The sequence below is a fragment of the Actinoplanes octamycinicus genome, from assembly GCF_014205225.1.
In the GTDB taxonomy this organism is placed as follows: domain Bacteria; phylum Actinomycetota; class Actinomycetes; order Mycobacteriales; family Micromonosporaceae; genus Actinoplanes; species Actinoplanes octamycinicus.
Genome location: NZ_JACHNB010000001.1, coordinates 1,422,396 through 1,480,066 on the forward strand (window position 1 = coordinate 1,422,396; position 57,671 = coordinate 1,480,066).

The following is a 57,671-nucleotide window of genomic DNA, read 5'->3' on the forward strand; positions in this document are numbered from 1 at the left end:
GGCATCAACACCTCGGGCATCGTCACTTTCTTCGCGAAGAACATCGCTCCGATCCTGCTCGCGGTGCTCGGCGTGATCTTCATCGGCCGGGCCAGCCGCGGTGAGGTGTCGAAGGTGCTCACCAGCTCGGCGATCGCCATCGTCGGCCTGGCCTTCATCGCCGGCGCGGCGACCCTGTTCTTCGTCGGCGACTACCTGATCAAGCTGATCTTCAACTGAGATGCGGCTCCGGACCGACGACGACATCTACCGGGCCCGCCTGGTCTATCTCGGCCCGCCCGGCTACACCCTGCCCGTCCACTTGCCGTACGCGCAGTACGGCATGTTCGTCGCGCTGGTGCCGCTGTTCATGGCCCTGCACTACCTGATCACGCTCGACTTCGACCCGTTCCCGGCGTGGGAGATCGCGCTGGCCATGGTCTCCACGTCGTACGTGTTCCGGCATGTCGACCCGGACCGGCCGGCCCGGGTCGTCATCCGCACCGCGCTCACCGACTGGCGCCGCACCCGCGAGCCCGCCGTGGAGCAACGCGATCCAAGACTTGTCGCCACTCGCATCCGGGTCCGGGAGGAGTTGGTATGACCAGTTTGGCCATCCTCGGCGGTGTTGACGCATGACCGGGAACATTCCGCGCGGGCATCCCGGCGCGGGCGCTTCGAGGCCGGGCAGGCAGAGTAACGGTGTGCGCCCGGACAACTACTCCTCGCCAGATTCGCTGGAAGACGTCGAAGAACTGGTGACCGCGCCCGGGCACGGCGGCGTCGGCGTGTTCCAGGCGCCGCACGCGGTGCGCGCGCCGGGGACGCCGGTGGACAGCACCATGGACATCGACTCGCCGTTCCTCGACCTCTTCGGCGGGACCCCGGCACCGGCCGCACCCACCCGTCCGAGTGATCTTCCGGCGAAACCGGAGGTGACCAACGGCCACCGTGCTCCGGCCGCGGTGAACGGGCACGGGGCACCGGCCGTCCTGGAGCCACCCGCTCCGAACGGGTACCAGGGCGCGCCCTTCACGCGGGCTCCGGCCGGACCGGAGCCTGACTTCTACCCGGCCCCGGCCGCGCCCGCTGCCAACGGCTCGTCCGCGCCCGCCCTGCCGGGCTCCCCGGTTCCGGACGCGCCGGACGCCGAGGACTGGGCCGAGTTCGACGAGTGGCCGCCGCAGCCGGCGCCGCCGATCGCCGCCGCCCCGCCGGCTCCCGTTCCGATGCCCCCTCCGGCCCCGCTCGTCCAGGCGCCGGCGCCCGCGCTGCCGGTGCCCGTACCCGAGAAGGCCCCGGTCAAGCGCAAGGAGAAGGCCCCGGCCCGGCGCTCGGAGCCGAAGGCGCCGAAAATGGCGCCGCTGCGCCCGCAGAAACTCAAGTTCAGCGACCGCGACCCGTCGATCGAGCTGGCGATCAGCGAGATCGCCGGGCATCTGACCTTCACCCAGGGCACCGTCACGGCGTGGTACCACCTGCCCGAGGTGCGCTGGGCGTTCCGCCCGGACGCCGAGCGGGAGGCGCTGCTCAGCGCGATCTCCGAGCAGTACGCCGGCCTGGCCGGCTTCCGGCTGCACCTGCGGCGGACCACCCGGCCGTTCCCGGCCGACGAGTGGGCGCGCACGGTCGACTCGTTCACCAGCCGGCCGCTGCCCGACGTGCAGGGCGCCACGTCCTGGTCGGACCACGTGGTCGGGGCGCAGCGGCACCTGCTCTCGATGAGCCACGCCGAGGGGCAGACGTACCTCGGGGTCACCTTCGCGCGACGGTCGCTCGGCGACACCTTCTCCGAGCGGATCCTGCGCGTCTTCGGCCGCGGGACGTCCGAGAACGAGCGGCGCAAGCTGGGTCGTACCGTCGAGCAGTTCGACGAGGTGCTGAACGCGTTCGGGATGCGCGGGCGGCGGGTCACCCCGCAGGAGCTGGAGTGGCTGCTGTTCCGCTCGGTGGCGCTCTGCATGGCGCCGCCCGGGCTGCTCTCCCCGGTCTCCAACGGCCACTGGGAGACCGGCGACCTGCTCGCACTCACCGAGCAGGTGGAGCGCTACCGCACGCCGTACGGATCCACGGTCAAGCTGGTCAACCGGATGACCGGCGAGGAGCGCCACGTCGCGGTCCTCTCGGTCGGCCGGATGGAGCCGCTGGAGATCCCCGAGAAACACGAGCCGTGGCTGCACTTCCACGAGCGGCTGCCGTGGCCGATGGAGCTCTCCTCGCGGATCGACATCCTCGGCTCGGGCAGCTCGTTCAAGAACCTCGAGCACCGGCTCCGGATGATCCGCTCGCAGCAGCTGGACTACGCCGAGCACGGCATCGACGCCCCGCCCGAGCTGGAGCGCCTGGCCAAACGCGCGCTGGTGATCGGCGACGAGATGACCACCGGCCTGCCCACCGACTCGGCCCGGGCGCACGGCTGGCACCGGATCGCGGTCGGCGGCGCCAACCGCGAGGAGTGCCTGGAGCGCGCCCGCCGGCTGATCCAGCTCTACTCCCGGGAGCTGCGGATCTCCCTGCAGCACCCGAAGAACCAGGACCAGCTGGCCCGCGAGTTCATCCCGGGCGAGCCGATCGCCAACACCGGCTACGTCCGGCGGATGCCGGTCAAGCTGCTCGCCGCGGCGCTGCCGCAGGCCGCCTCCACGGTTGGTGACCGGCGCGGCGACCTGATCGGGCGGACCGCCGGCACCTGCCGCCGGCCGGTCTTCCTCGACCTGCACTTCCCGATGGAGGTGCGGGAGCGGTCCGGGCTCGGCGTCTTCGTGGCCGAGCCGGGCGGTGGCAAGTCGACGCTGATGGGCGCACTCGGCTACCTGAACGCGCGCCGTGGCGTGCAGGTGACCCTGCTCGACCCGTCCGGGCCGCTCGCCCGGCTGTGCCAGATGCCGGAGCTGCGGCCGTACTCGCGGGTGCTGAACCTGACCGGCTCCGAGCAGGGCACGCTGGCGCCGTACGCGCTGATCCCGACCCCGATCCGCTCCGAGTTCTCCACCGGCGCGGCCGGCGACCGGGAGTACGAGATCGCCGTCTCCAACGCCCGGGCCGAGCGCCGCATGCTGGTCCAGGACATCTGCTCGATGCTGGTGCCGCCGCAGGTGGCCAAGGAGGCGTCCACCGCGACGCTGCTGCGGCACGCCGTCCGGCAGGTCCCGGCCGAGGAGACCTCCACCCTCGACGACGTGGTCACCACCCTGCAGGGCCTGGACGACGACGAGGGCCGGGAGCTGGCCAACCTGCTGCTGGACACCGCGGAGATGCCGCTCGCGCTGCTCTTCTTCGGCCGGCCGCCGCAGCACCTGCTCGGCGCCGACGCCGCGCTCACCGTGATCACCATGGCCGGCCTCCGTCTCCCCGACCTGAAAATCGAGCGGGAGTACTGGTCGGCCGAGGAGTCGCTGGCGCTGCCGATGCTGCACACCGCGCACCGGCTGGCGGTCCGGCGCTGCTACGGCGGCTCGATGTCGTCCCGCAAGATGGTCGGACTCGACGAGGCGCACTTCATGGAGGGCTGGCGCTCCGGCCGCTCGTTCCTGGTCCGGCTCGCCCGCGACTCCCGGAAATGGAACCTGGCCGCGCTGGTCGCCTCGCAGAACCCGCGCGACATCCTCGGCCTGGACGTGCAAAACCTGGTCTCCACGGTCTTCGTCGGGCGGATCGCCGAGGACCAGGAGATCGCTTCGGAGGCGTTGCGGTTGCTGCGGGTCCCGGTCCATGACGGGTACGAGGCGACGCTCGCCTCGCTGTCCCAGGTGGACACGTCGTCGCAGAGCCGGTTGGGCTTCCGCGAGTTCGTGATGCGGGACGTGGACGGGCGGGTCCAGAAGGTTCGCGTCGACGTCTCGTACGTCGAAGGGTTGTTGGAACACCTGGACACGACGCCTGGGACGGCGCAGCCCGCGGTGGTGCCCCTCCCGTCCGACCTGGAGGTTTGAGATGGTGCGGCGAGGGTTGGCGCTGTTCTCCACCTTGGTCGTGATGGTGGTGGCGTCGATCGCTTGGGCGGTGGCCGCCCCCTCGGGAGCGATTGCAGCGCCAGCCAAGGCCCCCGGCGAGGCGTGCAGCGTAGAGGAATGGAAGGCCAACGTTGACGAGTGCCTCAACCGCCTTACTAAAGCCATCGGCGACAAAGCAACCTGCGAAAAGGCCCCCATCCCCAGCACACCGGATTCCGGCCTAGCCGGGTGGTTCGCAGAGAAGCCGGAGGCGTCGGCTAAGACAGGCCGCACAGGCATGTACAGCCAATACGGATACGCCGGCTACAACTTCCCCAATTACGACCAAGAAGGTGGATGCGCCGCTGCCTTCACTGAAGCCGACTCGCGAGCCGAATCAGCTATCGCGAACGGTGAATTCATGTTCGCAACGTCAGTTATCGGAGCGTCGAATGCACTCCGAGAGCGCGCATGGGATCCAAAATCACTCTGGGGATGGGCCGACACATTAGTTGACCAGGCAACCCAAGCAGTCTACGAGAAGGTATTCAAGGTATTCGGCGTAATCACTCTTGCGATTGTTGGCCTCTACCTAATATGGCGGTCTCGCCAGGCCGATATGGGAGCAGCAACGACCACCGCTGGCTGGGCCATCTTGGTCATGGTTGGCGTTACGGCAATTGCCGCTTGGCCTGTCCGTTCGGCCAACTTAGCTGACCAGAGCCTGGTTACTTCACTAAGCGTCATCCACGGCGCACTAGACCCACAGCCTAAAAGCAACCCGGCCAACGCCTGCAAACTAGGCGAGCCGGATGCATGTGTGGATAATCGGCCACCGGCAGTCCGCGCAAGCGACACAGTGACCGAGACCATGCTATACCGAAATTGGCTGCGAGGCATTCTCGGATCGGCAGACAGCGAAACCGCCCAGAAATATGGCTATGCGCTCTACAGAGCCCACGCTTTCCAGTGGGAAGAGGTAGAGGACATTCGGGCAAACCCTCAAACGCGGAACGCTGCAATTGAGCGCAAGAAGGCTCAGTGGAAGGTAATCTCCGCGCAGATTAATATCGAGGATCCGGAAGCCTATGATTACCTTCAAGGCAAGAACGGGACAGAGCGGATCGGCTCTGGGTTTATTGCAGCTCTTGCCGCACTGATGTTCGCAATGTTCGACCTCACGGCATCGATTCTTGTGTTGCTAGGGTTTCTCGTATTCCGCTGGGCAGTCATTGCGGCCCCCATCCTCGGCACAATCGGACTTCTGCGGCCTGCAGGCTCGGGAATCCGCCGACTGGGAAATGCCGTCGTTGCCGCGATCTTCAATATCGCAATTTTCGGCACTGGCGCCGCCATCTATCTTTTCGCGGTCGATCTGATCATGAACACGGCAACATTACCAGGATGGCTGCAAGTAGTTCTGGTATGGCTATGCGGTGTTGTCGGCTGGCTCCTCCTCCGGCCATATCGCCGAATCACTCAACTCGGCGGCAAGGACGGCACCGCAGCAATCGTCTCCGCTGGCTCTTGGCACCGTCGCTTCTTCCGCGACATGCGTGAGGCCGCAAAGCTTGAAGTAGCTGAGGGGGGAGGAACTCGCGAGCCAGTGATCGGCAAGGACGGGCGTGTGGTCCTCGTCGAACAACGAAATATGCGTCCAGAAGCTAGGCTTGAGGACCCAGCGCACGCAACTTCTCCTCGCGCCGAAGTGACCAGTTCTCCGACTGGCGATCAATCTCAGCCGGCGCCTTCAGCACGTCCGGATGGCAAAGAAATCGCGAGAAGCGATAAGCCTGCTATAGAGACGGCCACTCGGCCCGCGCCAACTCGGACACGGCGTGGCTCCGAATGGACCGAGCCCGACGTGGCCGAGCGTCCAACGTCATATGCGATCTATCGGCCAGAGACGGGCGTCACCACGGAGGAACCGGCGACGCCGCGGGTGCGCTCCGAGGCAAGGTGATCGCGTGTCTGGAATAATTGCGCGCGGACTCAACGCGCTCTTCCGCTCACGATGGGGCGTGGCAGTTGTCCTTGCTGCCATTGTGCTGGCGGTGGTCGGTGTCGGTCGGCTCTTTTCTGATGGGGAGCCGTCATCCCCTTCCCTCGTGCAGAGCACAGCGACCCCAGCAATCAGCATAGATCCGTCCGAAGACGACAGTGTCGTTTCATCCGAAGCGCCGCCCACACCGAAGACCATTCCTGGGCGTGCTCAACCGGAAGCGGTGGCCTACGCGTTCGCATCAGCCTGGGTAAGTCATACCGGTGTCAGCTCTCAGAAGTGGCTTGATCGGCTTCTCCCGAACGCCACCTCGGATCTTGCTGATCAACTTCGTGGGGTTGACCCGGCTGGTGTGCCGGCGAACCGGGTGGTCGGCCGGCCCACCGTTGCAGCGGTGAATGACACCCTGGTCAACGCGGTAGTGACGATGAATTCCGGCAGGCTTAGTCTCCGGCTGGTGGCACCGGACGGTCACTGGTTAGTTGACGGCATCGACTGGGAAGCGGCATGACTCTCCGGCGGCCCCGCAAGGTTGTGCTCCTGATAGCCCTGGTGACAACGCTGGCGCTGTTGTGCTGTGGCGGCACTGTCACGGTGATTCTGTTCAGCGGGCTCAACGACAAGGACGAACAGGCCGACCTGAGTGCAGCTGCCTTCGGGTGTGGCGAGGGCGGGCCGATCGATCCGAACGCCAAGCTGCCCAACATCGATGACTACGGCGCTCAACAGGTTCGCAATGCGGCCATCATCATCAACACCGGCGCGAAGATGAAGCTGCCACCGCGTGCTTGGGTGATCGCGGTAGCCACCGCCATGCAGGAGTCCCGGCTGGTCAACCTAGGCGACCTTGGCGCTCGGAACGACCACGACTCACTCGGCCTGTTCCAGCAGCGGCCCAGTTCCGGTTGGGGTACGCCGGCACAGGTACGAGACCCGGTCTATGCAAGCACGAAGTTCTACGAGAAGCTCAAGAAGATCCCGGGCTGGGACAAGAAGGCACTGACCCGTGCGGCCCAGGCTGTGCAGATCAGCGCATATCCGGATGCCTACGCCAAGCACGAGCAGGCGGCCACTCAGATGGTCAACAAGCTCGCTCACGGGGCAGCGAACGCTGTCGGGAACTCGGTCTCGATGGTCTGCGCTGCGGGTGGACAGATCGCCGCGTCCGGGTGGACTGATCCGGTGCACGCGGAGGTCGGTTCCGCATTCCGTAGTCCGGAACGACCCAACCACCAGGGCGTCGACCTGATCGCTTCCCGGTACACGCCGATCGTGGCCGCGGCCAGTGGCATCGTGTCGATGGTCAAGTGCGACGAAGACTTCAGGGGTAGGAAGACCTGCAACGTCGATGGCTATCCGGGCAAGGGTGGCTGTGGGTGGATGGTCGAGATCCAGCACGCCGGCAATGTGATGACCCGGTACTGTCACATGGTGCAGCGGCCCTTCGTTCAAAAGAATCAGAAGGTGGAAGCCGGCCAAGTTCTCGGCAAGGTCGGCACCAGCGGGAACTCATCCGGCCCGCACCTTCATTTCGAAGTTCACTTGAACAACGACCGTTCAAGTTCCGGAGCAATCAATCCTGTTTCGTTCATGCAGCAGCACGGCGCACCCCTGGGCGACGCAGGATGATGAGCGAACCGGCACCGGATCCTTTCTTCGGCCAGGACAACTGGTCACTTGAACCACCTCGTCCGATCGTTCCCGTTCCGGCCACTATGAGCGGAAGAATGCGCGGGCGCCGAGTACTCACCGGTCTTCCGGGCTTGGGTTGGCGCGGCGATCTTCGGGCTGACGAAAAAGTTATCCAAGGAAGCCGGACCTACGTGCCCATAATGCCAGAGTCCGAGTGGTATCGAGCAGAGTCGGAAAGAACCGAGGTTTTCGCTGCCCTCGTGGCAATTGACAGAGTATGGGTGGAAGAATTGGGCGTTTCGGGACTAGGAAGTCTGAGCGCACATGACAAGCCACAACCGGTGTCGCTCGACGAGCCTCCCCGGCGCTTCCCCACATCTGCGGAGCGTGCGACATCCTTGACCGGACGTCGCGCGGTCCGTCTTCTGGAGGATGGTGGCGAACAGCGGGACTTGCGTGCCACCACAGAGCTATACATCAGCGAGAATGGCGATACCTGCGCACGAGTGGCTAACGAGAGCGATTGGTACCGCTGGGCGTGGAGCGGAAAATTCCCTCAAACTCTTGAAGTTGCAGCCAACTTACTTTGGCTCGAGTAACTATGAGGCCGCACTGGCTGAACAGACTCTCCAACCACCGCTATCAACCAACTCGAACACCCATGGCTTGAAGGTTCTCTCAGAACCATCAGATATCGTGCGAACTATCTCAGCAGTCGCAGTAGCACGGTCCCCTGAAGTCTTTACATCTAGGTCTTGCCAGGTAATAACAACTTGTATCGAGTACTTCTTCTCAACGCTTTCTACTTCGTCTCGAAATGAGGCGAGCCGACTAATATCGAGCCCCTCCTTGCAGGTGTAAAGCGCAGCCTCTTGGTCATTTCGATCAGTTAGGTACGCTCCCAGGAAATTGAAAATTACAACACTCGGGTCAGTGCGTTCAATCTTGGTGGCATTGTCGTAGAGGGAGACGATAACCCCGACGCCGCCTAGGCATAGAACGGCCAAAATTCCGGCCCCTAAGGCCAGCCACAACCGTGTGCGGCGGCTCCTGAAGCGGCCACTCCGCACAGGCAACACAGACGGGCCGGTGCTCGGAGGGGAGATGGCCGGGCCGGGGGTGTCGGGTGGAGCCGCGGGGATTGCCGGCGATGTGGGGCCGGGGTGTGGTTCGGGGGTGTGCGGCTGCATACCTACGACACTAATTCGTCTCAGAGGGCTCAACACTGCAGGGCGAGGGCCAATCATGCTCGAACCATGCGGTCCGCTGGGACGTACCGATCAACGTGGGCACGCTCCGCTGCACCGATCAACGCCCGTTTCGCACAGGCTCCGCTACGCCCTACCAATCAACGCTGCCACGCTCCACTTGGCCATACCAGCCGCCGCTGGCACGCTGCGGCACGCCGTACCGACCACACGCTGGCACGCTCCGCTGTGACGTATCGATCAACGCTGGCGTGCTCCACCGCCCGACACGAGCCAACACTGGCATGCTCCACCACGCGGCACTAGCCAACGCGGGCACGCTCCACTGGGTCATACCGGCCACCACTGGCCTGCTCCACCGCCCAGCACCAGCCAACGCGAGCACGCTCCACTGGGTCACACCGGCCACCACTGGCGTGCTCCACCGCCCAGCACCAGCCAACGCGGGCACGCCCCGCCACGCCACACCGGCCCACGCTGACACGCCCCGCCGCGCCACACCGGCCCACGCTGACACGCCCCGCCACGCCACACCGGCCCACGCTGACACGCCCCGCCACGCCACACCGGCCCACGCTGACACGCCCTGCCACGCCACACCGGCCCGACGCTGGCACGCTTCGGGACGCCCACCCACCAACGCCCGGCACCGTTCGGTGTGCTGTGCCAGGCGGCGGCCGATCCTGATAGGACACATTTGGCGGGCATCCTGGGAGGGGGACTCGGGGACCGCATTGCGGGTAGTGCGGCTGGTCTGGGATAGGTTTTATGCGCGCGACAGGAGGTGACGGCAGTGGCGGATTCGGCTCTGCGGGTCCGGCAGGCCGCTGCCCTGCACCGGCAAGCGGTGGCGACGGCGGACGCGGCCGCCGCCGCGCTGGAGGCGTATGCGCCCAGCGTTGCCGATCCGCGGGAGCAGCATCGGCTGGCCGAGCAGTTGCGGGTCGCGGCGGCGCAGGTGGCGCCCGGGTGGCTCGGGGCTCCGCTGGACGCTTTGACGCCCAAGGCCCCGCTCGGCGGTGGGCAGCCTCCGCAGTTTGTCCGGCTCGGGGTGGCGCAGCCGCTCGACGACGTGCGGTTCCCGGCGATCGTGCCGCTGCTCGGGACCGGGCACCTCACCGTCGACGCCAGTGCCACCGATCCTCGGGTATTCGGCCTGCTCAGGGCGCTGCTGCTGCGGCTGTTCGCGGCGGCGCCGGCCGGGTCGCTGCTGGTCCGGGCGGTGGACGGGGTCGGTGGTGGCGCGGTCTTCCAGCCGTTCGAGGAGCTGGCCGACGCCGGGCTGATGTCCCCGCCGGCCACCGACCGCCACGGGCTGCGCGACGTGCTGTCCGAGGCGGAGAAGTGGCTCAGGCCCGCGCGCGGCGAGAAGAGCGGCGGCAGACGACGGCGGGACCGGGTGCTGCTGGTGGTGATCGCCAGCCTGCCCGAGCTGACCGAGGGCGAGGAGCTGCGCCGGATCGCCGCGCTGGCCCAGCAGGGGCCGGATTCCGGGCTGCACCTGATCGTGGCCGGCTGGCCGCCGCCGCCGTTGACCGCGGAGACCACGCAGGCTCCGCTGCCGCGCACCACGGCCGTCTCGGTGCGTAACCCGTTCGCGGTGGTCGGTGACCCGCCCGGGGGATCTTTCGGCGCCACCCCGGACACCCCGTGGCTGAACGCGCCGGTCTTCCTGGACGAGGAGCCGCCGCCACACCTGATCGACGCGGTCTGCCAGGAGCTGGCCGCGCACACCGCCGCGGCGTCCCGGGTGACGCTGGCCGATCTGCTGCCGGAGCCGACCGAGGAGCTGTGGTCGGCGGACGCGTCGGGCGGGGTGGAGACCGTCGTCGGCCATCACGGAGACGTACCGTTAATTCTTCGTTTCAATGATCTGACCCCGCACTGGATGGTCGGCGGGCGGTCCGGGGCCGGCAAGACCGCCTTCCTGATCAACGTGCTCTATGGGCTGGGTGCCCGCTACTCCCCCGACGAGCTGTCGCTCTACCTGCTCGATTTCAAGGAGGGCGTGTCCTTCGCCGAGTTTGTGCCGACCCAGCGGGACCGGACCTGGCTGCCGCACGCCCGAGCCGTCGGCGTCGAGTCCGACCGGGAGTACGGGCTGGCCGTCCTCCGCGAGCTGGACGCCGAGATGGGCCGCCGCTCGATGGCCTACAAGCGGGCCGGCGTGTCCCGCTTCGCCGACCTGCGCGCGGTGGCGGCAGAGGAGGGCCGGGGCCGCCCGCTGCCCCGGGTTCTGTGCGTCATCGACGAGTTCCAGGTGCTGCTGGCCGGCAACGACCCGACCGCCGCCGAGGCGGTGGGCCTGCTCGAGTCGCTCGCCCGCAAGGGCCGGTCGTACGGGATTCATCTGGTCCTGGCGAGTCAGACGGTGCTGGGCGTCGAGGCGCTCTACGCCAAACGCGATTCGATCTTCGGACAGTTCCCGGTGCGGATCGCGCTGCCGGGCGGCGGTGACGTGCTGGAGCCGACCAACGACTCGGCGGCCGGCCTGCCGCTGGGCAGCGCGGTGGTGAACACGGCCGGCGGTTTGGGCGGCCCGCGCGGCGCCACCCGCGGCCACGAGCGGGTGGTCCGCTTCCCCGACCCGCACGCCGACCAGGAGCTGCTCAGCGACCTGCGGCACAAGCTGTGGGGCGCCCGCGACCCGGAGTCGATCCCGCCGCGGATCTTCGCCGGTTACGCGCACCAGCATCTGGCCGACGACCCGTCCTACCGGGCCGCGCTGGCCGGTCGCGCCGGCCGGCCGACCGCGCTGGTCGGCCGGATCATCGACGTGAGCCTGTCCACCGCGACCTTCCCGCTGGATTCCTCGCCGGGGCGGCACCTGGCGATCCTGGGCTCGCAGGCGGCCGGTTCCGAGGTGCTGGACGCGGCGGCCCGCAGCGTGGCGGCCTGCCACGCGCCGCGGACCGCCCGGTTCGTGATCGCCTCGCTGGTCGCCGAGGGGGACGCGCTGGCCGCCGCGCTGGCCGCGGAGATCAGCCACCGGCAGGAGGTGGTCGTGGTGGACGCCGCCGGGCTCGCCGCCGAGCTGGCCGCCGACCAGCCGGGCTACCGCGTGGTGTTCGGCATGGACGCCGCCCCGCCGGGCAGCCTGAGCGGGCTGCGTCAGCTGTTGCGCGAGGGGCCGAGCCGGGGCGCGCACCTGCTGTCCTGGTGGCGCGGGGTGCGCCGGTTCGGCGAGGAGACCGGCGGCAGCATGGGCCGGGAGGACGTGGCCGGCCTGCTCTTCCTGAACGTTCCGCAGTCGGATGTCACGCTGCTGCTGGGCCGCCCGGTCGACTGGCAGCCCCGGCCGAACCGGGCGCTGCTGCACGACCGGCACACCGACCGCACCGTGACGGTGGTCCCCTTCGTCCGGCCGGAGGGCGCGAACCCATGACCGAGCAGGCAGAACAGAGCGGCGTCGTGCCGGCCCAGGCGTCCCCGCCGACCGGCGGGCCGTGGGCCGCCTATCTGGCGGCCGCCCGGGATCTGGACACGGTGCGGCGCGCGGCGAGTTCGGTGGCCGGCGAGCAGGCCGCGACCATCAACGCCGCCCGCCAGGAGCTCACTTCGGTACGCGCCCGTCTCGCCCCGCAGCAGGCCCGCCTGGTCCGCGACTTCGGCGTGCCACCGGCCGACCTGGTGCCGCTGGAGGGTGAGCGGGCCAGCGCCCTGGCCGCGGTCACCGGCGGCCCGGGCGCGGTGCTGTCCGCGCTGCGGCAGGCCCGGGTCACCGCGGATGCCGCCGATCACGCCTTCATCGGCCCGGCGCCGGTCGGCCCGTCCCGCCCCTGGGCGCGGAACCTGCTGGTCTACGGCCCGTTCGCGGCCGCCGTGCTGCTCGTGCAGATCATCCTCTACCTGGTGGCGCCGAGCGGTTCGCTGCCCACCTACACGCTGCTGTGCGGGCTGAGCATGCCGCTGCTCGCGTTCGGCTTGGGCTTCGCCACGATCGGCTTCGTCTGGGGCCCGGACGCCGAGAAGGCCGGGACGACCGTGGACCGCACCCCGGTCGTCGGCGTCGTCACCTGCCTCACACCGGTGCTGCTCACCTGCATGGGCGTCGGCCTGCAAGCCATCTTCAACTGAAGCGGAGAGATCATGGCCAACGTCGAGGAAGTCAAGGTCAGCCTCGCCGCCTCGGTGGACGGCGCGGAGCGCGCGGTCGCCGGCATCCAGGCGGTCGCCGACCAGCTGGACCAGTCGCTGGCCCTGCTGCGCCTGACCGCGGTCGGCTCGTTCCACCCGACCACCGCGGCCGCCATCTCCCAGCTGGAGCAGGCCCGCACCCGGCTCGACGAGGCCACCCAGCTCACCCGCGCCGCCATCGAGTCCGCCAACCAGTTCCGCGGCATGATCTGATCCGGTGCCGACAGCGTGCTGATGCCGCCGCCGTTGCCAGCATCCAAGATCAAATTCAGAATCCTGACTCGGATCCGCGCTGATCACTGATCGTCGCTCCCGCCAGGGACCCTTCCGGCCTGAGCTGGCCGCTGGCGCGTCCAGAACGCTCAGCCCGCAAGGGCGACGTCCGCGGGTGGTAACGACGAGCCAGATCAAAACCCACTGAGCTGCTGGTCACCGCCACGCCCCCGCTCAAGGTCCCCGGCTGGCTCCCATGGGTGTCTCAACGCGGTTGAGACACCCATGGAAGCCAGCCAAGGGAACGGGACGCGGCCGGGACAGTGACCACCGGCGGGCGCCGCGGCAAGCCGATGGCCGGGACCCGCCCCGGGCAGGCGCCCCGGACTGGACTTTCGCACCCGGCGGCCGCCGCAGCCCGGAATTTCGCACCACGGCGCGTGCTGCGGGCCGGCTTTGCACCATGGCGGGTGCCGCAGGCCGGGCTTTGCACCATGGCGGGTGCCGCAGGCCGGGCTTTGCATCACGGCGGGTGCCGCGGGCCGGGCTTTGCACCACGGCGGGTGCCGCGGGCCGGGCTTTGCACCACGGCGGGGGCTGCGGCCGGGCTTTGCATCACGCGGGTGCGGGCGGGGGTTTTGCACAGTGGCGGGTGTGCGGGGAGCGGTCGGACGTCGCGGGGGCGGGCCGGACCGCTCGACTGACTACCGCGCGTTTATGAGAGCCATCGCTTCGGCTCGGACTTTGCCGTCGGTTTGGAAGGCGCCACGGACCGCTGACGTCACGGTGCGGGCGCCGACCTTGCGGATCCCGCGCATCTCCATGCACAGGTGCTCGCACTCCAGGACCACTATCACGCCGCGCGCGCCCAGCTGCTTCATCAGCAGGTCGGCGATCTGCGAGGTGAGCCGCTCCTGGACCTGCGGGCGGCGGGCGTAGACCTCGACCAGGCGGGCCAGCTTGGACAGGCCGGTGATCCGGCCGTCGGTGCCCGGGACGTAGCCGATGTGCGCGACGCCCTTGAACGGCAGCAGGTGGTGCTCGCACATGCTCTGCACCTCGATGTCGCGGACCAGCACGAGCTCCTCGTGGTCCGCCTCGAAGGTGGTGGTGAGCACGGTCGCCGGGTCCACCCGGAGGCCGGCGAACAGCTCCGCATAGGCACGGGCGACCCGGGCGGGGGTCCGCGCCAGGCCGTCCCGGTCCGGGTCCTCACCGATCGCGATGAGGATCTCCCGGACCGCTTTCTCGATCCGCCCGAGGTCGACGGCCTGCTCGACGGGTGTACCCGTGAGCTTGCCGTCGACCAGCCGGGCGGCGAGGTAGTCGAGTTCGTCTCGCGTGTTGATCAGTTGCTGCCTTCCGCGGCGCCGTTGGCGTTCGGCCCGACGGCGAGCTGACCGTCCGACTCGGCCTGTGCCTTCAGCTTGTCCCGCTCGGCCGGGGTGAGCACCGGCGGAGCCTCGGACGGCAGGCGCTTGCCGAACCCGTTGAACGGCGACATCGGCGGACGCTTCGCCACCCGGGCGCAGATCCGGTCCATGTCCTCGCGGGTGATCGTCTCTTTCTCGATCAGCTCGAGGACCATGCTGTCCAGCACGTCGCGGTACTCGACCAGGATCTCCCAGGCCTCGTCGTGGGCCAGCTCGATCAGGGCACGCACCTCGGCGTCGATGTCGGCGGCGACCGCGTCCGAGTAGTCCCGCTCGTGGCCCATGTTGCGGCCCAGGAACGGCTCGTCGTTGCTGGTGCCGTACTTCACCGCGCCGAGCTTGGAGCTCATGCCGTACTGCGTGACCATGGCGCGGGCCAGGCCGGTCGCCTTCTCGATGTCGTTGCCGGCGCCGGTGGTGGGCTCGTGGAAGACGAGCTCCTCGGCGGCCCGGCCACCCAGCGCGTACGCCAGGGTGTCGATCATCTCGGCGCGGGTCTGGGTGTACTTGTCCTCGGTCGGCAGGACCAGGGTGTGACCCAGCGACCGGCCGCGCGGCAGGATCGTCACCTTGTGCACCGGCGCGGAGTGCGGCAGCGCGTAGGCGACCAGCGCGTGCCCACCCTCGTGGTACGCGGTGATCTTCTTCTCGTTGTCGCTCATCGCCCGGGTGCGGCGCTCGGGGCCGGCGATGACCCGGTCGATCGCCTCCTCGAGGAAGTCGTTCGAGATGGCCCGCTTCTCGTTGCGCGCGGTCAGCAGGGCGGCCTCGTTGATCACGTTGGCCAGGTCGGCGCCGGAGAAACCGGGCGTGCGACGGGCCACCGAGTCGAGGTCGACGTCCGGCGTGAACGGCTTGCCCTTGGCGTGCACCCGCAGGATCGCCTTGCGGCCCTCCATGTCCGGGTTGTCCACCGGGATCTGCCGGTCGAACCGGCCCGGGCGCAGCAGCGCCGGGTCGAGGATGTCCGGCCGGTTGGTGGCCGCGATCAGGATCACGCCGCCCTTGGTGTCGAAGCCGTCCATCTCGACGAGCAGCTGGTTGAGCGTCTGCTCGCGCTCGTCGTGACCGCCACCCATGCCGGCGCCACGGTGCCGGCCGACCGCGTCGATCTCGTCCACGAAGACGATCGCCGGCGCGTTCGACTTGGCCTGCTCGAAGAGGTCGCGGACCCGGCTGGCGCCGACACCGACGAACATCTCCACGAAGTCCGAGCCGGAGATGGAGTAGAACGGCACCCCGGCCTCGCCGGCCACCGCGCGGGCCAGCAGCGTCTTACCGGTACCGGGCTGGCCGAAGAGCAGCACGCCCTTCGGGATCTTGGCGCCCAGGGCCTGGTACTTCGCCGGGTTCTGCAGGAAGTCCTTGATCTCCTGGAGCTCCTCGACCGCCTCGTCGGCGCCCGCCACGTCGGCGAACGTCGTCTTCGGCGTGTCCTTGGTGATCATCTTCGCCTTGGACTTGCCGAAGTTCAGCACCCGCGAGCCGCCACCCTGCATCTGCGACATGAACAGCAGCAGCAGGACCACCAGAATGGCGATCGGCAGCAGGTTGATCAGCAGGCTGAGGAGGATGTTGTCGCCGGAGACGGTGCTGTTGATCGTCCCGGTGATCCGGCCGGCCGCCTTGGCCGCCAGGACGTCATCCCAGACATCGCTGGTGACCTCGTACGGATATTGGGTTTCGATCTTGTCCGTGGACTTGCCGTTGAACTGCTCGGCGTCCTTGAGATCGATCTGGAGCGTCTGCTCCTTGTCCTTCTGGACGACCTTCTCGATGCCGGGCTGGTTCAGACGCTCAAGCGCGACCGAAGTATCAACTCGCTGGTAGCTCGGACCACTGGTGAAGATCGAGCTCAGCGCGACTACGCCGATGATCACCAGAATGATCCAGACCACCGGGCGGCGGAAGAAACGCGTACGTTCCATACTGTTGTCGGGCGCCAAGCGCCCGGACCCTCCTGATCGGCGTCCTGGTCACCTCAACGTCGCCGCCCACCGGCGGCCGCCGGATCAATTCCCCGCTTGGCGTCGGTGAATCACTCCCGGCCCCTCCGGCGCTCGTGACACCGCGCCATCGGTCACTCGACCGTACACCGTGGGCACGGTTTGCGAACCCGTGAGGCCGGAGGGCGAACTCCACGTAACCCCCCGCAATCCAGCGCGTTTCAGCAATAAAACAGGCGATAACCACCATTACTGAGAACACGCTGAGAAAAGCGGTTCAGCTACGGGCGTAGACCTCCGGCTTCAGCACCCCCACGTACGGCAACTCGCGGTAACGCTCCGCGAAGTCCAGTCCGTAACCGACCACGAACTCGTTCGGGATGTCGAAGCCCACGTAGCGGACCGGCACCTGCACCTTCACCGCGTCCGGCTTGCGGAACAGGGCGACCACCTCGACGCTGGCCGGCTGCCGCGACTCGAGGTATTTCATCAGCCAGGACAGGGTCAGCCCGGAGTCCACGATGTCCTCGACCACCAGCACGTGCCGGCCGGCGATGTCCCGGTCCAGGTCCTTCAGGATCCGCACCACGCCGGACGAGGTGGTGCCCTGCCCGTAGGAGGAGACCGCCATGAACTCCATCTCGGTGGACGGTCCGTGCCGGCCCAGCGAGCGGGCGAAGTCGGCCATGAACATGACCGCGCCCTTCAGCACGCAGACCAGGAGGATGCCGTCGGTGGCGTCAGCGTGATCCACCGAGACCTGCTTCGCCAATTCGTCGATCTTCTCGCGGATCTGCTCCTCCGAGATGATCACGTGGTCGATGTCGGCGTCGTACCAAGAGCCATCAGCCATGTGCCTAAGCCTGCCGCATCAAGGTTACCGATGGCGAAACGGGGCCGGATTCCGATCCGGCGACCTCACTTGATATGGGTCGGAACCACCCGAACGAGGTCACTCCCCCGCCGCGCCACCGCGATCCCGGCGGGCAGGAACGCCGGCCCCTGCCCGCGCCAGCCGGTCACCAGCGCGTCCAGGGCGGTCACATGCGGGTACGCCAGCGCGCCGCCGGGCGCCCCCAGCTCCCGCGCCCACCGGTGCAGCACCCGGCCGCGGATCGCGGCGGGCAACCCGGCCAGCGCCGGCACCGACAGCCCGGCCGCCGACCGGGCCTGCTCCAGGGCCGCGACGGCCAGCTCGTCCAGCGCCGCGTTGTCCGCGGCGACCAGCGCGGCGGTCCGGGCCAGGTTGCCCACCACGGCCGGACCCAGCGCACCGACCAGGGTGGGCAGCGCGGTGCCACGGACCCGGGAGCGGGCGTACGCCGGGTCGGTGTTGTGCGGGTCCTCCCAGGGCGCCAGCCCGAGCGCGGCGCACGCCTTGCGGGTGTCCGCGCGGGCCACGTCGAGCAGCGGCCGGCGGAACACCCCGCGCCGCTCCGGCATCCCGGCCAGCCCGCGCGGCCCGGCGCCCCGGGCCAGCGCCAGCAGCACCGTCTCGGCCTGGTCGTCGCGGGTGTGCCCGAGCAGCACCGCGGCCGCGCCCAGCTCGCCGGCGGCCGACTCCAGCGCCGTGTAGCGCGCGCTCCGGGCGGCCGCCTCCGGACCGCCGGGCAGCCCGGCGACCGTGACGGTGGCGACCCGCACCGGGTCGAAGCCGGCGTCCCGGGCCCAGGCGGCCACCGACCGGGCCCGCCGGTCCGACCCCTCCTGCAGGCCGTGGTCCACGGTGACCAGCCCGACCCGGGCGGTGGTGAACCGGGCCGCCGCGGCCAGCGACAGCGAGTCGGCGCCGCCCGAGCAGGCGACCAGCACGAGCGCGTCGGCCGGCAGGTCGGCCAGGCCGCGCCGGACCGCCGTGCGGATCGCGGCGACCGGGGCCGGGATCCGGGCCACGGTCAGTCGAGCGCCGGGCGCGGGCCGTGGACCCGGGCCACCCAGGCGTCCGGGTCGCCCAGCTCGTCCAGCGCCGGCAGGGTCAGCGGGGACTCGAAGATCTTGTTGAAGGCATCCATCCCGACCCGCTCGACCACGCCGTGCACGAACTTGCGGCCCTCCGCGTACTGCCGCATCTTGACCTCGATGCCGAGCAGCCGGCGGATGGTTTTCTCCAGCGGGTTGCCGGTCTCCCGGCGGCGGTTGAACTTGGCCCGGATCGACTCGACGGACGGGATCACCTCCGGCCCGACCCCGTCCATCACGAACTCGGCGTGCCCCTCCAGCAGGGTCATCAGCGCGGTGAGCCGGTCCAGCACGGCTTTCTGCCCGGGGGTCTGCACGATGTCCAGCACCGAGGCCCGGCTCTCCGGATCGCGCAGCGCGTCGGAGAGGCTGGCGACGCCACGGCGCATCCGCTCCAGCATGTGCTCGCCGCCCTGCGAGGCGTCGACGAAGGCCTGCACCTGGCCGAGGAAGTAGCCGCGCATCCAGGGGACCGCGGTGAACTGGGTGAGGTGGGTCACCTCGTGCAGGCAGACCCAGAGCCGGAAGTCCCGCGGGTCGGCGCCGATCTTGCGCTCCACCTCGACGATGTTCGGCGCGTTCAGCAGGAGCTGGCCGGGGTCGGCGGAGAACACCTCGTATTGACCGAGGACCCGGCCGGAGAGGTAGGCCAGGATGGTGCCGGCCTGCACGCCGGTCACCCGGGAGCCGATCGCCTCGGCGAACGCGCCCGGCTGCCGGTCGCCGGCCAGCTTGGTGACCAGCGGGGTGATCACCTGCCGGAGGCCGGCGATGTTCACCTTCGCCCAGTCGCGGCGGTCGACCACCCGCACCGGGGCGGCCTCGGTCTGCGGGTGCAAGCCGGTGTACGCCGCCACGTGCCCGGCCGCCTCGTCGGTCAGCACCCGCAGCTCGGACACCACCTGAGCGGCCTCGTCGTAGGAGACCGCCGGGCCGGATTTCGACAGCGCGCCCGCGGTCGCGGCGGCCAGATCCCAATCAACGAACTGCGCCATGGAGCTGACAGTACCCGCGTGATTCCAGAGCGCACTCCGGTGAAACCCCGAGCCTGCCCGGGCGGCGGATCAGGCGCAGCCGCAGGCGACCAGCTTGGCCACCACCTTGTCGAGCGCCGACTTGGCCGCGCCGGCGTCCGAGGTGGCGCTCGCCATCAGGGCGAACGCCAGCACCCGCCCGTCCTTGGTGACCAGCACCCCGGCCAGCGTGTTCACCCCGCTCAGCGTGCCGGTCTTGGCCCGCACCACGCCCTGCGCGGTCCGGTTCGGGCTGGGCGTGACGAACCGGGTCCGCAGCGTGCCGGACCAGCCGGCCACCGGCAGGCCGTCGAACATCGCGGACAGCTCCGGCCGGGTGCCGTTGGCCGCCAGCGACAGGGTCTGCACCAGCAGCGCCGGGCTGATCCCGTTGTTCCGGGACAGGCCGCTGGCGTCGTAGAGGTCCGCCTCGTCGCCGTTCAGCCCCAGGTCGCGGAGCTTCTGGATCATCGCCTCGGCGGTGCCGTCGAAGCTCGCCTCGGCGCCGGCCGCCAGCGGGACCTGCCGGCCGATCGCCTCGGCCAGGGTGTTGTCGCTCTGCTGCAGCATCCAGTCGAGGATCTGCACCAGCGGCGGCGACTCCACCCGGCCCAGCTCCCGGCCGGGGGTCAGGCCGGCCGCCGGGGCGGAGGCCGCGGCCGAGGCCGGCGCGGAGGCGGCCGCGGCGGCCGGCGCCTTGCCCTTGCCGACCCGCTCGGACGGGACGTCCAGCAGGTTCGCGAAGGCCCGGCCGGCGGCCAGCGCCGGGTCGGAGAAGCGCGGGTCGCCGCCGTGCTCGTTGTGCACCGGGGTGATCCGGCCGGCGTTGGTCATCAGCGCCTGGATCCGGGACACCTGGCCGAGCGGCGAGATGTCCTCGGAGTCCCAGCCCTTGGCCGTCTCCGGGCCGCTGAACAGCGAGATGTCCACGGTCACCCGGGTGATCGGGGTACCGCCCATCGCCTTGCGCACCTGCGCGGCCAGCCGGTCCAGCCGGGCCGCGCCGGGGAACTGCGCCTTGGCGTTGATCGCCAGGGTCGGGTCGCCGCCCCCGATGATCACCACCTCGCCGGGCCGGCCGCCGGCCACCGCCCGGGTGGCCAGCCGGTAGGCCGGGCCGCGGGCGGCCAGCGCGGTCACCGCGGTGAGCAGCTTGGTGGTCGACGCCGGGGTGGTCGGCACCTCGGCGTCCCGGGAGTAGAGCAGTTCCTGCGAGGCGACGTCGACCACCGAGGCGTGCACCCGGTCACCCAGCGCGGCCGAGCCGACCAGCGGATCGAGGGCCGCCTTGACCGCCGGCGCGCTCGGCGGCTCGCCCTGCGCCGCGACGGCGGCCAGCACCGGGGTCGGCTTCGGGTCGGGGGTGATCGCCGGGCGGGTGGGCGCCGGGGACTCGGCGCTGAGCCAGCCGTCGATCGGACCGGGCCGGACGACGAGCCCGACGACGGCGAGCGCGACCAGGACGACGACGGTTGCCGCGGCGGCCACGACCTTCGTACCGAAAAATCGGCTCTTGTCGGCCGGGAGCGGGCCGGGGTCGGCGCCGCCGGACGCGCCGGACGGGGTGGCCGAGGAGGCGCCGGACGGCGCGGGCGAGGCCGGGCGGGCGGTGTTGAGCGGGACCGAGGCTTTTCCGTACGCACCCGTGCCGCCCACCGCCGGGTTCAGCGCGGTCGGCTGCTGATCCTGGGGAACCGCGGGCCGGCCGGGGTCGCCGGGTGGCACACTGGCCCAGCCGGACTGCCATTTACCGGCATCCGGGCGGTTTGACCCGTCCGACACGCCGTCGTGGCCCGAACCGTTCTGTGAATCTTGCCTCGTCACACGCCCCTCCTCGCCCGTGGCGTCAGACTTAGGGGAGACTAGCGACATCCGGCACACCGTCGCGCGCGGATCCTGCGGGCCCTGCTTCCACCCCCCGCTTCCCCGCCCGGCGGACCGGTCTATTCAAGCGGGCAAGCAAAAGGGGAGCGAAATAATGGATTTCGACGTTCTGGTTGAGATCCCCAAGGGGCAGCGCAACAAGTACGAGGTGGACCACAAGACCGGGCGAATCCGCCTGGACCGGACCCTCTTCACCGCGACACAGTATCCCGCCGACTACGGCTACATCGAGGGCACCCTGGGCCAGGACGGCGACCCGCTGGACGCCCTGGTGCTGATCCAGGAGCCGACCTTCCCCGGCTGCCTGGTCCGGGCCCGCGCGATCGGCATGTACCGGATGACCGACGAGAAGGGCCGCGACGACAAGGTGCTCTGCGTGCCCTACGAGGACCCGCGCCAGGAGCACCTGCGGGACATCCACCACCTGGGCGAGTTCGACCGGATGGAGATCCAGCACTTCTTCACGGTCTACAAGGACCTGGAGCCGGGCAAGTCGGTCGAGGGCGCGACCTGGGTGGGCCGGGTCGAGGCCGAGGCCGAGATCAAGGCGTCGTTCGCTCGCGCCGAGGCCGAAGAGGCCGAGGGAGAGCACTGACCGCTCGCTTCCCACGCACCGCTGACGACCGCACCTGCGGGGCTCCGGCCCCGCAGGTGCGGTCGTATCAGAACGCGATGCCGCTGACCGCCTCGTAGAGCCCGGCCACCGCGCAGGCCAGCGGGATGACCGCCACCGTGGCCAGCACGTCCAGCACGTCGGCGACCCGGGCCGGCGACCGGGACGGCGGCAGCGCCGGCCAGGCCACCCCGGCCAGGGCCAGCAGCACGCAGCCCAGGGCGGCCACCGGCAGCGCCCCCGGACCGGCCGCGCCGAGCAGATCCACGCCGAGCGCCAGCGCGGCGGCCAGTCCGCCGGCGAGCAGCGGCAGCCGCTGCCGCCGGGCCCGGAACAGCCGGGACCGCAGCAGCAGCGCGACCGCCCCGGCGCCGAGCAGCGCCCGGGCCGCCGGGGTGTCGATCCGGGCCAGCGCCACGGCCGCCCCGGCCACCAGCACCGCGTGCCCGGCCAGCAGGCCGGTCAGCAACTCGTCGGTCCGGTCCACAGCGGCCAGCACCGCGACCCGGTCCGGGCGGCGGCGGATCGCCTCCAGCGCCGGATCGTCCGGGACGTCGACCGGCGGCCGCGGCAGCCGGCCCACGCGGATGGCGAGCGCCGGGAGCAGCGCGACCCCGCAGACCAGCACGGCCAGCAGCACGGCCGGGCCGGTGAACGCGGCCACCGCGCCGAGCGTCCCGGCCGTCGCGCCGGCGGCGAACACCGGGACCCCGGTGGCCACCCCGAACCCGCCGGCGGCCGCGGCGAGCAGCAGCGCCACCGAGCCGGCCAGCAGCGCCCCGCCCGGGTCGGCCGGACCGGCCAGCACCGCGCCGCCGACGCCCGCGTAGGCCAGGGCGAAGCCGCCGAGCAGCACGGCCGCCCGGCCCGCGCCGAACGCCCGGGACGCGGTGGCCGCGGCCAGCAGGAGCAGGACGGCCAGGCCGAGCCCGGCGCCACCGGCCACACCCCGCCACAGGACAGCCAGCCCGGCGGTCAGCGCGATCGCCGCGAGGACCAGGGCGGCGACCCGGGTGGTGGCCGGGCTCCACACCCCGCCGCGCTGCCGTGCGGCCTCGGCGACCGCCTCGGCCACGTCGTCGTACTCCAGCTCGGGCCACTCGTCGTCGGCCGGGCAGAGATGCAGCACCTCGCCGTCGCGCACGCCCTGCGGGTGCAGCCCGCGGCCGGTCTCCAGGATGCCCCCGCCGGCCCGGCGCAGCACCCAGCCGCCGTGCCGCTCGCCCACGTCGGCGAGGTCCTCGCCGGCGTGCTGCAGCACCTCGGGCAGCAGCTCGGCCAGCGGCACGTGCTCGGGCAGCGCCACGTCCACCCGGCGTCGCGGCGCGCTGATCGTGACACGGGCCAGACCGGTGTCCACCAGGCCCCTCTCGGTTGTCCACAGGAGACTCGTCGGTACTGCGGGATCGACGTCAATGTATCTAGCATGAGCCGGTCGGGCGACGGGAGGCGGCACGCGGATGGGCACCGTGACGATCAGGCGGGCCGAGCGGCGGCCGGGGCCGGAGATCCCGTCCGGCGACCTGCCGGTCGAGCCGCCGCCGGAGGTGCCGCCGGCCACCGCCGGGCGCTGGCGGCAGGCGCTGATGGTGCTGCCGATGCTGGGCGGCACGGTGGCGATGGCGATGCTGATGGGCCAGGGTCGCGGCGGGCCCTATTCGTACGTGATCGGTGGCCTGTTCGGCATCTCCTCGATCGCCATGCTGGCCACCTCGTTCGGGTCGGCGGGCGGGCCGCGGCGGGCCGAGTCGGCCGCCGCCCGCCGGGCCTACCTGCGGCATCTGGCCGGGCTGCGCCGCCGGGTCCGGGAGACCGCGCGCCGGCAGCGGGCCGGCCTGCTCTACCGGCATCCCGACCCGGAGCGGCTCTGGTCCACGGTGGGCAGCCACCGGCTCTGGGAGCGCCGGCCGGAGGATCCGGACTTCGGCGTGGTCCGGGTCGGGCTCGGGCCGCAGACCCTGGCCACCCCGCTGCTGCCGCCGGAGACCCGGCCGCTGCCCGAGCTGGAGCCGGCCACCGCGGGGGCGCTGCGCCGCTTCCTGGACACCTGGTCGGTGGTGCCGGACCTGCCGGTCGCCCTGTCGCTGCGCGGCTTCACCCGGGTGCACCTGCGCGGCGGCGAGCCGGCCCGGGCGCTGGTCCGGGCCGCGCTGATCCAGCTCGCCGTCTTCCACGCGCCGGACGACCTGCTGATCGCGGTCTGCGCCGGTCCGGCGCGGCGGCCGGGGTGGGAGTGGCTGAAATGGCTGCCGCACGCCCTGCACCCGCACCGCCAGGACGCGCTCGGCCCGGTCCGGCTGGTCGCCGGCGACAGCGCCGAGCTGGACCGGCTGCTCGGTGACGTGCTCGCCGGCCGGCCCCGGTTCCAGCCCGGCGAGCTGCCCGGGCCGGGCCCGCACGTGGTGATCGTCCGGGACGGCGCCGAGCCGCTGCCCGCCGGCGACAGCCTGGACGCGGTCACCGTGCTGGACCTGGACACCCCGCCGCCCCGGCTGCTCGACCGGGCGGCCGTGGTGCTCGAGGTGGACCCGGCCGGCGCGCTGCTGACCGGCACCCGGGACCTGGCGGCGGAGGCCGGCCGGGCGGACGGCCTGCCGGTCAGCACCGCCGAGGCGATCGCCCGGCGGCTGGCCCCGCTGCGGCTGGCCGGCCCGGCCGACCCGGACGGCGCACCGGCCCCGGCCGAGACCGGGTTCGCCGAGCTGCTCGGCATCGGCGACCCGGAGAGCTTCGTCCCGGCCCGCGGCTGGCGGCCCCGGCCGGTTCGGGACCGGCTGCGGGTGCCGATCGGGACCACCGCCGACGGGCTGCCGGTCGAGCTGGACCTCAAGGAGCCGGCACAGGACGGGATGGGCCCGCACGGGCTGCTGATCGGCGCCACCGGCTCGGGCAAGTCGGAGCTGCTGCGCACCCTGGTGCTGGCGCTGGCCGGCACGCACTCCTCCGAGTCGCTGAACTTCGTGCTGATCGACTTCAAGGGCGGGGCCACGTTCGCCTCGCTGGACCGGCTGCCGCACACCGCGGCGCTGATCACCAACCTGCAGGACGAGCTGCCGCTGGTCGACCGGATGGCGGACGCGCTGGACGGCGAGCTGATCCGGCGGCAGGAGCTGCTGCGCCGGGCCGGCAACTACGCCGGGCTGCCCGACTACGAGCGGGCCCGGGAGGCCGGGGCGACGCTGCCCCCGCTGCCGTCGCTGTTCGTGGTCTGCGACGAGTTCGCCGAGATGCTCCAGCAGAAACCCGAGTTCATCGACCTGTTCCTGCAGATCGGGCGGCTCGGCCGGTCACTCGGGGTGCATCTGCTGCTGGCCAGTCAGCGGCTGGAGGAGGGACGGCTGCGCGGGCTGGACACCCACCTGTCGTACCGGATCGGGTTGAAGACGTTCAGCGGGATGGAGTCGCGGGCGGTGCTCGGGGTGCCGGACGCCGCCGAGCTGCCCGGCACCCCCGGGCACGGTTACCTGAAGTGCGGGGGCGGGCCGCTGATCCGGTTCCGCGGGTCGTACGTGTCGGGCCGGCTGCCCCGGGCCGGCCGCCCGCCCGGCGAGGCGCCCGGGCGGGTCACGCCGTACACCACCCGGACCGTGGCGGCGTCCGCCCCGATCGTCCGGCCGGAGCCCGCGCCGGACGGCCCCACCCTGCTCAGCGTGCTGGTCGACCGGCTGGCCGGGCAGGGGCCGCCGGCCCACCGGGTGTGGCTGCCGCCGCTCGACGCCGCGGCCACCCTGGACGACCTGCTCGGCCCGCCGGCGCTGATCGCGGACCGCGGGCTGAGCTGCGCCAACCCGGCACTGCACGGCGCCCTGCAGGTGCCGGTCGCGCTGCTGGACAAGCCGCGCGAGCAGCTGCGCGACGTGCTCTGGCTGCAGCTGGGCGGGGCGGCCGGGCACGTGGCGGTGGTCGGCGGCACGCTCAGCGGCAAGTCGGCGGCGCTGCGGGCGCTGGTCTGCGGGCTGGCGCTGACCCACACCCCGGCCGAGGCGCAGGTGTACTGCCTGGACTTCGGCGGCGGGTCGCTGGGCGGGCTGCGCGGGCTCCCGCACGTGGGCGGGGTGTTCGGGCGGCTGGAGGCGGAGGGCGTACGCCGGACCGCCGGCGAGATGGTGGCCCTGCTGACCGAGCGGGAGCGCACCGCGTGGCAGCGGGGCGCCGGGGCGGACGTCTTCCTGGTGGTGGACGGCTGGAGCACGGTGCGCACCGACTTCGAGGAGCTGGAGCCGGTGCTGACCGACCTGGCCACCCGGGGGCTCTCCTACGGCATCCACCTGGTGGCCGCCGCCTCCCGCTGGATGGACTTCCGGCCGGCGGTCCGCGACCTCTTCGGGTCCCGGGTGGAGTTGCGGCTCGGCGACCCGTCCGATTCGTTCGTCGGCCGCCGGGCCGCCCTCGCGGTCCCGGAACAGCAGCCCGGCCGCGGCGTGACCGAGGACCCGGCCGGCCCCGGCCGATTCCTGCACCTGCTCACCGCCCGGCCCGAGGTGCGCTCGCTGGGCGACACCGCCGAGCTGGTCAAGGCGGTGGCGGCGGCCTGGTCCGGGCCGGGCGCGCCGCCGGTGCGGCTGCTGCCACCGGTCGTGCCGTGGAGCGGGATCGCCGGCGCCGGCGAAGGGCTGCGCCTGCCGATCGGCATCGCCGAGTCGGATCTGCAGCCGGTGACCGTCGACTTCGCCACCGATCCGCACTTCCTGCTGCTCGGCGACGCCGAGTGCGGCAAGTCGTCGTTCCTGCGCGCCCTGGCCCTGTCGGTGACCGGGCGGTTCGCCCCGGAGCAGGCCCGGATCATCCTGGTCGACTACCGGCGCAGCCTGATCGACCTGCCGGAGACCGACCACCGGATCGGCTACGGCATGCAGACCCAGCCCACCCTGGACCTGATCCAGTCGGTCGCCGGATACATGCGGAACCGGCTGCCCGGCCCGGAGGTCACCGCGCGACAGCTGCGCGAGCGCTCCTGGTGGACCGGCCCGGAGCTGTTCGTCCTGGTCGACGACTACGACCTGGTGGTGGCCGGCCCGGTCAACCCGCTGGCCCCGCTGCTCGAGTTCCTCCCGCAGGCCCGGGACATCGGTCTGCACCTGGTGCTCACCCGGCGGGCCGGCGGTGCGAGCCGGGCGCTCTACGAGCCGGTCCTGCAGCGGCTGCGCGAGCTGTCCGCGCCCGGACTGGTGATGTCCGGGCCGGCCGAGGAGGGTGCGTTGATCGGCACCGTCCGGCCGGAACGGATGCCGCCGGGGCGTGGTCGGCTGATCACTCGTCGTGACGGAATTCGGCTGATTCAGCTGGGCTTTCCGGAATCCGGGCCGATGACAGACGCCAGGTGCGATTAGGCACCGCGGACCGCAGCGACACGCCGTGGTTTCGGAGTAATCTCCCCCCATCGACTGACCATCATCAGAATGGCGACGCCGACCCGTGACCAGAGTGAGCGCAACCTTCCGGCCGTACCGGTCGTGGTCTCGTGCACGCCAACTCGGGGCCGCGGTCCTGGCCGGCGTCCTCGCGCTGGCCCCGGCGGCCGCGCCCGCGCTGGCCGAGCCGGGCGTGACCGACGAGATGTTCGAGCCGATCACCGACCCGGCGGCCGGCGCGGACACCGTGCGGGCCGACGAGTGGCAGCTGCAGACCCTCGACCTGGCCGACGCGTGGACCTACGCGGACGGCAGCGGGATCACCGTCGCGGTGATCGACTCCGGGGTCGACGCCCGCCACCCCGACCTGGCCGGCCAGGTGCTGCCCGGGCTCGACCTGGTGGACGGCAAGGGCAACGGCGACACCGACGCGGTCGGCCACGGCACCACGGTGTCCGGGATCATCGCCGGGCGCGGCGACGACACCGTCGGCGTGGTCGGCATCGCGCCGAAAGCCAAGATCCTCCCGATCCGGGTGCTCGACGCGGACAACCGCTACGACGACGCCCTGATCGTGGCGAAAGGGTTGCGCTGGGCGGTCGACCACGGCGCCCGGGTGGTCAACCTCTCGCTCGGCGGCAGCGCGAACAGTCCCGCCCTGGCCGCCGCCCTGGACTACGCGTTCGCCAAGGACGTCGTGGTGGTCGCCTGCACCGGCAACGTCAGCGCGAACTCCAGCGCCCGCGGGGTGTGGTATCCGGCCCGCGAGCCCGGCGTGATCGCGGTGGCCGGCGTCGAGCGCAACGGCACCGACCTGTGGACCGGCTCGATCACCGGCAAGGAGACCGTGGTCGCCGCGCCCGCCACCGAGCTGGTCGGGGCGAAACCGGGCGGCTACTGGCGGGTTCAGGGCACCAGCTTCGCCGCGCCGATGGTGTCCGGCACCGCCGCGCTGATCCGCTCCCGCTGGCCGGACATGCCGGCCGGCGAGGTGGTCAACCGGATCATCAAGACCGCCAAGGACCGCGGCGCCCCGGGCCGCGACGACATGTTCGGCTTCGGCCTGATCGACCCGACCGGCGCGCTCACCGCGACCGTGCCCGCGGTGACCACCAACCCGCTGGACACCACCCCGCCGGCCGGTGTCGCCCGGTTCGGCAGCGCCCCGGCCTCGGGCGAGGCACAGTCCGCCCCGAGCGACGCCGCCCAGCGCCCGGACACCGCCGCCGACCCGGGCACCAACGCGGGCGGCTGGGCCGCGCCGGCCCCCGCCGAGCCGTCCGGCGGGCATCCGGGCCGGTGGCTGGCGATCGCGCTCTTCGCGCTGTCCGCGATCGCCGGCGCCTTCACGATCCGCCGCTTCGCCAGCACCGCGGGCTGACCGCGAGGCCGCCGGGTCCGCTCCGGCTGGCGATCCGCCATTTCCGGTACGCCCTGAGCGCCCCCGCGCCCGCTGGCCCCGCGCCCGCGCTCGGGGCAATGCTGACTCCGCGCTCGGCGAACCGGCCGAGTGACAACGGGTGTGTCCGGGACGAAGGCGCGGCGGAGGCTGTCGCGCCGGCGTGAGCACGGGGCGAGCAGCAGGCTGCGGGCGGAGACGGGGAGAGCGAGCACGAGGCAGGCGGTCACGGGGCGAGCAGCAGGCGGCGGGCGGACACCGGAACGGCACGTCAGCCGCCGGACGGGACGCTCCGACCGTACCGAAAGCGAAGGAAGCGGACCCGGAACCAGGCAGCGGTCAGGCGCACTCGCCGGTTTTGACGCCCTCGGTGCGCTCGCGGCCCAGCTTCGCGACCGGGGCCGCCTCGGCGGCGGTCAGGGCGAAGCCGACATTCTTGTCGTCGGCCGCGGCCGCGAAGATCACGCCGAGCACGTCGCCGGTCGGGGAGATCAGCGGGCCGCCCGAGTTGCCGCTGCGGACCAGCGACTTGATCGTGTAGATCTCCCGGGTCACGTCGCCCGCCTCGTAGATGTCCGGGCCGGTGATGTCCCCGACGTCGCGCACCCGGGCCGACTGGGCGTTGTACGGCCCGTCCTGCGGATAGCCCAGCACGATCGCGCTCGCCCCGCTGGCCGCCGCCTTCGTCACGAACGACATGACCGGCGCCTTCAAACCGGGGACCCGGATCACCGCGAGGTCGCGTTTCGGGTCGTAGACCACCACGGTGCCCTCCAGCTGCCCGCGCGACGTCTCCACCACCACCTCGCGGGTACCGGCCACCACGTGCGCGTTGGTCATCACCCGCTCGTCGGCGTAGACGAACCCGGTGCCCTCGATCCGCCGGGAGCAGCTGGGCGCCGCGCCGAGCACCTTGAGCACGGATTTCTTCGAGGTCTGCACGATCCGCGAATTTCGCAGGGCGGGGTCGGGCTCGGCGACCTCCTTGGCCTCGGTGCGGGCCAGACCGCCGAACACGTCCGGGAAGCCGCTGGTGTCCAGGGTGTCGCGGAGCGCCGAGGAGAGCGCCTGTGCCTGGTCCGGCATCAGCCCGTTGATGCCGCCCAGGATGGTGCTGCTGCGGACCGCCTTGTTGATCGCCGGGAACGGGGTCGACCCCATCGGCACGGCCACCAGCCAGGCGGCGAGCAGCACCGCGACCACCGAGACGACCGCGCCGCCGGCGTCGTCGAGGTGCTGCAGCGGCCGGTTGAAGATGGCCCGGCGCAGGCTGGTGCCGAGCCAGCCGGCCAGGGTCTGGCCGAGCACGGCGAGAGCGAGGATCACGGCGAGCGCGACGATCAGCCGGACCGTGCCGTCAGCGAACTGTTTCGCCAGCAGCGGGCCGAGTTGCAGCCCGATCAGCACCCCGCTGAAGAAGCCGCCGAGCGACAGCGCGCCGATCACGAATCCCTGCCGATAGCCGCTGATCGCGAACAGCAGCATCAGCACGATCAGGATGACATCGACCACGGGCACTCACTCAACATAGAAGTCAGGCGCACGTCACGGCACCACCTCGTCGGGTGCGCCGCCGCGCGCCGCCGGCACCGGGGCGGCGGCGTCCGGCAGCTCCACGACGCGTCCCGGCTCCCACGGTCGCGTCCAGCCCGCCATGTCCAGCAGCACTGAGATCACCCCCGCGGTGAAACCCCAGACGAGCATGCCGCGGACCTGGAAGGCCGGTCCGATCCAGCCGCTGGGGTGTCGCACCCGGATACGGTTCGCGGGGTCGGCGAGTTCACTGATCGGCAGCCGGGCGACGTGCGCCACCTCGGTGACCTGCCGCGGCCGGACCGGGTGCGGCTGCCGCCACCAGGCCAGCACCGGGGTGACCGAGAACCGGCTGACCGGGATCCACAGCTCGGGCAGCAGAGCGAGCGGCTCGGCGCTGGCCGCGACCAGCCCGACCTCCTCGTCCGCCTCGCGCAGCGCGGTGGCGACCGCGTCGGCGTCCTCCGGGTCGGTGGCGCCGCCCGGAAAGGCCGGCTGGCCGGCGTGGTTGCGCATGGTCGCGGCCCGCTGCAGGACCAGCAGGTCGGGGCCGCCCGGGGTGTCCGCGGCCGGCGGGCTCTCGCCGAGCAGCACCAGCACCGCGCTGGACCGCCCGTTGCTGCCGGCCGGCTGGCGCAGCGTGCTGAAGTCCTCGGTCCGGCACCGGCCGGCCCGGGTCAGCAGCGGCTCGAACCAGGACGGGAGGTCCGCCGGCCGGTCCAGCAGCACGCCCCGGCTCATCGCGGAACCGTCACACCGGTGTGCTCGGCCACCAGGTCGGACAGCTCGGCGGCGTCCATCGGCAGCCGGTGCAGGTAGAACTTGCCGGTGGCGTCGACGAAGACCGTATTGGGCAGGTTGACCGCGCCGAGGGCGGCGACCAGTTTCTGCTCCGGGTCGAACAGGGTGGGCAGGCTGACCCCGTGGTCGGCGCCGAACGAGGCGGCCGCGTCCCGGGTGTCCCCGGTGTCCACACCGAGCACGGTGAGCTTGCCCGCGGTCTTGTCGGCGAGCTGCTGGATGACCGGGAGCTCGGTGCGGCACGGGCCGCAGAACGACGACCAGATGTTGATCACCGCGGGGCCGCGCAGCCCGGCCAGCCGGACCGGGGCGCCGCCGGTGAAGCAGTCGAGCGTGATGTCCGGCAGGCGGCTGCCGGTGCTGTCGGCGGGGGCGGCGCAGGCCGCGAACGGGGACGGGGTGTCGTCATCGGTGCCGCTCCCGGCGGCGGCGGTGCACCCGGCGAGCAGCATCAGGGCCGCCACGGCCGGCAGAAAAGCCCGGGTCACGGCACCTCCGGAGCGAGCGGTCCGTCGAGCGGCTCGTCGGAGGCCAGCGGCTCCTCCGGGGCGAGCACCGCGGCGGCCGGCACCAGCTCCGGGTCGACGCCGGCGGCGACCGCCAGCTCCCGGGCCCGCGGGCCCTTGAGCAGCTTGGCCGCCGGGGCCGCCTCGGTCGGCCCGGTCCCGAACGACGGGCAGAGCGTGGCCAGCGCGCACGCCCCGCAGGCCGGCTTGCGCGCGTGGCAGACCCGCCGCCCGTGGAAGATCACCCGGTGCGACAGCATGGTCCAGTCGCGTTTCTCGATCAGGTCGGCCACCAGGAACTCGATCTTGACCGGATCGTCCTCCTGGACCCACCCGAATCGATTGGTGAGCCGGCGGAAATGGGTGTCCACGGTGATCCCGGGGACGTCGAACGCGTTGCCCAGGATGACGTTCGCCGTCTTCCGCCCGATCCCGGGCAGCTTGACCAGCTGATCCAGCTTGCCGGGCAGCCGGCCGTCGTGGTCGGCGAGCAGCGCCTGACCCAGCTTGATCAGCGAATCGGTCTTGGCCCGGAAGAACCCGGTGGGCCGGAGCATCTCCTCCATCTCGGCCCGGTCGGCGGCGGCGTAATCGGCGGCGGTCCGGAATTTCTGGAACAGCCGGGGAGTCACCTGATTGACCCGGACGTCGGTGGTCTGCGCCGAGAGGATGGTCGCCACGGCGAGCTCCAGCGGCGTGCTGAAGTCGAGCTCGCAGTGCGCGTCCGGATGGGTGTCGGCGAGCAGCCGGGCCATCTTGCGGGCCCGGCGTTTCCGGCCGATCGGCGTCTCCCCCGCGAAGCGTCTCATCGACCGCGCCAGCACGGCAGTCCCGGAGTCGGCGGGCGCGCTGCGGGGTGGGGTCACCGGTAAAGAGTACGTCGGCCGGTCCGCCCCGTCGGTCACGCGGCGGGCTTGATCGTCCCGTCGTCGCCGATCCTCGCGCCGGTCTCCGGGAAGTCCGCCTTGCTCAGGCTGCTGACCAGGTCCCGGCCGTGCTCACCGGCGCTGTCCCGGGTGGGCAGCCCGTTGCCGTTGAGATAGGTGGAGACGAACTTGCCGGCCACGTACTTCCCGTCCCCGGTGAGGGTGACCCGGAGGATCCCGGCGTACTTCAGGATGCCGTCCTTGGACAGCGTGCGGCCGCCGCCGGCGAAGTTGCCCAGGCTGTAGGCGATCAGCTTGCCCCGGTAGAACTCCATGCCCCGGACCACGTGCGGCCCGTGCCCGATCACCAGGTCGGCGCCGGCGTCGATGACGGTGTGGCTGAACTTGATCGGGTCGCCCCGGTTCTCCCCGAAGAACGTCTCGGTCCCCGGCTTCACATGGTTCTTCTCCGCGCCCTCGGCGCCCATGTGCACCTGCACCACGACCAGGTCGGCCTGCTCCTTGGCCCGCTTGATCACGGCGCGCGAGTGGGGCAGGTCGGTCAGCTTGTTGGCCCCGTCGTAGGAGGAGAAGCCGACCACCGCGACCTTGACGCCCTTCACCTCGACCACGGTGATCTGGTCCAGGGCGCCGGTGTGCTCCAGCCCGGCGCCCTCCAGCGCCTCGATGGTGTTCCGGTTGCCCGCCGCGCCGAAGTCCTTGGCGTGGTTGTTGGCCAGGTTGAGCAGCTGGAAGCCGCCGTCCTTGAGGTGCTTCGCGTAGGACGGCGGGGAGCGGAAGGCGAAGCAGTTGGCGCTCGGCGGCGAGCCGCACTTGGAGGTGCCGGTGTCGTTGGTGAGCGGCTGCTCCAGGTTGCCCATCACCAGGTCGGCGGCCAGGCTCTTGCGGACCGCGTCGAAGAAGCCGGCGCCGTTGCGCGGCGGCAGCCCGCCCGGCGCGCTGGACATCATGATGTCGCCGGTCGCGGAGAGGGTGATCGACGGGACCTCGGCGGACTCGGTCCGGTCGGCCGGCGCGCCGGAGCCGGCCGCGGCGGCAGCCGGCGCGGTGGTGGCCGGCGGGGTCCAGGCCGGGTCGTCGCCGTCCCCGCGATTGGCCAGGGCGACGCCGCCGAGGCCGGCCCCGGCCGCCGCGGCGGCCACAAGCACAACATTCAAGACAATCCGCCCAGAACGGCGCTGGCGATCGGACCGGGGGTGCGAATTCATCGACCGGGACGATACCGTCGGCTCGCAAGCGGGAGCGACCGACGAAAGTGCCGTCCCGAATTGCCCGGACCGTTGAATTGTCTCCGGCGGTCCAGGCGAATCTGGTTACCGTCCAGTATCTGGATCAAGGGGTGGCCGCCCGTTTCCCGCCCGCGTGCGCCTAGACTGATCGAGCGCAGACGTTGCGCGTTTCGGAGGTGCGGCGATGGATGAGGTACTGGCGCGCAGCGGAATCTTCCAGGGCGTTGACCCGGAAGCCGCGGAGGCGCTCGCCAAGGAGATGGACACGATCGAGGTCCGCAAGGGCGACGTGGTCTTCAACGAGGGCGAGGCCGGCGACAGCCTGTATATCGTTCTGTCCGGGAAGATCAAGCTCGGTCGCCGGGCCGCTGACGGCCGGCAGAACCTCGTCTCGATCATGGGCCCGTCGGACATGCTCGGTGAGCTGTCCCTGTTCGACCCGGGACCGCGCACCGCGACGGCCACCGCGGTGACCGACAGCCGGCTGGCCCGGCTGAAGAAGTCGTCGCTGCGCCCGTGGCTGAACAACCGGCCGGAGATCGCCGAGCAGCTGCTCCGGGTGCTGGCCCGCCGGCTGCGGCGCACCAACGACGCGCTGGCCGACCTGATCTTCACCGACGTCCCCGGCCGGGTGGCGAAAAACCTGCTGCAGATGGCCGGCCGGTTCGGCACCCGGGACGGCGGGGTGCTGCGTGTCACCCACGACCTCACCCAGGAGGAGCTGGCCCAGCTGGTCGGCGCGTCCCGCGAGACGGTGAACAAGGCACTCGCCGACTTCGCCTCCCGCGCCTGGCTGCGACTGGACGGCAAGAGCGTGATCATCCTCGATCCGGAACGGCTCGCCCGGCGCGCTCGCGTCTGACATACCGCCACATCACGGCATAGGGGCTGTCCTGGTGGACAGCCCCTCAAACGTGCTTGATCCACTCTTTCCAGTGACCGGGCGTTAACACCCGGATCCGTGTCGCGCCGACACAGCCGCTCGTTACGGAGGTGGCCGAGAGGCACCGGCGTGACAGGGAAGGGCGCGGCATTGAACGCAGGTAGGGGCGTAGCGGGCAGCGGGGTCTCCACATGACCGTGCTCGATACCACGCTGGACCCGCGCGACCCGGCCTACCTGGAGGGGCGCAGCACCACTCTGCAGTGGCTCGCCGCGCTGGAGGGCGCCCTCGACGAGGCGCGTGCCGGCGGCGGCGAGAAATGGGTGACCCGGCATCACGCGCGCGGCAAACTGCTGCCCCGGGAACGCATCGAGATGCTGCTCGACCAGGACAGCCCGTTCCTGGAGCTGTCCGCGGTGGCGGCCTGGGGCTCGGAGTTCCCGGTCGGCGCCAGCGTGGTGACCGGCATCGGCGTGGTCGAGGGCGTCGAGTGCGTGGTGATCGCCAACGACCCCACGGTGGACGGCGGGGCGGTCAACCCGTACACCGCCGACAAGATCCGCCGGGCCGCCCGGATCGCCTCGGAGAACCGGCTCCCGCTGGTCAACCTGGTCGAGTCGGCCGGCGAGGCGGCACCGGCCGGAAGCATCGCCCGGGAGCTGAGCCGGCTCACCGCGGACCGGGTGCCGACCGTCTGCGTGGTCTTCGGGACCACCAGCGGCGACGCGGCGTACCTGCCGGCGCTCTCCGACTACACGATCGTGGTACGCGGCCACGCCAAGGTGATGACCATCCACCCGCAGCGGTCCGGGGTCGAGGTGCGCGCCACCCCGGTGGTGCCGGCCGGTCCGCCCGGGCCCGCCGACCAGCTGGCCGAGGACGAGCGGGACGGGCTGCGGCTGGCCCGCCAGTGCGTACGCCGGTTCAACTGGCGCAAGCAGGGCTCCCGGCCCCGGACGGTCCGCCCACCGGCCCCCCGGTACGACTCCGAGGCGCTGCTCAGCCTGGCCGCCGCCGACCCGGCCGGCTTCGACCCGCGCGAGGTGCTGGCCCGGATCCTGGACGACTCGGACTTCGACGAGTTCAAGCCGGGCCAGGGCGGCGTGCTGGTGGCCGGCTGGGGTGAGCTGCACGGCTACCCGGTCGGCGTGCTGGCCGGCCCGCGCGGCATCTGGCTCTCCCCGGCCGAATCCCAGAAGGCGGTGCACTTCCTCCAGCTGGCCAACGCCACCGCCACCCCGGTGATCTTCATCCGGCATCCCGGAGAGACGCAGAAGAGCGACGACGCCGACATCCGCCACGACGCCCCGCTGGTGCACGCCGTGGCCAAGTCCACCGTGCCGCACCTGGTCCTCACCATCGGCCCGGAGCCCGGCGGCACGCCGGCCCGCGCCGACGAACCCCGATTCCAGTTCAGCTGGCCGCGTCCCCCGGCGGAACCCGCCGCGGCCGACGACGGCGTCATCGACCCCCGCGACACCCGTACGGTCCTCGGCCTCTGCCTCTCCGCAGTGCACAGCGCCGCCGTGGCAGGTGCCGAACACGTCGGCGTGTTCCGACCTTGAAAGGTAGACCCGTGATCCGACGACTCTTGGTGGCCGACCGTGGTGAGATCGCCCGCCGGGTGTTCGCCACCTGTCGCCTGGTCGGCATCGAGACGGTCGCCGTCTACTCGGACGTCGACACCGACGCCCCGCACGTCAACGAGGCCGACTACGCCGTCCACCTGGAAGGCAACACCCCGGCCACCACCTATCTGGAACAGCACGCGCTGATCGCCGCGGCCAAACGGGCCGGCGCCAACGCGGTGCACCCGGGCAACGGGGTGCTCGCCGAGGACCCGGAGTTCGCCGCCGCGGTGGTCGACGCCGGGATGATCTGGGTCGGGCCGCCGGCCGCGACGCTGCGCACCCTGCACCGCAAGACCGAGACGAAGAAGCTGGTCGCCGAGGCGAAGGTGCCGGTGCTGCCGAGCTTCACCGACCCGGACACGGTGCCCGGGTTCCCGGTCCTGATCAAACCGGATGCCGGCATCGGGGGCGCCGGGATGCGGGTGGTCCGGGACGCGGCGACGCTGGCCGAGGCGGTCGCCTCCACCCGGCGCGAGGTGGACGGCGACGTGTTCTGCGAGCCGTACGTGCCGAACGTGCGGCACATCGAGGTCCCGATCCTGGCCGACGCGATGGGCGCGGTGGTGCCGTTCGGCGAGCGCGAGTGCTCGGTGCAGCGGAGGTACCAGAAGATCGTCGAGGAGACCCCGTCCCCGGCCGTGGACGCCGCGCTGCGCGAAGACCTGTGCCGGGCGGCGATCGTCGCGGTCCGGGCGCTCGGGTTCGTCGGCGCCGGCGCGGTCGAGTTCCTGCTCGACGCCGACGGCGACTTCTGGTTCCTGGAACTCACCCCGACCCTGCAGACCGATCACGCGGTCACCGAGTGCACCTCCGGCTACGACCTGGTCCGGCTGCAACTGCTGGTAGCCGAGGGCGGCAGCCTGCCGATGCCCGGCCCGCCGCCGATCCGCGGGCACGCCATCGAGGTGCGGATCTGCGCGGAGGACCCGGCGTACGCCTGGCTGCCCAGCGCCGGCACGCTGCACCGGTTCGCGGTGCCCGACGTGGCCGGCTCGTTCCGCCCGCTCCCGCAGCCCGGCCTGCGCCTGGACTCCGGCGTCGCGGACGGCTCGGTGACCGGCATGCACCACGACCCGATGCTGGCCAAGCTGATCGCCTGGGCGCCGTCCCGGCAGGAGGCGGCCCGGATGCTCGCCTCGGCGCTGGCCCGGGCCCAGCTGCACGGCGTGGTGACCAACCGCGACCTGCTGGTCCGCACGCTGCGGCACCACTCGTTCCGGGCCGGCGACATCGACACCGGGTTCCTCGACCGGCACCCGGAGGTGTTCGCCCCGCTGCTCTCCTCGGTGGACGCGGTCCGGCTGTCCTGCCTGGCCTCGGCGCTCGCCGGGGCGGCCGACCGCAGGGCCAGCGCGCCGGTGCTCAGCTCGCTGCCGTCCGGCTGGCGCAACGTCCCGTCCGGCTCGCAGACCGCGGTCTACGACGGCCCGACCGGTCCGGTCGAGGTCGGCTACCGGATGAACCGGCACGGCGAACTGGCCGGCTGGTGGGTCCGCTCGGTCGACCCGGAAGAGCTCGACCTGGCCGGACTCGGTCAGGAACCGGTCGACGAACACCCGCCGATCGTGGTCGTCTCGGCCCGCCGCGACCGCGTGGTCCTCAACGTGCAGGGCATCCGCCTCGCGGTCCTGGTACACCGGGTCGGCGACGTCTCCTACGTCGACAGCCCCGAAGGATCGGTCACACTGCGTGAGATCTCCCGCTTCCCGCTCCCCGCTCCGGAGGCCGCCGAAAGCTCCCTGATCGCCCCGCTGCCCGGCGCGGTCCGCCGCGTCCTGGTCGTCCCGGGCCAGCGAGTCCGGGCTGGAGAATTGCTGCTCACCCTGGAGGCGATGAAGCTGGAACACCCGGTCCACGCCCCGTCGGCCGGCGTGGTCGCGTCCCTCCCGGTCCACCCGGGCGCCGAGGTCGACACGGGTGAGCTCTTAGCAGTCCTAGACCCGGAGTAACTTTCGGTACGAGGGTCAGCCCGGTCCCCGGAAACACCAGCCCGGTCCCGAGTCCACATCACGCGGACTCCGAGCTGTGGCCGGGGCCCGCCCCGCGTCTCGCGGTCCGCTCCACGCCGACCGCGAGACGCGCCGCACCCCAGGCACGTTGCATGCGCGTCACCGACCGCTTCCCCCACGGCCGCAAGATCCGCCGCCCTCCAGGCCACTCGCCACTCCCCGCCCACCCAGGGGGCCTGCCCGAAGACAGTGTCGCGCGAATAGGCGGCCGCGCGGTGAAAGGCTGTGGATGGCGCGCTGATGTGGATAACCCGCAACCGCGTCGGCAGTTGACGGTGCCCCGATCTCGGCTGGGCCTCAGGGGTGTCTGAGCGGGGCTGAGACACCCCTGAGGCCCAGCCGAGGACAGCGAGTCGCGGCAAGGCCCGGACCAGAGCGGACCTCGCGACCGGCACGAAGCGCACGGGAGGCGCACAGCGGACCGGGAGCACAGCGGACCTCGCGACCGGCACGAAGCGGACCGGTGACACGCCAGAAGCGTGCCGGGAGCACAGCGGTCTCGCGGCTCTCGCCGGGCGGACCGGGAGGCGCGGGGCGGACCCCAGCCACAGCTCGGAGTCCGCGTGGCGTGCTCTCGGGACTCCGCTGTCGCTTTCGGGGACCGAGTCGACCCTCGTACCGGAAAAGGGTTCCGACACCGCGGACAGCAACAGGAAAGCGGTCTGACCAGCGAACCCGTGCTCGGCTCGGCGACTACCAGCTGAACCACTTCGTGAAGAAGCCGCTCTTGCGGGTGTGGACGGTCGGGGTCTCGTCGGACTGGGTCGGTGTGGTGGGGGCGATCGGGCGCGGGCGCGGCGGCAGGTACGTCGACGAGGAGCGGTAGACGGTCGGGGACGGGGCCGGCGCGTTCGGGTCCAGGTGCAGGTTGCTGAGCAGGTGGTGCAGCTCCTGGGCGGTGGGGCGGCCGCGCGGGTCGCTGTGCATGCCGCGGCGGAGCACGTCGGTGAGGGCGCGCGGGACGCCGGGGAGGTCCGGGATCGGCTCGTCGAACAGGTTCATCAGGGTGATCAGGCTGGGGCTGCGGTCGCTCTGCCAGCGGGGCGGGCGACCGTACATGACCGCGTAGAGGGTGGCGCAGAGCGAGTAGACGTCGGCGGCGCCGGACGGGCTCTCGTGCCGGAACATCTCCGGGGGCGCGTAGGCCGGGGTGAGCACCTCGAGGGTCACCGACGAGTCGCGCATCTCGCCCAGCACGGCCAGCCCGAAGTCGGCCAGCACCGCCTGGTTGAACTGGGAGTACAGGATGTTCGCCGGTTTCACGTCGCGGTGCAGCACCCCGTTGGCGTGGGTGTGCACCAGCGCGTCGGCGATCTTGACCCCGACGTCCCGGGTCTCGGCCGGGCTGAGCGGCTTGACCCGCATCCGGTCGAGGTAGGACCCGTCGCACAGCTCCATGATCAGGTAGGGGTGCTGGTCGACCGTGACGCCCACGTCGAACAGGTCGACCACGTGCGGGTGCGAGGACATCCGGCCGGCGGCCCGCGCCTCGCGGAGGAACCGGGCCTGGTCCCGCGCGTTGTCGAGGGTCCGGTTCTCCATCTTGATGGCGACCTCGCGGCCGACGGAGTCCTGGGTGGCCCGGTAGACGGTGGCATAGCCACCACGGGCCATGACCGACAAGCCGGACATGCCCGGGACATAGGGCACGGGCAGGGCGCCAGGCGGTGTCTCCGTCACGGCTTAGAAAATACGCCAGGCATCGGGAAGATCATCCCGGCATGTCAGACGCGTAGGCGACAGTTTCCGCGGGAGCGGGTTCGACCCCGGTCACCGCCAGGGTGTCGCGCAGCTCCTCGGCGGCGGCCCGCTCGCTCGCCTGCTCGGTGGAGTGCGCCAGCCGCACCGCCTCCTCGGCCGCCGCGCGGGCCTCCGCGCACCGGTCCGCGGCGGCCAGCACCCGGGCCCGGACCATGGCCGCGACCACGCCGCTGCGCACGTCCTCGGCGGCCACGTCGCGGGACCGCTCGATCCAGGTCAACGCGGACTCCACCCGCCCCTCGGCGAGCAGCGCCGAGGCGTAGGAGGCCAGCGCGTGCCGCCGGGAGAAGAGCAGCGACGGCGACGAGGTGTCGCTGGCGATCGGCGCCAGCAGCCCGATCGCGGTGCTCGCGTCGCCCGCCCGGGTCCGCGCCTCGGCGAGCAGCACCCGCGGCCCGACCTGGGCCGGGGCCAGCGCGTTGTGCGGCTCGACCGCGGTCATCACCCGCCGGGCGTCGGCCTCGGCGGTGGCCAGGTCGCCCCGCTGCAGCGCGACGAACCCGTGCAGCGTGCCGGCCATCCCGAGGAGCAGCGGGTGCCCGGTCTTGTCGGCGAACCAGAGCGCGTCGCCGAGCAGGTCGGCGGCGTGGTCGAACTCGCCCAGCCCGCGGGCGATCGCGCCGCGCACCACCATCGCCAGCCCGCAGCCCCAGTCGTCGGCGACCTCCTGGAACTCCCGGTACGCCCGGCGGGCCTGGCTGTCCGCCGCGCCCAGGTCGCCCAGCTCGGCCGCCGCGTAGGCCTCGACCACCCGCAGCGTGCCGACCGCCCAGCCCTCGCCGACCCGGTCGCCGAACGGCAGGAAGATCCGGGCCAGCCGGCGCGCCTCCTGCAGCCGGCCGGCCAGCAGCCGGGCGAACGCCGTGGTGCCGCGCAGCCAGGACCGGCCGACCGGGTCGCCGAGCTCGGCGAAGAGCCGCGCGGCCCGGCCCAGCACCGCGTCGGTGCCGGCGAAGTCGCCCCGGGTGGTGGTCACCCAGGCCAGGTTCTGCAGCGCCCAGGCCTGGCCGTGCCGGTCGCCGGCGGCCAGGGTGACCTGGTAGGCCGCGGCGAACCGGCTGCTCGCCTGGCTCAGCTTGCCGTTCAGGAAGTCGGCCATGCCGAGCCGGCGCATCGCGTTCGCCCGCTCCGGCAGCAGCTGCGCCTCGGTGGCCACCTCCAGGGCCTCCTGCCAGGCGGCCACCGCGCGGCTGCCGTCGCCGAGCGCCTCGTAGGCCCGGCCGGCCACGATCATCGCCTCGGCCCGGCACACCGGGTCGTCCACCGCCCGATCGGTGATCTTCTGCCCGTACGCCAGCGCCTCCTCGGCCCGGCCCAGCCGCAGCAGCGCCCGGGCCAGCACCAGCTGGTCGGGCAGCGGCAGCTCGCCGCCGGCCAGCACGGTGGCCCGCTCGGCGTACTCGATCGCGGCGGCCGGCTCGATGTTGGCCAGCGCGCGCCGGGCCATCCGGCCGAGCGCGGCCACGGCCAGCCCGGCCACCTCCCGGACCGCGGCGTCCGGGCGCAGCCGGACCGCGTCGGCCAGCTCGATCGCCGCCTCGGCGTGCGCGGCCACGAACGCGTCCCGCTCGTTGGCCGACAGGCTCAGCCGGGTGGCGCCGTCCGGATAGTCGCGGACCGTCTCCGGCGCCGCCCAGGTCGCCAGGTAGGCGTGCCGCTCGGCGAGGTCGGCCTTGCCGATCCCGGCGTACGCCGCCTCGCGCATCAGCGGGGTGGTGAACTGGTACCCACCCCGGCTGCGGTGGATCATGCGGCGTTGCAGCAGCTCGTCGACGGCCCGCTCGAGCTCGGCGGCCGGGTCGGCGTCGCCCGCCGCCTCGGCCAGCGGACGCCGCTCGTGCAGCGCCTCGAGCACCCCGCCGGGCACCGTGGTACCGGCCACCGAGGCGTCCCGCAGCACCGCGCGCGGCTCGGCGGAGAGCGCGTCGATCCGGGCGGCGAGCACCGCGGCCAGGTCCCGGGAGAGCAGCCGGCGGCCCAGCGAACCGGCCGCGAGCTGCCACTTGCCGGCCGCGTTGGCGCCCACCGCCGGGGTCAGCGCGCCCCGCTCCATCAGCAGGGTGACCATCTCGGCCAGGTAGAACGGATTGCCCTGAGCGGTGGCGAGCAGCCGGTCGATGTCCGGCTGCGGCAGCTTCCCGCCGTTCAGGTACGAGGTGAGCAGCCGGCCCGCGTCCGCCCCGCGCAACGGCGGCAGGGTGTGCACCTCGGCGTCGGCCAGATGGGTCAGCCCGCCCCCGCGGACCAGCTCCGGCCGGCCGAGCAGCAGCACCACCACCGGGCCCTCCAGCCGGGACACCGTGCTGCTCAGCGCGTCGACCGTGGTGGCGGTGGCGTCGTGCAGGTCGTCGACGATCACCATCAGCGGGATGGTGGCGGCCATCGCGGTCAGCAGGTCGGCCACCGCGATCGAGATCGCCTCGGCGTCCACCCGCTTGGCGCTCGGCGGCCAGTCGGCGGGCGCGGCCGGGCCGCCCGGGTTGACCGGGGCCTCGCCGTAGCCGAGCAGGACCAGCAGGCGGTCGGTGTCCAGCGTCACGCCGAGCCGCTGGCCGACCTTGCGCAGCCGCTCCTCGACCACCGTCCGCCCGACCGTGCTGACCACGTCCTTGGGCAGGCCGGCGGCCTTGCGGACCAGGTCGGCCAGGGGCGCGTAGCGGCGCCGCTCACCGAACGCGCGGCAGCGCACCCGCAGGACCCGGGCGCCGCCCGCCTCGTAGCCCGCGGCCAGCCGTTTCACCTCGCCGGCGAAGCGCGACTTGCCGATCCCGGCCTCCGCGGTCATCACCAGCACCCGGGGCGTGCCCGAGTCGATCGCCTCGGCCAGCCGGCCGGAGACCCGGCCCAGCTCGGCCTCCCGGCCCACGAACGGCGCCTCGTCGCCCAGGCCGGACCGGGTGCCCGGGGCGTCGTGCAGGCCGAGCAGCTCGTAGGTCGGCACCGGCTCGCGTTTGCCCTTGAGCCGCAGCGGGCGCAGCTGCCGCCAGGAGGCGACGTGCCGGGTGCCGTTGCTGGTGCGCTCGCCGGCGTAGACCGCGCCGACCGCGGCCGCGTCGGCCAGCCGGGCGGCGGTGTTCACCGTGTCGCCGATGACCGTGTATTCGATGCCGGCCTGCATGCCGGCGACCACCTCGCCGGTGTTCAGCCCGACCCGCAGGCCGAGCGGGGCGCCGCCGCCACGCTCGTCGTCGAGCACCCGGCGGACCGCCCGCTGCATGCTCAGCGCCGCCCGGACCGCCCGCTCGGCGTCGTCCTCGTGCGCCACCGGGGCGCCGAAGACCGCCATGATCCCGTCGCCGGTCAGCTTGTCGACGTGCCCGCCGAACGTCTTGACCGCGCCGGCCAGCGCGGCCAGCACCCGGTCGGTGACCGCGCCGACCCGCTCCGGGTCGAGGTCCTCGGACCAGGAGGTGAAGTCGGAGAGGTCGCCGAAGAGCACGGTGACGATCCGGCGCTCGGCGGCCGGCAACGCGGCGGCCGCGGGCAGCGCGGAGCCGCAGTGATGGCAGAAGCGGGCACCGGGGACGGCGACGGTGCCGCACACGGGGCAGGTCACAGCCGGTCCAAACCGTCGGCCCCTGCCGCTGATTCCCGCTCCAGGTGGTCGATCTGGGCGGCCGCCGACCACTCGGCGGCGAACCGCACCCGCGGATCGATGTCCGGGTAGACCAGGTCGACCACCGCCGCCGGGGTCCGCGCGCCGGCCGCCATCGCGGCGCTGACCTGCGCGAGCCGCTCCATCCGGTGGCTCAGATATTCCTCGGCCAGGGCCGCGGTGTCGGCCCGGGCCGGTCCGTGGCCGGGGAGCATCAAGACTTTCTCGTACGCCCGGAGCAGTCGCAGACTCGACAGGTAGGAGCCCAGGTCCCCGTCCGGCGCGGCCACCACCGTGGTGCCGCGGCCCAGGATCGTGTCCCCGGTGAACATCACCCGCTCGCTCCCGCACTCGACGAGAAAGCACACCGAGTCGCCGGTGTGCCCCGGAGTCTCCAGGACGTGTATTGCCAGCCCGTCGCGATCCGGAGTCACACCCGAGTCGAACGGCTCACCGTGCTCCCGGCCGGCGGCCCGCACCGGGACGCCGCCGAGCAGCTCGGCGAGCCGCCCGGCGCCCTCCACGTGATCGTGATGACCGTGCGTGATCAGGATCGACCGGTAGGGGCCCTGCTCGGCGATCGCGCGCAGGTGCCCCTCGTCCAGCGGTCCGGGATCGATCACCGTGGCGAACTCCGCCCCGGGAGCCCGCAGGATCCACGTGTTCGTCCCGTCGAGCGTCATCGGTCCCGGGTTGGGAGCACGTAGCAGCGACACCCAACCCGGCAGCCGGTCGACCTCGGCCGACGCGGGCTCAGCACCCCCCATGCCGAGAATCGTACGTCGGGAATCCAGGGTGAGCCGAGACACGATGTCCGTTCCGGTCACCTTGGGTGATCAAACCCGGCCGAACCCGCCCAACCTCACGCCACCTCGGCGATGACCTCGACTTCCACCGGGGCGCCGAGGGGCAGCTCGGCCACCCCGACCGCGCTCCGGGCGTGCCGCCCCTGCTCGCCGAGCACCTCGCCGAACAGGTTGGAGGCGCCGTTGACCACGGCCGGCTGGCCGGTGAAGCCCGCGGCCGAGGCCACGAACCCGGACACCTTGACGATCTTGACGAGCCGGCCCAGGCCGACCAGCGCGTCGATCGCGGCCAGCGCGTTCAGGGCACAGATCTTGGCGAGCTCGGTGGCCTCCTCGACGGAGACCTCGGCGCCCACCTTGCCGGTCTGCGGCAGCTTGCCGTCGACCATCGGCAGCTGGCCGGAGACGTAGACGTAGTTGCCGGACTGCACGGCCGGCACGTAGGACGCGATCGGCGCCACCACGGACGGCAGGGTCAGGCCCAGCTCGGCCAGTTTCGCGTACGCGTCGACGCCGCCCTCGCCGGCGATCGGCGTGGTCACGACTTCGGCCGCTTCATGTAGGCGACGAGTTGCTCGGGGTTGGGACCCGGCACTACCTGGACCAGCTCCCAGCCGTCCTCGCCCCAGTTGTCGAGGATCTGCTTGGTCGCGTGTACCAGCAGGGGCACGGTCACGTACTCCCACTTCTGCATGGCTCGGACACTCCTTAGTCGGGTACCGGCACAGCTTAGGGCCCGGTGTACCGGCTGGTTGGCTAGGCTGAGCGGGATTACGTACGGAAAGCTCTCAAGCCATCGCGGAGGGTGACGTGACCCAGTTCCCGGGCCATCCGGATCCGCCGCCGTCGCCCGATCCGGAGCCGCCGACCCCGATCCCGCCGGCCGAACCGATCCCGGTGCCGGAGCCGCCGCACACCGGGCGGCACGCGCACCCGGATCCCGCTCATGATCTGACCATGGAGCAGCCGGCCGTGCCGGCGGCGGGCTGGCACCAGCCGCCGGCGCACGGCCCGTGGCACGCCCGGCACGAGAAACCCGGCGAGTGGCAGTACTCCCCGCCCGAGCACCTGGCCTGGGAGCACTCCCCGCCGGCCGCGGTGCAGCCGCCCGAGCCGGAGCCGATCTGGGTGAGCCGGCCCACCGACACCGAGACCTGGCAGCTGCCGCGGCGCCCCGGAGCGGCCGCCTCGCGCCGCTCCTCGCTCTTCGTCTCGCTGGCGCTGGCCGCCACGCTGGCGCTCTGCGGCGGCGGGGCGGTCTCCGCCTATCTGCTCTACCGGGACGCCGACAACCCCGGTTCGCCCGACCCGGCCACCGCGGTGAACCGGTTCCTCACCGCGGTCTACACCCAGCAGGACGCCGGCGCCGCCGAGGACCTGGTGTGCCGTAAGTCTCGGGACCAGAACCGGCTGGCCGACCGGGTGCAGCAGATCCGCAGCTACGCCGACGGCTACCAGGGCGCCGTGTTCCGCTGGGACGACCCCGCGGTGACCAGCGCCGACGAGGGCGAGGCCGAGGTCGGCGTGCGGGTGGTGATGTCCACCGAGGACGAGAAGACGGCCGCCCAGGATCTGGAGTTCACCGTGGTGCGCAAGAGCGGCTGGCTGGTCTGTGACGTCTCCGGCTGACCGTGCTGCCCGCGCGAGGGGAAAACCCGGGCAACCCCGTTTTTGAGACGCCGTAACGTGGAAGACATGGGTGAGCATCACGGCAACTGGCCGGAGCGACTGCACATCGTGACCGGCAAGGGCGGGACCGGCAAGACGAGCGTCGCCGCCGCCCTGGCGCTGGGTCTGGCCGCCGGTGGCCGCCGCACCCTGCTGGTCGAGGTGGAGGGCCGGCAGGGCATCGCCCAGCTGTTCGGCATCGACCCGCTGCCCTACGCGGAGCGCCGGATCACCACCACCACCGGGGGCGGCGAGGTCCGCGCCCTGCCGGTGGACCCCGAGGAGGCCCTCCTCGAGTACCTGGACATGTTCTACAAGCTCGGCGCGGCCGGCCGGGCGCTGCGCAAGGTCGGCGCCATCGACTTCGCCACCACGATCGCCCCGGGGCTGCGCGACGTGTTGCTCACCGGCAAGGTCAAGGAGGCCACCACCCGCTCCGCGGACGGCCGCCGGGTCTACGACGCGGTGATCCTGGACGCCCCGCCCACCGGCCGGATCGGCCGCTTCCTCAACGTCACCGCGGAGACCGCCAAGCTGGCCAAGATGGGCCCGATCAAGACCCAGAGCGACGGGGTCGCCTCGCTGCTGCGCTCGCCGATGACCGCCGTGCACGTGGTCACCCTGCTGGAGGAGATGCCGGTGCAGGAGACCCTGGACGCGGTCGAGGAACTGCGCGGGCTGGGCATCCCGCCCGGCCGGATCATCCTGAACGGGACCCGGCCGCCGCTGCTGGCCGGCGGCAAGGTGACCAAGGCGGAGCTCAAGCGGGGCCTGGTCGCGGCCGGGCTGCCGGCCGCCCCGGCCACGGTCAGCCAGCTGGCCGCCGAGGCGCAGGCCCACCTGACCCGGCGCGAGCTGGAGGAGTCGCTGCGGCACGACCTGACCGAGCGCGGCCGCCCGATGGTCGAGCTGCCCCAGTTGCCCGACGGGGTGGACCGGGCCGGGCTGGACGTGCTGGCCGCCCGGTTGATGAGTGTTTGATTCTCCAGCGTCCGATCTCCAGGCCTTACTCTGAAGTGGTGGCTGATGTGACCGCTGCACGGCTCGACGTCGACGCCCTGCTCGCCGATCCGGCGATCCGGATCGTGGTGTGCTGCGGCTCCGGTGGCGTCGGCAAGACCACCACGGCCGCGGCGCTCGGCCTGCGGGCCGCCGAGGTGCACGGCCGCCGCACCGTGGTGCTGACCATCGACCCGGCCCGCCGGCTGGCCCAGTCGATGGGCCTCACCGAGCTGGACAACACCCCACGCCAGGTCAAGGGCATCGACGCCGGGGCGTCCGGCGGCGAGCTGCACGCCATGATGCTGGACATGAAGCGCACCTTCGACGAGGTGGTCGAGCAGCACACCACGCCGAAACGCGCCGCGGAGATCTTCGCCAACCCGTTCTACCAGGCGATGAGCTCGACCTTCGCCGGCACCCAGGAGTACATGGCGATGGAGAAGCTGGGCCAGCTGCGGTCCGGCGACCAGTGGGACCTGATCGTGGTGGACACCCCGCCGTCCCGGTCCGCGCTCGACTTCCTGGACGCGCCGGCCCGGCTCTCCCGGTTCCTCGACGGCCGGATGCTGCGGATGCTGCTGGCCCCGGCGCGGGCCGGCGGCAAGAGCATGTTCAGCCTGGTCACCGCGTCGTTCGGGCTGTTCTCCCGGGTGGTGCAGAAAATCCTCGGCGCGCAGCTGCTCACCGATCTGTCCGGCTTCGTGGCGGCGCTGGACTCGATGTTCGGCGGGTTCCGGCAGCGCGCCGATCAGACGTACCGGATCCTGCAGGACCCGCAGACCGCGTTCCTGCTGGTCGCCGCGCCGGAGAAGGACGCGATCCGGGAGGCCGCCTACTTCGCCGAGCGGCTGGTCACCGAGCGGATGCCGCTGAGCGGCCTGGTGCTGAACCGGATGCACCAGACCGAGCCGGCCGGGCTGTCCGCCGAGGAGAGCGAGGCCGCCGCGGACCGCCTGGCCACGGCCGGCGACCAGCCGGTCACCGCGGACGCGCTGCGGATCCACGCCGCGCTGCTGCGGCAGAGCGAGCGGGAGATCCGGGTCGCGGCCGGTTTCACCGAGGCCTTCCCGCAGGTGCCGACGACCGCGGTGGCAGCGCAGCCCGCCGACGTCCACGACGTCGACGGGCTGCGAACGATCGGCGCACTGCTCGCCTGACGAGCGGTGCTCGCCTGATCAGCGGGTGGAGACCAGCACCTTGTCGGCGCCTTTCTCCTTCAGAGCGGCCTCGAACATCTTCCGCCAGCTCGCCACGTGCGGGTGGCGGCGCAGCAGGGCCCGCCGCTCCCGTTCTGTCATGCCTCCCCAGACGCCGAACTCGATCCGGTTGTCCAGGGCGTCGGCGAGGCATTCGTAGCGGACCGGGCAGCTGCGGCAGATCCTCTTCGCCACGTTCTGCTCGGCGCCCTGCACGAACAACGCGTCAGGGTCGCCACTCTGACACGCCGCCATGCTGGGCCAGTCGCTGATCATCCCCATTGGTAAACGTCCCCCCTTGCTTTCACCCCCGGACGTCGGCGCGGCAGCCCATGTCCCCCATTGCCACGCAGACGTCATGCGAGATGTCTCGCCGGACCATCATGCTCTGTAGTTGGGTGATTACGCAACGTTGTCCCTCAAATACGTATAGCCCGGGAGTTCCGGGCAAAGCGGCCGAGGAACCGTGGCCGATCGGGGGTATCTTTGGTGCAGATGTGGGAAATCACCCCGCCGACTCGGGTGACAAGTCACACTCGGAGAGGGCAAGGGCAGCCTTCTCGACGGGCGGTCGCGTGCACGGTTCGCGTATCCTGCCTCGGGTGACCTCCTGGATGCGCAGACGCGATCACAACATATTCACGAACGCGACATCGCTGCTTGTCTGTGGCCTGCTGGCCGGTGTGGTGGTGGCCGCGGCCGCCTTCCCCGCGGCGGCGATGTCCGGTCTTGCCGCCAAGGCGGGTGGCGAGACGTTCGCGAATCTGCCCAGTGAGCTCAAGGACTTCAGCTCGCCGCAGCTCACCCGGGTCTACGCCGCTGACGGGCGGACCCCGCTGTCGACGTTCTACGACGAGTTCCGCAGCGATGTCCCGCTCAAGGACATCTCGAAGAACATGCAGAACGCGATCATCGCCGCCGAGGACCGCAAGTTCTACGAGCACAACGGCGTCGACCTCAAGGGCGTGGCGCGCGCCTTCGTCAGCAACAACCAGGGTGGCGCGCAGCAGGGCGCCTCGACCCTGACGATGCAGTACGTGCGGATGTCGCTGGCCTATTCGGCGACCAACCCGCAGGAGGTGATCAACGCCACCAAGGACACCCCGAAGCGCAAGATCACCGAGATGAAGTACGCGCTGCAGGTCGAGAAGCAGCTCTCCAAGGAGCAGATCCTGGAGCGCTACCTGAACATCGCGCCCTTCGGCAACCAGGCCTACGGCGTCTACGCGGCCAGCCAGGTCTACTTCAACAAGAAGCCGAAGGACCTGAGCATCGCCGAGGCGGCCATGCTGGCCGGCATGGTCAAGGCCCCGACCAGCTTCAACCCGACCACCAAGACCGGTCACGAGCAGATCCTGGCCCGGCGCAACAACTACATCGTCCCGGGCATGGTCGCGATGAAGGCGATCAGCCAGGCGGACGCCGACAAGGCCGTCAAGGTGGCGATCCCGACCAAGGTGAAGCCGATCGGCAACGGCTGCGTCTCGGTGTCGAAGAACAACTGGGGCTTCTTCTGCGACTACTTCTACCGCTGGTGGATGAGCCAGGAGGCGTTCGGCGCGACCACCTATGACCGGGAGCGGCGGCTGAAGAGCGGCGGCTACAAGGTGATCACCTCCCTGGACCTGGACGGCCAGAAGGCGGCCCGCGCGCGGATTTCCGACAAGGCGTCCGACAACGACCGCAACGCGCTGCTGCTGGCCGGCATCGAGCCGGGCACCGGCAAGGTGCGGATCCTGGCCGCCAACCGGAAGTACGCGCTGGACGACCCGGACCACCCGACCAACAAGATCTCCTCGGACCCGAAGAAGGCGAAGAAGAAGATCCGCGGGTCGTACCCGAAGACCACCAACCCGCTGCTCAGCGGTGGTGGCGACATCAAGGGTTACCAGGCCGGCTCGGTGTTCAAGATGTTCACCATGGTCGCCGCCCTGGAGTCGGGCCTGCCGCTGAGCTTCCCGATCAACACCAAGCCGACGTACCACTCGAAGTACAAGGCCGGTTACGGTACGCCGTCGTCCTGCCCCGGTTCGGACGACTGGTGCCCGAGCAACGCCAGCAAGAAGGAGGCCGGCGTCTTCAACATGTGGACCGGCTTCGGCGCCTCGGTGAACACCTACTTCGTCCCGCTCGAGGAGAAGGTCGGCGCGCAGAACGTGGTGGCCGTGGCCAAGCGGTTCGGCGTCCAGTTCCGCGAGAAGAACGACGCGGACATGGCCAACGACGAGGACCGGGCGGCCGGCTGGGGTGCGTTCACCCTGGGCGTCATGCAGTCCACCCCGCTGGACATGGCGAACGCGTACGCGACGCTGGCCGGCGACGGCAAGTACTGCGAGCCGACCCCGATCGAGCAGATCACCACCAAGGACGGCGAGAAGATCGACGTCGGCAAGCCGCACTGCATCCAGGCCACCACCAAGGACGTGGCCCGGGCGGCGCTGGACGCGACCCGCTGCCCGGTCGGCGACTCGGCCCAGATGGGCGGCTGCGGCGGCCACGCCACCGCGCCGGACACCCGCGGCATCGTCGGTCACCCGGTCTTCGGCAAGACCGGCACCACCGACAACAGCCGGACCGCCTCGCTGATCGTCGGCACCACCAAGCTGGTCGTCGCCGGTTACCTGGTGAACCCGGACTGGCAGGACCACAAGGACCAGATGGAGCACTACCCGGTCAACAAGGCGGTCCAGTGGACGCTGCACGACTACATGAAGGGCAAGCCCAAGGTCCAGTTCAAGACCACGTCGAACGACAAGATCTCGGTCGGTGACCTGCGCAACGTCCCGGACGTGACCTGCGACTCGCTCTCCGCCGCCCAGGACCGGATCTCCGGCGCCGGCTTCGAGCCGGTGATCGGCGGCAAGGTCGAGTCGGACTGCCCGGAGGGCACCGCCGCCGGCACCGCGGTGTCCCGCACCGTCAAGGGCGGGGCCGTCGAGATCCAGGTCAGCAGCGGCAAGAAGGAAGCCCAGCCCGGCACGGAGGAGACCAAGAAACCCAAGCCGGGCCGACGATAGTCAGCCACGACGGAACGGGCGGGAGAGCATGCTCTCCCGCCCGTTTCGCGTATCCGTCCGGAACGCCGGCCTCAGCCGAGCCGGCGCCGCACCTCGGCCGCCACCCGGCCGCCCTCGGCCCGGCCCGCGACCGCGGCCTGGGCCGCCTTCATCGCCGGGCCCATCTGCGCCTTGCCGGTGAACCCGCCGGCCGCCAGCGCCTGCCCGACGATCTCGGCGATCTCCGCGTCGGTGAGCTGTTTCGGCAGGTAACGGTCGAGGACCTCGCCCTCGGCCGTCTCCTTCGCCGCCTGGTCGGCCCGGCCGGCGCCGGCGAACGCGGTGGCCGCCTCGCGACGCTTCTTCGCCTCCTTGGTCAGCACCGCCAGCACCTCGTCGTCGGAGAGCTCGCGGGCCTCGTCACCGGCCACCTCGGCGGTCCGCACCGCGGACAGCGCCATCCGCAGGGTGGAGGTGGTCAGCTCGTCCCGGGACTTCATCGCGGCGTGCAGGTCATCGTTCAGGCGGTCTTTCAGCGTTCCCATGGACGGAGAAACTACCCTTGCCGTCATGCGTAAGCGCTCCCTTATTTCCGCCGCCGCCGCGCTGGCCGCCGTCGGCGGCGCGACGTTCGCCTATGCCTCGCTCATCGAGCGGAACCTGTTCACCCTCCGCCGCTTCGACGTGCCGGTGCTGGACCCGGACGCGGAACCGCTGCGCATCCTGCATCTGTCCGATCTGCACATGATGCCGGACCAGCGGCGCAAGCAGGACTGGGTGGCCGGGCTGATCGGCACCGACCCGGACCTGGTGATCGTCACCGGGGACAACATGGCCTCGCCGCACGCGATCCCGGGCGTCCTGCGCGCCCTGGAGCCGCTGCTCGACCTGCCCGGCGCGTTCGTCTTCGGCTCCAACGACTACCGCGGCCCGGTCTGGAAGAACCCGCTGCAGTACCTGATGCCCGACCGGGAGTACGTGCAGGGCGTCGATCTGCCCGCCGACGACCTGCGGGCCGCGTTCACCGACGCCGGCTGGGCCGACCTGAACAACGCCCGGACCGTCCTCAAAGCCGGCGGCCGTTCGATCGAGCTGGCCGGGGTGGACGACCCGCACGTCGAGCGGGACGACTACGCCGCGGTGGCCGGGCCGATCAGCCCGGGTGCCGACCTGCACCTCGGGGTCACCCACACGCCGGCCTCCCGGGTGCTGGACGCGATGGCGGCGGACGGCTTCGAGCTGCTGCTGGCCGGGCACACGCACGGCGGGCAGGTGTGCGTGCCCGGTTACGGCGCGCTGACCACCAACTGCGACCTGCCCACCCGGATGGCGAAGGGGCTGCACCGGTGGCCGGGCTCGGACGCCTGGCTGCACGTCTCGGCCGGGATGGGCACCCACCCGACGGCGCCGATCCGCTTCGCCTGCCGGCCGGAGGCGTCGGTGCTGACCCTGATCCCGCGCTGACCCACTTTCGTCCATCCCAGCGCTGAGCTGGGGAAACGCTGCGAGGGGAGCCCGGATTTCGGGCCTGCGCGACGGTCCGCTAGTATTCTTCTCGCAGCAACGGGGTGTGGCGCAGTTTGGTAGCGCGCTACGTTCGGGACGTAGAGGCCGTGGGTTCAAATCCCGCCACCCCGACCAGTTGCCGACAGGCCCGGTCTCCGGAAACGGATACCGGGCCTGTCGCATGTGCGCCCTATAGTTCCGCCGGTGACCTTCTTCATCGACGAGAGCACCCGGGAGAACCGCAAGTTCTTCTGCGACTGCTGCGGCACCGTCGCCGACCGGACGTGGGCCCATCTCAACGAGGGCGAGGCGACCGTGGCGGTCTACTTCGCCAGCTGCTACCACCACACCAACGGCGTGCACGAGACGTGGATCGACGCGATCCTCGGGACCTGGGGTGACGGGCCGACGGACGATCATGTGACGTTCGGCTGCCGGGTCGGGCCGACCGCTGTCTCCCCGATGCCGGGGGCCACGCTGGTGGACGGGGGTTCGGTCGCGCCGGACAGTTCGATCTTCGGGCAGAAACTGAGCCGCGCGGAGGGCTTGGCGCATCCGCGGCTTCCGGAGTTCTGGCGGATGGTCGACACGATCCTGGAGAGGGACGGCTTGGTGCGGACGCACCTTTACGGGCGCTGAGGATCTCCTCCCGGCCACCGGCTCCTTGCGGCCACCGGCTCCTCTCGGCCGCTGGCTCCTTGCGGCCACCGGCTCCTCCCGACCGCTGGCTCCTTGCGGCCACCGGCTCCTTGCGGCCAATGAAAGATCAGGAAGGCTGATTCCGGCCGCTGAGCGGGCGCAGGAGACGTCTGCCGGGCCCGGCGGGCACCCGAGGGTGGGGCGGCGAAGCGAAGCGGGACTCAGGCGAAATTCAGACGGCGGACCACGAGCGGCCGTAGCGCGACTTGAAACGGCGGACCGCGGGCGGCCGTGGCGCGATTTCAAACGGCGGACCGCGGGCGGTCGTGGCGCAGGATCAGACGGCGAACTGCGGGCGGACCGGGACGCCGGCCACCGCCGGCCCCACCGGGCGGGGCGCCATCTGCTGCGGCACGCAGTAGGGCCCCAGCATCGTCTCCACCACCGGCGCGATCGTCTGCCGCTCGCCGAGCTGCATCAACCGGGTGGCCCGGGCCAGCGACCCGGTCTCGCCGTCGCGAAAGCCTTCGCGGTATCCGCGCTCGTACCGTTCCCCACGGCCGAAGGCCCGGCCGAGCGCGAAACACGTCGATCCGGCCAGGGCGAGCAGGAAGAGCATGGCGAAGGGTGTCACAGCGATGTTCCTTCCGGGCACAAGCCGCTAATTAGGCGAAAACTACCCCAAACAGACATAGAATGCCGTATTGCGGAGATCAAGTACGCCAACGGGTGACGATCACGTAGCCGCGCGTCGCGGCATCGAGCAATCCGGACGAGAGCCGGGGTGCCCGCACGCGCCCGGACCGCCGCCTGACAAGCTGGGACCTTGTGACTGACTCCAGCGACCTCGCCCGCCAGGTGCGCACCGTGAGCCGCCTGACCGGCGAATTCACCCTGCGTTCCGGCCGTATCGCCAACGAATACTTCGACAAGTACCAGTTCGAGGCCGACCCGGTCCTGCTCGACCAGCTCGCCGAGCGGCTCGCCGTGCTGATCCCGGAGGGCACCGAGGTGCTGGCCGGCCTCGAGATGGGCGGCATCGCCGTGGTCACCGCGCTGGCCCGGCACGCCGGCCTGCCCACCGCCTTCGTCCGCAAGGAGGCGAAGAAGTACGGCACCGCCCGCCTCGCCGAGGGCGCCGAGGTGGCCGGCCGCCGCGTGCTGGTCGTCGAGGACGTGGTCACCTCCGGCGGCCAGGTGGTCATCTCCACCGGCGAGCTGCGCAAACTCGGCGCGCACGTGGACCACGCGCTCTGCGTGATCGACCGCCAGGAGGGCGGCACCCAGGCCCTCGCCGACGCCGGCATCACCCTGCGCGCCCTGCTCACCAGGGCGGATCTGGACGCAGCCGCCTCCTGACGCCATCCCGGCGTGGCGAGCGCTCCACAAACGCTCGCCACGCCGGACCCCGGTCAGGGCAGGGCGGCGCGCAGCACGTGGATCGCGCGGGCGAGCGTCTCCCGCAGCACGGCCAGCTCGCGGGCTGTCCACACCGGCTGATACTCCTCCAGCCCGAACAGCCACGGCGCCTGGTTCGCCATCAACTTGTCGTAGCAGGTGTCCCGCAGCCCGCCCCGCTCGACGAACCGCTGCCCGGTGGACCGGGCCACGTCGATGCCGATGGTCCACAGGTTGAGCGCACTCTCGGCCGGAACGGCGAGGCGCTTGCCGCGTACCCAATCCTGAGCCGGCCCCAGATCAGCCGCGACCGGGCCGTCGTCGTCCGCTTCGGAGTCCGGCCCGCACCCGCCCTCGCCGCAGCCACACCCAGCGCCGTCGGCGGCACAGGCGGCGTCGGGCGCACAGACGCCCGGCCCGGAGGCCGGCGCGGAGGCGGACGTAGCGGACACGAGCTCGGAGACAACCGACGCCGGCGCAAGCGCGGGCGTGGAGGTGGCCGGCGGGACGGCCTTGAGGGACAGGACCGGGAAGGTCGCCTGGCAGGCGGCGGCCGACTCGAAGGTCAGCACGCGGCCGGCGCGGATCGCGACGCGGTCCTCGCCGTCCAGGTCCGGGCCCCACCAGAGCCAGCGCTCGACGCCGTCGAAGACGATGCCCGCGGGCTCACCGAACAGCGGCCCGGAGTCGAAGCGGGGCGACACGGTGCGGCCCGGTCCGATCAGCGTGGCGGTCAAGGGGGCCTCCTGGTGGCACGAAAAGCAGCGAGAACGAGGAACAGCGAGTAAATAGCGGGCCGGACAACCGCCGGAACGACAACAGCGGGCCGAGGAACAGCGGGAGGAGCGCCGCGCGGTCAGGGAGCGGGGACGGTCACTTGCTGAGCTCCGCGGCGAGCAGTTCGGCGGTCTGGACCGTGTTCAGGGCGGCACCCTTGCGCATGTTGTCGCCGGTCACGAAGAAATCCAGGGCGCGCGGGTCGTCCATGGCGCGGCGGATCCGGCCGACCCAGGACGGGTCGGTGCCGACCGCGTCGATCGGCATCGGGAACTCGCCGGCGTCCGGGTCGTCGACCAGGATCACGCCGGGTGCGTTGCGCAGCACCTGACGGGCGCCGTCCGCGGTCACCTCGGCGCCGAAGACCGCGTGCACGGCGACCGAGTGGCCGGTCACCACCGGGACGCGGACGCAGGTCGCGGAGACCTTGAGGGCCGGCAGGCCGAGGATCTTGCGGCTCTCGTTGCGGAGTTTCAGCTCCTCGGAGGACCAGCCGAGCGGGCCGGCCACCCCGGACCAGGGCACCACGTTGAGCGCCAGCGGGGCCGGGAACGGGCCGAGGTCGTCGCCGACCGCCTGCCGCACGTTGCCCGGGCGGGAGCCGAGCAGCCGGTCGCCGGCCACCTTGGTGAGCTGGTCGTGCAGGGTGTCCACGCCGACCTGGCCGACCCCGGAGGCGGCCTGGTAGGAGGCCAGGACCAGCTCACGGAGGCCGTACTCGTAGTGCAGCGGGGCGACCGCCATGATCATCGCGGCGACCGTGCAGTTGGCGCTGGACACGATGCCACGCGGGCGGTGGCCGAGCACCTCGTCGTTGACCTCGGGCACCACCAGCGGGACGTCCGGCTCCATCCGGAAGACCGCGGAGTTGTCGACGACGATCGCGCCCCGGGACACCGCGATCGGCGCCCAGTGCGCCGCCACGTCGTCGGGGACGTCGAACATCGCCACGTGCACGCCGTCGAACGCCTCGGCGGTCAGGTCCCGGACCGGCAGCGTCTCACCGCGGCAGACCAGCGATTTGCCCGCCGAGCGGGACGAGGCGATCAACCGGATCTCGCCCCAGACGTCACGCCGGGACGAGAGCAGGTCGAGCATGACGGTCCCGACGGAACCGGTGGCCCCGACGACGGCGAGGGTGGGCCGCGCCATCGGACGGCTTACCGGCCGGTCCCGCCGTAGACGACGGCCTCCTCCGAGCCGCCCAGCTCGAACTGGTCGTGCACGGCGCGGACGGCGGTGTCCAGGTCGGTGTCCCGGCAGACGACCGAGACGCGGATCTCCGAGGTGGAGATCATCTCGATGTTGACGCCGGCCTCACCGATGCAGGCGAAGAACGAGGCCGCGACACCCGGGTGCGAGCGCATGCCGGCGCCGATCAGCGACACCTTGCCCACGTGGTCGTCGAAGAGCAGGCTCTTGAACTTGACCTGATCCTTGATCTTGTCGAGGGCGGTCATCGCGGTGGGGCCGTCGGCTTTCGGCAGCGTGAACGAGATGTCGGTGCGGCCGGTGCCCTCGGTCGAGATGTTCTGCACGATCATGTCGATGTTGATCTCGGCCTGCGCGACGGTCTCGAAGATCCGGCCGGCCGAACCGGGCTCGTCGGGCACCCCGACGATCGTGATCTTGGCCTCGCTGCGCTCGTGCGCGACCCCGGTGATCAGTGCTTGCTCCACGTCAGGGTCCTCCATCGATCCGGTGACGAGCGTGCCTTCTTTGTTCGAGTACGAAGAGCGTACGTGGATCGGCACCTTGAACCGGCGCGCGTACTCCACGCATCGCAACATCAGCACCTTCGCCCCGCCGGCGGCCAGCTCGAGCATCTCCTCGTAGGTGATCTTCTTGATGTGCTGGGCGTCCGGGACGATCCGCGGGTCGGCGGTGAAGACGCCGTCCACGTCGGTGTAGATCTCGCAGACGTCGGCGTGCAGCGCCGCCGCCAGCGCGACCGCGGTGGTGTCCGAGCCGCCGCGGCCGAGGGTGGTGATGTCCTTGGTGTCCTGCGACACGCCCTGGAAGCCGGCGACGATGGCGATGGCGCCCTCGTCCAGCGCGGTCCGCAGGCGGCCGGGGGTGACGTCGATGATCCGGGCCTTGCCGTGCGTCGAGGTGGTCAGCACGCCGGCCTGCGAGCCGGTGTAGGA

Annotated in this window: 47 protein-coding genes and 1 tRNA gene (2 of these 48 cut by a window edge); 24 read left to right on the forward strand and 24 right to left on the reverse strand. The window is 71.6% G+C overall.

Annotated features, from left to right (window positions below; translation table 11 throughout):
• The 7 genes from BJY16_RS06360 to BJY16_RS46935 all read left to right on the forward strand — a co-directional run.
• Positions 1-219: the 3' portion of a hypothetical protein gene (locus BJY16_RS06360; RefSeq protein WP_185038178.1), read on the forward strand. 78 nt of this gene lie to the left of the window's left edge; only the last 219 of its 297 coding nucleotides appear in the window; its start codon lies beyond the left edge, outside the window; its stop codon occupies positions 217-219.
• Position 220: 1 nt separating this feature from the next.
• On the forward strand, positions 221-583 hold the full coding sequence (locus BJY16_RS06365) for a hypothetical protein (protein ID WP_185038179.1): 363 nt from the start codon (positions 221-223) through the stop codon (positions 581-583).
• 100 nt (positions 584-683) lie between these two features.
• Positions 684-3,911: an ATP-binding protein gene (locus BJY16_RS06370; RefSeq protein ID WP_425551353.1), complete on the forward strand. Its 3,228-nt coding sequence runs from the start codon at positions 684-686 to the stop codon at positions 3,909-3,911.
• Between the two features lies 1 nt (position 3,912).
• Complete coding sequence (locus tag BJY16_RS06375) at positions 3,913-5,874, forward strand: MFS transporter (RefSeq protein WP_185038181.1); 1,962 nt, start codon at positions 3,913-3,915, stop codon at positions 5,872-5,874.
• 4 nt (positions 5,875-5,878) lie between these two features.
• Positions 5,879-6,424 (forward strand): hypothetical protein, encoded by a 546-nt coding sequence (locus BJY16_RS06380; RefSeq protein ID WP_185038182.1) that lies wholly within the window; start codon positions 5,879-5,881, stop codon positions 6,422-6,424.
• Positions 6,421-7,542, forward strand: a complete 1,122-nt coding sequence (locus BJY16_RS06385; RefSeq protein ID WP_185038183.1) for a M23 family metallopeptidase — start codon at positions 6,421-6,423, stop codon at positions 7,540-7,542. The genes BJY16_RS06380 and BJY16_RS06385 overlap by 4 nt, the downstream gene beginning before the upstream one ends.
• Positions 7,542-8,144, forward strand: coding sequence for a hypothetical protein (locus tag BJY16_RS46935; RefSeq protein ID WP_239177462.1), 603 nt, complete (start codon positions 7,542-7,544; stop codon positions 8,142-8,144). The genes BJY16_RS06385 and BJY16_RS46935 overlap by 1 nt, the downstream gene beginning before the upstream one ends.
• Here BJY16_RS46935 and BJY16_RS49095 read toward each other — a convergent pair whose 3' ends face one another.
• Positions 8,145-8,792 carry an Rv0361 family membrane protein gene (locus tag BJY16_RS49095; protein ID WP_446471890.1) on the reverse strand — a complete coding sequence of 216 codons (648 nt, stop codon included), beginning with the start codon at positions 8,790-8,792 and terminating at the stop codon, positions 8,145-8,147.
• 745 nt (positions 8,793-9,537) lie between these two features.
• Here BJY16_RS49095 and BJY16_RS06390 point away from each other — a divergent pair.
• From BJY16_RS06390 to BJY16_RS06400, 3 genes are read left to right on the forward strand one after another with little or no spacing between them, the layout of a single operon-like run.
• A complete protein-coding gene (locus tag BJY16_RS06390; RefSeq protein ID WP_185038184.1) occupies positions 9,538-12,138 on the forward strand; it encodes an FtsK/SpoIIIE domain-containing protein in 2,601 nt (866 codons plus the stop codon).
• Positions 12,135-12,830 (forward strand): hypothetical protein, encoded by a 696-nt coding sequence (locus BJY16_RS06395; protein ID WP_185038185.1) that lies wholly within the window; start codon positions 12,135-12,137, stop codon positions 12,828-12,830. Before BJY16_RS06390 ends, BJY16_RS06395 begins: the two co-directional genes overlap by 4 nt.
• A 12-nt stretch (positions 12,831-12,842) precedes the next feature.
• Complete coding sequence (locus BJY16_RS06400) at positions 12,843-13,103, forward strand: hypothetical protein (RefSeq protein WP_185038186.1); 261 nt, start codon at positions 12,843-12,845, stop codon at positions 13,101-13,103.
• A 704-nt stretch (positions 13,104-13,807) separates the two neighbouring features.
• Here the strand turns inward: BJY16_RS06400 and folE are convergent.
• The 6 genes from folE to dacB form a co-directional block, all read right to left on the reverse strand.
• Positions 13,808-14,455 carry a GTP cyclohydrolase I FolE gene (gene folE / locus BJY16_RS06405; protein ID WP_185046298.1) on the reverse strand — a complete coding sequence of 216 codons (648 nt, stop codon included), beginning with the start codon at positions 14,453-14,455 and terminating at the stop codon, positions 13,808-13,810.
• Positions 14,452-16,464 carry an ATP-dependent zinc metalloprotease FtsH gene (gene ftsH / locus BJY16_RS06410; RefSeq protein WP_185038187.1) on the reverse strand — a complete coding sequence of 671 codons (2,013 nt, stop codon included), beginning with the start codon at positions 16,462-16,464 and terminating at the stop codon, positions 14,452-14,454. Before ftsH ends, folE begins: the two co-directional genes overlap by 4 nt.
• Positions 16,465-16,759: 295 nt before the next feature.
• Positions 16,760-17,335, reverse strand: coding sequence for a hypoxanthine phosphoribosyltransferase (gene hpt / locus BJY16_RS06415; RefSeq protein ID WP_185038188.1), 576 nt, complete (start codon positions 17,333-17,335; stop codon positions 16,760-16,762).
• Between the two features lie 65 nt (positions 17,336-17,400).
• Complete coding sequence (tilS, locus tag BJY16_RS06420) at positions 17,401-18,375, reverse strand: tRNA lysidine(34) synthetase TilS (protein WP_185038189.1); 975 nt, start codon at positions 18,373-18,375, stop codon at positions 17,401-17,403.
• Positions 18,376-18,377: 2 nt separating this feature from the next.
• Positions 18,378-19,436 carry an Rv3626c family coenzyme F420 biosynthesis-associated protein gene (locus BJY16_RS06425; RefSeq protein ID WP_185038190.1) on the reverse strand — a complete coding sequence of 353 codons (1,059 nt, stop codon included), beginning with the start codon at positions 19,434-19,436 and terminating at the stop codon, positions 18,378-18,380.
• A gap of 69 nt (positions 19,437-19,505) precedes the next feature.
• The gene (gene dacB, locus BJY16_RS06430) at positions 19,506-21,179 is read right to left on the reverse strand and encodes a D-alanyl-D-alanine carboxypeptidase/D-alanyl-D-alanine endopeptidase (RefSeq protein WP_311775301.1); all 1,674 of its coding nucleotides are present in this window, start codon (positions 21,177-21,179) and stop codon (positions 19,506-19,508) included.
• A 253-nt stretch (positions 21,180-21,432) separates the two neighbouring features.
• Between dacB and BJY16_RS06435 the strand changes: the two genes are divergently transcribed.
• On the forward strand, positions 21,433-21,933 hold the full coding sequence (locus tag BJY16_RS06435) for an inorganic diphosphatase (RefSeq protein ID WP_185038192.1): 501 nt from the start codon (positions 21,433-21,435) through the stop codon (positions 21,931-21,933).
• Between the two features lie 67 nt (positions 21,934-22,000).
• Here BJY16_RS06435 and eccD read toward each other — a convergent pair whose 3' ends face one another.
• Positions 22,001-23,311: a type VII secretion integral membrane protein EccD gene (gene eccD / locus BJY16_RS06440; RefSeq protein ID WP_185038193.1), complete on the reverse strand. Its 1,311-nt coding sequence runs from the start codon at positions 23,309-23,311 to the stop codon at positions 22,001-22,003.
• A gap of 100 nt (positions 23,312-23,411) precedes the next feature.
• On the opposite strand from eccD, the gene eccCa reads away from it, so the two are divergent.
• The gene (gene eccCa, locus BJY16_RS06445; protein WP_185038194.1) at positions 23,412-27,281 is read left to right on the forward strand and encodes a type VII secretion protein EccCa; all 3,870 of its coding nucleotides are present in this window, start codon (positions 23,412-23,414) and stop codon (positions 27,279-27,281) included.
• Between the two features lie 94 nt (positions 27,282-27,375).
• Positions 27,376-28,683 carry a type VII secretion-associated serine protease mycosin gene (mycP, locus tag BJY16_RS06450; protein ID WP_373873450.1) on the forward strand — a complete coding sequence of 436 codons (1,308 nt, stop codon included), beginning with the start codon at positions 27,376-27,378 and terminating at the stop codon, positions 28,681-28,683.
• A 357-nt stretch (positions 28,684-29,040) separates the two neighbouring features.
• Here the strand turns inward: mycP and BJY16_RS06455 are convergent, their stop codons facing one another.
• The 5 genes from BJY16_RS06455 to BJY16_RS06475 form a co-directional block, all read right to left on the reverse strand.
• Positions 29,041-30,219 (reverse strand): MarP family serine protease, encoded by a 1,179-nt coding sequence (locus tag BJY16_RS06455; protein ID WP_185038195.1) that lies wholly within the window; start codon positions 30,217-30,219, stop codon positions 29,041-29,043.
• A gap of 27 nt (positions 30,220-30,246) precedes the next feature.
• Complete coding sequence (locus BJY16_RS06460; protein ID WP_185038196.1) at positions 30,247-30,975, reverse strand: NUDIX hydrolase; 729 nt, start codon at positions 30,973-30,975, stop codon at positions 30,247-30,249.
• A complete protein-coding gene (locus BJY16_RS06465; RefSeq protein WP_239177450.1) occupies positions 30,972-31,523 on the reverse strand; it encodes a TlpA family protein disulfide reductase in 552 nt (183 codons plus the stop codon). The genes BJY16_RS06460 and BJY16_RS06465 overlap by 4 nt, the downstream gene beginning before the upstream one ends.
• Positions 31,520-32,365: an endonuclease III gene (gene nth / locus BJY16_RS06470; protein ID WP_373873449.1), complete on the reverse strand. Its 846-nt coding sequence runs from the start codon at positions 32,363-32,365 to the stop codon at positions 31,520-31,522. The genes BJY16_RS06465 and nth overlap by 4 nt, the downstream gene beginning before the upstream one ends.
• Positions 32,366-32,442: 77 nt before the next feature.
• The gene (locus BJY16_RS06475; RefSeq protein WP_185038197.1) at positions 32,443-33,636 is read right to left on the reverse strand and encodes a CapA family protein; all 1,194 of its coding nucleotides are present in this window, start codon (positions 33,634-33,636) and stop codon (positions 32,443-32,445) included.
• A gap of 205 nt (positions 33,637-33,841) precedes the next feature.
• Between BJY16_RS06475 and BJY16_RS06480 the strand changes: the two genes are divergently transcribed.
• The 3 genes from BJY16_RS06480 (at position 33,842) to BJY16_RS06490 (ending at position 38,120) form a co-directional block, all read left to right on the forward strand.
• Positions 33,842-34,519 (forward strand): Crp/Fnr family transcriptional regulator, encoded by a 678-nt coding sequence (locus BJY16_RS06480; protein ID WP_014447921.1) that lies wholly within the window; start codon positions 33,842-33,844, stop codon positions 34,517-34,519.
• Positions 34,520-34,731: 212 nt separating this feature from the next.
• On the forward strand, positions 34,732-36,105 hold the full coding sequence (locus tag BJY16_RS06485; protein WP_185038198.1) for a carboxyl transferase domain-containing protein: 1,374 nt from the start codon (positions 34,732-34,734) through the stop codon (positions 36,103-36,105).
• Between the two features lie 11 nt (positions 36,106-36,116).
• Positions 36,117-38,120, forward strand: a complete 2,004-nt coding sequence (locus tag BJY16_RS06490; RefSeq protein ID WP_185038199.1) for an ATP-binding protein — start codon at positions 36,117-36,119, stop codon at positions 38,118-38,120.
• Positions 38,121-38,873: 753 nt separating this feature from the next.
• On the opposite strand, the gene BJY16_RS06495 is transcribed toward BJY16_RS06490, so the two are convergent.
• The 5 genes from BJY16_RS06495 to sp36 all read right to left on the reverse strand — a co-directional run bounded on the left by BJY16_RS06495 (position 38,874) and on the right by sp36 (position 45,036).
• Positions 38,874-39,860, reverse strand: a complete 987-nt coding sequence (locus BJY16_RS06495) for a serine/threonine-protein kinase (protein ID WP_185038200.1) — start codon at positions 39,858-39,860, stop codon at positions 38,874-38,876.
• Between the two features lie 31 nt (positions 39,861-39,891).
• Complete coding sequence (locus BJY16_RS06500; protein WP_185038201.1) at positions 39,892-43,497, reverse strand: adenylate/guanylate cyclase domain-containing protein; 3,606 nt, start codon at positions 43,495-43,497, stop codon at positions 39,892-39,894.
• Positions 43,494-44,303 (reverse strand): MBL fold metallo-hydrolase, encoded by an 810-nt coding sequence (locus BJY16_RS06505; protein ID WP_185038202.1) that lies wholly within the window; start codon positions 44,301-44,303, stop codon positions 43,494-43,496. The genes BJY16_RS06500 and BJY16_RS06505 overlap by 4 nt, the downstream gene beginning before the upstream one ends.
• Positions 44,304-44,398: 95 nt before the next feature.
• Positions 44,399-44,884, reverse strand: coding sequence for a RidA family protein (locus BJY16_RS06510; RefSeq protein WP_185038203.1), 486 nt, complete (start codon positions 44,882-44,884; stop codon positions 44,399-44,401).
• Positions 44,881-45,036 carry a Sp36 family protein gene (gene sp36, locus BJY16_RS06515; RefSeq protein ID WP_185038204.1) on the reverse strand — a complete coding sequence of 52 codons (156 nt, stop codon included), beginning with the start codon at positions 45,034-45,036 and terminating at the stop codon, positions 44,881-44,883. The genes BJY16_RS06510 and sp36 overlap by 4 nt, the downstream gene beginning before the upstream one ends.
• A gap of 116 nt (positions 45,037-45,152) precedes the next feature.
• Here sp36 and BJY16_RS06520 point away from each other — a divergent pair, with 116 nt between their 5' ends.
• From BJY16_RS06520 to bagB, 3 genes are all read left to right on the forward strand, one after another.
• Positions 45,153-45,971, forward strand: a complete 819-nt coding sequence (locus tag BJY16_RS06520) for an Rv0361 family membrane protein (RefSeq protein WP_185038205.1) — start codon at positions 45,153-45,155, stop codon at positions 45,969-45,971.
• A gap of 66 nt (positions 45,972-46,037) precedes the next feature.
• On the forward strand, positions 46,038-46,991 hold the full coding sequence (bagA, locus tag BJY16_RS06525; RefSeq protein WP_185038206.1) for an ATPase BagA: 954 nt from the start codon (positions 46,038-46,040) through the stop codon (positions 46,989-46,991).
• A gap of 47 nt (positions 46,992-47,038) precedes the next feature.
• Entirely contained in the window at positions 47,039-48,169 is a 1,131-nt protein-coding gene (gene bagB, locus BJY16_RS06530) for an ArsA family ATPase (protein ID WP_373873448.1), read from the forward strand.
• 18 nt (positions 48,170-48,187) lie between these two features.
• On the opposite strand, the gene BJY16_RS06535 is transcribed toward bagB, so the two are convergent.
• Positions 48,188-48,490, reverse strand: a complete 303-nt coding sequence (locus BJY16_RS06535) for a WhiB family transcriptional regulator (RefSeq protein ID WP_014695048.1) — start codon at positions 48,488-48,490, stop codon at positions 48,188-48,190.
• A 332-nt stretch (positions 48,491-48,822) separates the two neighbouring features.
• Between BJY16_RS06535 and BJY16_RS06540 the strand changes: the two genes are divergently transcribed.
• Complete coding sequence (locus BJY16_RS06540) at positions 48,823-51,225, forward strand: transglycosylase domain-containing protein (protein WP_185038207.1); 2,403 nt, start codon at positions 48,823-48,825, stop codon at positions 51,223-51,225.
• 71 nt (positions 51,226-51,296) lie between these two features.
• On the opposite strand, the gene BJY16_RS06545 is transcribed toward BJY16_RS06540, so the two are convergent.
• The gene (locus BJY16_RS06545) at positions 51,297-51,749 is read right to left on the reverse strand and encodes a GatB/YqeY domain-containing protein (RefSeq protein ID WP_185038208.1); all 453 of its coding nucleotides are present in this window, start codon (positions 51,747-51,749) and stop codon (positions 51,297-51,299) included.
• 25 nt (positions 51,750-51,774) lie between these two features.
• Between BJY16_RS06545 and BJY16_RS06550 the strand changes: the two genes are divergently transcribed.
• The 3 genes from BJY16_RS06550 to BJY16_RS06560 all read left to right on the forward strand — a co-directional run bounded on the left by BJY16_RS06550 (position 51,775) and on the right by BJY16_RS06560 (position 53,349).
• Positions 51,775-52,668 (forward strand): metallophosphoesterase, encoded by an 894-nt coding sequence (locus tag BJY16_RS06550; protein WP_185038209.1) that lies wholly within the window; start codon positions 51,775-51,777, stop codon positions 52,666-52,668.
• Between the two features lie 100 nt (positions 52,669-52,768).
• A tRNA-Pro gene (locus BJY16_RS06555) sits at positions 52,769-52,845 on the forward strand.
• Between the two features lie 69 nt (positions 52,846-52,914).
• The gene (locus tag BJY16_RS06560; RefSeq protein WP_185038210.1) at positions 52,915-53,349 is read left to right on the forward strand and encodes a hypothetical protein; all 435 of its coding nucleotides are present in this window, start codon (positions 52,915-52,917) and stop codon (positions 53,347-53,349) included.
• 337 nt (positions 53,350-53,686) lie between these two features.
• On the opposite strand, the gene BJY16_RS06565 is transcribed toward BJY16_RS06560, so the two are convergent.
• Positions 53,687-53,983, reverse strand: coding sequence for a hypothetical protein (locus BJY16_RS06565; RefSeq protein ID WP_185038211.1), 297 nt, complete (start codon positions 53,981-53,983; stop codon positions 53,687-53,689).
• Positions 53,984-54,177: 194 nt separating this feature from the next.
• On the opposite strand from BJY16_RS06565, the gene pyrE reads away from it, so the two are divergent.
• Entirely contained in the window at positions 54,178-54,708 is a 531-nt protein-coding gene (gene pyrE, locus BJY16_RS06570) for an orotate phosphoribosyltransferase (protein WP_185038212.1), read from the forward strand.
• Positions 54,709-54,761: 53 nt separating this feature from the next.
• Here pyrE and BJY16_RS06575 read toward each other — a convergent pair whose 3' ends face one another.
• The 3 genes from BJY16_RS06575 to BJY16_RS06585 form a co-directional block, all read right to left on the reverse strand.
• Positions 54,762-55,484, reverse strand: coding sequence for a hypothetical protein (locus tag BJY16_RS06575; protein ID WP_185038213.1), 723 nt, complete (start codon positions 55,482-55,484; stop codon positions 54,762-54,764).
• A gap of 136 nt (positions 55,485-55,620) precedes the next feature.
• On the reverse strand, positions 55,621-56,676 hold the full coding sequence (locus BJY16_RS06580; RefSeq protein WP_185038214.1) for an aspartate-semialdehyde dehydrogenase: 1,056 nt from the start codon (positions 56,674-56,676) through the stop codon (positions 55,621-55,623).
• A gap of 8 nt (positions 56,677-56,684) precedes the next feature.
• Positions 56,685-57,671: the 3' portion of an aspartate kinase gene (locus tag BJY16_RS06585; protein WP_185038215.1), read on the reverse strand. Its footprint extends 279 nt past the window's final position; only the last 987 of its 1,266 coding nucleotides appear in the window; its start codon lies beyond the right edge, outside the window; the stop codon is at positions 56,685-56,687.

Coding starts and splice junctions, on each gene's coding strand:
- BJY16_RS06365 (WP_185038179.1), top strand. CDS start 221: ATGCGGCTCCGGACCGACGACGACATCTACCGGGCCCGCCTGGTCTAT.
- BJY16_RS06375 (WP_185038181.1), top strand. CDS start 3,913: ATGGTGCGGCGAGGGTTGGCGCTGTTCTCCACCTTGGTCGTGATGGTG.
- BJY16_RS06385 (WP_185038183.1), top strand. CDS start 6,421: ATGACTCTCCGGCGGCCCCGCAAGGTTGTGCTCCTGATAGCCCTGGTG.
- BJY16_RS46935 (WP_239177462.1), top strand. CDS start 7,542: ATGAGCGAACCGGCACCGGATCCTTTCTTCGGCCAGGACAACTGGTCA.
- BJY16_RS49095 (WP_446471890.1), bottom strand. CDS start 8,792: ATGATTGGCCCTCGCCCTGCAGTGTTGAGCCCTCTGAGACGAATTAGT.
- BJY16_RS06395 (WP_185038185.1), top strand. CDS start 12,135: ATGACCGAGCAGGCAGAACAGAGCGGCGTCGTGCCGGCCCAGGCGTCC.
- BJY16_RS06400 (WP_185038186.1), top strand. CDS start 12,843: ATGGCCAACGTCGAGGAAGTCAAGGTCAGCCTCGCCGCCTCGGTGGAC.
- ftsH (WP_185038187.1), bottom strand. CDS start 16,464: ATGGAACGTACGCGTTTCTTCCGCCGCCCGGTGGTCTGGATCATTCTG.
- hpt (WP_185038188.1), bottom strand. CDS start 17,335: ATGGCTGATGGCTCTTGGTACGACGCCGACATCGACCACGTGATCATC.
- BJY16_RS06425 (WP_185038190.1), bottom strand. CDS start 19,436: ATGGCGCAGTTCGTTGATTGGGATCTGGCCGCCGCGACCGCGGGCGCG.
- BJY16_RS06435 (WP_185038192.1), top strand. CDS start 21,433: ATGGATTTCGACGTTCTGGTTGAGATCCCCAAGGGGCAGCGCAACAAG.
- eccCa (WP_185038194.1), top strand. CDS start 23,412: ATGGGCACCGTGACGATCAGGCGGGCCGAGCGGCGGCCGGGGCCGGAG.
- BJY16_RS06460 (WP_185038196.1), bottom strand. CDS start 30,975: ATGAGCCGGGGCGTGCTGCTGGACCGGCCGGCGGACCTCCCGTCCTGG.
- BJY16_RS06475 (WP_185038197.1), bottom strand. CDS start 33,636: ATGAATTCGCACCCCCGGTCCGATCGCCAGCGCCGTTCTGGGCGGATT.
- BJY16_RS06480 (WP_014447921.1), top strand. CDS start 33,842: ATGGATGAGGTACTGGCGCGCAGCGGAATCTTCCAGGGCGTTGACCCG.
- BJY16_RS06485 (WP_185038198.1), top strand. CDS start 34,732: ATGACCGTGCTCGATACCACGCTGGACCCGCGCGACCCGGCCTACCTG.
- BJY16_RS06505 (WP_185038202.1), bottom strand. CDS start 44,303: ATGGGGGGTGCTGAGCCCGCGTCGGCCGAGGTCGACCGGCTGCCGGGT.
- sp36 (WP_185038204.1), bottom strand. CDS start 45,036: ATGCAGAAGTGGGAGTACGTGACCGTGCCCCTGCTGGTACACGCGACC.
- bagA (WP_185038206.1), top strand. CDS start 46,038: ATGGGTGAGCATCACGGCAACTGGCCGGAGCGACTGCACATCGTGACC.
- BJY16_RS06535 (WP_014695048.1), bottom strand. CDS start 48,490: ATGGGGATGATCAGCGACTGGCCCAGCATGGCGGCGTGTCAGAGTGGC.
- BJY16_RS06540 (WP_185038207.1), top strand. CDS start 48,823: ATGCGCAGACGCGATCACAACATATTCACGAACGCGACATCGCTGCTT.
- BJY16_RS06545 (WP_185038208.1), bottom strand. CDS start 51,749: ATGGGAACGCTGAAAGACCGCCTGAACGATGACCTGCACGCCGCGATG.
- BJY16_RS06550 (WP_185038209.1), top strand. CDS start 51,775: ATGCGTAAGCGCTCCCTTATTTCCGCCGCCGCCGCGCTGGCCGCCGTC.
- BJY16_RS06580 (WP_185038214.1), bottom strand. CDS start 56,676: ATGGCGCGGCCCACCCTCGCCGTCGTCGGGGCCACCGGTTCCGTCGGG.